The following is a 56979-nucleotide window of genomic DNA, read 5'->3' as shown; positions in this document are numbered from 1 at the left end:
CTCCCGCGCGTTGACTACACGATCTTTCGATTCTCTCGAACCGCTGCACCTCGACGCAGCTACACCCCTCGAAATCAGGCCACTCGTCAATGCATTGAATGATCTGCTGCATCGACTGGACGTAGCGTCACAAACGCAACGGACGTTTGTCGCGGATGCCGCGCATGAACTGCGATCACCGCTGGCCGCTTTGAAACTTCAATTGCAGTCCGCTGAGCGCGATGGATCACTGATTGGAAACAAGACGACGTTCGAACGCATCGAAGGTCGCCTCAATCGACTCATCCATCTTGTGCACCAGTTGCTCACGCTCGCCCGCGAAGAAGCGCAGATAGGCGCCCATTTCCAGTCAGTAAGCCTGCGCCGGCTGTGCGAGCGTGTAGTCGCCGATTTCTCGCTGCTCGCGGAGGAAAAGCAGATCGATCTCGGCCTCGTGTGTGTTTCAACCGCGCAGGCGGATGACACCTACAAGGCTAGTGTGGAACCCGCTGGCATCGAAGTGTTGCTGAGCAACCTGATCGACAATGCGATTCGCTATACACCGCGCGGCGGTAAAGTCGATGTCATTCTCACGCGCGAAGCCGGGACGATCAGTGTTTGCGTATCCGACAGCGGCCCGGGCATACCAGACGGGGAACGGGAACGTGTATTCGATCGTTTTTTTCGCAGCGCAGGTACCAAGGAGCAAGGCAGCGGTCTCGGGCTGGCGATTGCGCTAAAAATTGCGCAGCGTCACCATGCATCGCTCCAAATGCAAAACAATCTCGAACAGCCTGGTCTGCGGGTCACGTTAGTTGGACTGCGCGTAGAAAAGCCATCGCTACCATAGAGTCGACCCACGTTCATGGCTTGACCAGATCGAACTCCAGAATTACGCGAGTTCGAACCGGTCAAAGTCGATCAGATCACATCTATTGCACAGTGATGACTTCCTTCATGTTCGGATGTATGCCGCAAAACACGTTATAGACACCCGGCTTGTCGAACTTGAACTGATAGGTGTCGTTCTGATCCAGCGCGGCGGAGCGAAACAGGCCGGAGTCGCTAACCACGGTATGCGGTTCGCCGTCCAGATTTTTCCAGGTCACCGTCGAACCCGCTTTAATCGTGGTAGACATCGGTGAAAACATAAAATTCTTGATAAGCACAGCATTGACGTCTTGCGCCTGCGCGACAGTCATCCCTGAAGTTAATGCCGCCACGATCATCCCGATTCCAACAGAGACAACCAGCGTACGACGAAAGATGGCAGATAGCATGATCCGGTTCCTTGCTTGATAAGTAGGTGGTGATTGCAATCAGACGAGCGTCGAGTCGGAAAGCGTGGCCTTGAGCGGGTGACGCGAGATCTTGATGCTGGTCACGCCAAGCATGCTGGCAAGCTGATCGCTCGCCACCTTGAGCGGCATAGGCCCAGGGCCATTCCCCGCCGTCGGTTGCGGATAGGCGGTCGAGCGCGCGGTATGAAAAGTGATATTCCCCTCCACCTTGGACACGATCTGATGGATATGTCCATTCAGTACGGTGACCGAGCCGAACCGCTTCAGGTAGTCCATCGCCCGGCCGGCGTCGCCCGTGCCCCATCCCCACGGTTCGTAAATCGTCCACATCGGCATGTGTGCGAAGACAACAATCGGCGTGCTGGACGAGCGCCCCTTCAGATCTTTTTCCAACCATTCAAGCTGGTCGTCGCCAAGACTCCCCAGACCATTCGGCTTGAAATGCATCACATTGACGAGCCCGATGAAGTGCACGCCGTTGTGGTCGAAGCTGTAGTACCCCTTGTTGTCCGAGGCCTTGCCGAAGCGCTGGAAGTATTCGGTTCCAGGCCCGTCTGTCACATCGTGTTCTCCGGGCACGGTGTGCAGTTCGGTGATATTCAGCCCCGACAGCAATTGGGCAGCGAGGTCGAATTCCGCTGCCTTCGAGAGATGGGTGATGTCGCCCGTGTGTATCGTCAGTGCCGGCTTGACGGGCATCGCGTTGACGAAGTCAATCGTCTCCTTGAGCGTACCAGCGACATCCGGATTGGCTTCCTTGTTGAAGCCGATATGCGTGTCACTGATCTGAAGGAACAGGGGCACGCCTGAAGGTGCCGACTTGTCAGCCGTACCGGCGGCGAGCGCTAATTCAATTGGTGTGAGAATACCGCCGGCCAGGACGAACAGGGTGCCGGCGCCACCGTAGGCGAGGCATTTCAATGCGCTGCGGCGCGACGGATCGGAAGGAGTATCTGATGACATGATGTGCTCTCGATTGGGGGTTCAGAAGGTATAGACCGCCGAATCACCCAGTGGACCTCCTCCGGCTGGGTTCAAGCACTAGACTGCTATGTCGTCCGTTCTATTCCCAAAACATGAACTCCTGTTGCTGGCGCCAACTCATCCGCTGACCTTTCGCGGCGCTGCTGCAACCCCGTTTGCGCTTGGTAAACGTGGCCGCAGGGTCGCGTTGTCCTCATCGGTTTCCGTTTAGCGCGGAATATCCGGCGCATGTGTACGGTCTAGCAGGCAGGACACACAAAATGGGGAATCGAAATGGACATCATCGACCTGGCCCGTGAATCGGGATTGACAGTCATCCTCGATGGCAGAATCGGCCGCGAGGAATACCACAGCGTATGCGGCTCAATTTCGGCGTTGTCGCGATTCGCCGAATCGGTAAGTCAGTACGCAGCGAACCCGGATGACTGCGCACCGCGCCGGTCCTCAGCGACCAACGCGTCTGGTCAGTCACGCCGTCGTCATAACGGACGTGCGGAAATATCCGGTGCCATGGGTGCCTGCCCACCGTGTGCCACGCAACGCTCGCCGCAATCCGAAACGGGTAGCGTCGATGGCATGTCCCGCACATCCGCGAATTGAGGTTTCGGGTGCAATCCGTTCTGCGCCGTCTTCAGCTCGGGTCAGGCATCGTGTTGCTGACCTATCTCTTCCTCCATCTGATCAATCACGCGCTTGCCATCTGGTCACTGGAACTTGCCGGGCGCGGTCTGCTGGTGGCGTTGTGGCTCTGGCGTAGCATTCCGGGCACATTCGTGCTGTACGGTGCGGCATCACTACACTTTTCGCTCGCGTTGCATACGATTTACGCGCGCCGCCAATGGACGCTAGGGCCGGCAGAATGGATCCGCCTCTGGGCAGGCCTCAGCCTGCCGCTGCTGCTCATCCGCCACGCGGTGACGACCCGGCTGGCCTCCACGCTCTACGGCTTTGAGCCAAACTATGAGCGCGTCGTCATCACGCTGCTCACGAGTGGCACGCAGGGACTGCAACTTGCGCTGCTCGCCCCCGGCTGGGTACATGGATGCCTCGGATTGTGGTTCCGGTTGCGCCATCATCCATTGGCGCAACGCATGAAACCCGCATTGCTTACGTTCGCCATCCTCTTGCCGCTGCTGTCTGCAGGAGGCTTTATCCAGATGATGCGAACCGTCGAGACAAGGAACTTCATACTCCCGGCCCCCGATCCGAAGCTGGTTGCCCATCAGCTCGCCCTGGATGCCTGGCGTCACGATCTCGTCGTCATCTACCTCGTGGTGACGATCAGCGCATTCGTTGCTGGCCAGATGCGTAACGGACTCGAACGACGAAGACAGGAGAAGAATCGCCGAATTCCTGATACGTCACGGCAGGACACGAAGTCCGGCAACTCGCGCCAGGTTCGAAAGCAAGACGCAGAAAAGTTCTGAGCAGCGGTTCTCAATTGACGTGCCTTCCAGACCGATCTGATCCGTTCGCCGCTAATCGAAGTTCTGAGTTGCCGTGCGATGAGCGGAAGCCTCATGTCAGCTTCCTTCGCGATAGCGCTCGCGAGCGAAGAGCCGCTCGGCCCGCGAGAACTATCCGCTCGCGCTTTTCACATCCCCACCGCTGTGATGTCGAAGCCCGCCGTGGACACCCCCGTTGCGCACGCTCGGCTGTTGGCCATCGCCAGGCTGTCGAGCACACCAGTGACCCGTATCGCCCCCCTTCGAGCGCGAGGACGAAAATTCGCATGGCCGAATTGATACCAAAATTGTCGATTGAGACAGTATTTTCCGGTGCGTTACGTTTGTACAGTGTCGATCACCGCATGAGCGCTCACGCGGGCCTGGAGAACAAAGGCTAACCGCCAATCCCCAAATCAGAAGCAAATCCGGAGTACACAGATGAACGAGCATGCCCACGTAGATGGGATTTATCCCTTCCCGGCTGCGATGCAGACGCGGACGATCGAAACCAACGGTACATCCATCCATGTGCGGGTGGGCGGTCATGGTCCAGCCGTCGTCATGCTGCACGGCTTCGGCACAACGGGCGACATGTGGGGGCACCTGGCGAGCGCACTCATCGAAGACCACATGATTGTCGTGCCCGACCTGCGCGGATTGGGCCTCTCGTCGAAGCCCGACGGCGGCTACGACAAGAAGAACCAGGCGGCAGACGTAGTGGGCGTCCTGGACGCTCTGGGTGTGCATACGGCCGAATTGGTGACGCACGACATCGGCATCATGGTCGGCTTCGCAGTTGCCGCCACTCACCCCGAGCGCGTGAACCGATGGGTAGCGATCGATGCGCCGCTGCCCGGCGTCGGACCTTGGGATCAGATCACACAGGATCCGGCTATGTGGCACTTTGGCTTCGGTGGTCAGGACATGGAGCGCCTCGTCGCCGGCCGCGAGCGCATCTATCTCGACCGCTTCTGGAACGAACTTTCCCGGAACCCGAAGCGGTTTGATGAAGCGAAGCGCCAGCATTACGCGTCACTCTATGCGCAACCCGGTGCAATGCGAGCGAGCTTTGCCCAGTTCCTGGCGTTCAGCCAGGATGCGGCCGACAACAGGAGGTTCCTCGCGCAGAGCAAGCTTCAGATGCCGGTCCTGGCCTTGGGTGGCGAAGCGACATTCGGCCCCATGATCGGCGCGGTAGTGCGGTGTGCCGCCGATGACGTCGAAAACGTGACCATCCCTGATTGCGGGCACTGGATCACGGAAGAACAGCCGGCCGCGACGACAAGACTTGTCGTCGACTTTCTGCATCGCCGTTCGTGAGCTAGCTAGCGTTACGAAAGCGGCGCCGCGTGGCTGGGTCCAGTCGCGCCGCAGCCCATCATCGACACTTAGGGAGTCTGATTTGAACAAGCACCTGATTGCACCTTGCGTTCTCGCGTTGATCGCGGGATCAGCGATGGCGGCCACGACCACGTATAACCTTGACCCGAGGCACACCTATCCAAGTTTCGAAGCTGACCATTTCGGCGGAATCTCGGTGTGGCGAGGCAAGTTCACGAAAAGCAGCGGTGTCGTGACACTTGATCGCTCTGCAAAGACTGGCATGATCGACGTGTCGATTGACACTGCGTCGATTGACACGGGTAATGCGCAACTCGATACGCGTGTGAAATCGGATGAATTTTTCGATGTCAGCAAGTATCCGACCGCGACGTTCAAAGGTAGTGCGCTGCGCTTCGACGGCGACACACCAATCGAAGTATCGGGCGACTTCACATTTCACGGGGTTACTAAACCGCTGACGTTGAAGATTGATTCGTTCAAGTGCTTCATCAACCCGCTGATCAAGCGCGAAGTGTGTGGTGCGGAAGCCAGCGCGCAATTCGACCGCGCCGACTACGGCGTGACTTGGGGCACAAATTACGGATTCAGGACGCTGACTCGCTTGCAGATTCAGGTTGAAGGCGTGAAGGCGGACTAGGCTGTAGACGGCCATTGACGACTTGCCAGATGAACCTCGTCGCCGTTCTTCTACAGACAGCACACGGGGTGAATTGCGTTTGCCCTTCTTTTGCGGCATGAAGGGTCGATCCTCCTACCCTGCCCTTCTTTTGTCGCGGCGCACGTTCTCAGAGGTGCGCTTTTTTATGCATACAGTTCTTTTTCTTGACCGGAAACATCCGGCAAAACGTGGGCCTTTAATTTGATGCCCTGACCCACGCGCTATTAGCTTCGGACAATTCATCTACCAGCCGAAACAGAAGCCGCCCCCACCAACGCCACAGCCCGCTCGCGTGCAGCCTGTCTCGCCGCGTGATCCACTTCGGGTCCAAGCAGCGTTTTCTCGACGACAACCGATTCGACGTTGGTGATGCCGACGGATCGCAGCCACGCTTCGATATAGGGCCGCTGAAAATCGAACGAATGGGCCGGTGTGCTCGAGTCGATCGAATAGTCGAGGCCTCTGGCATAGATCACCACCGCCTTCTTGTCTTTCAGCAGGCCCTGGAGCCCACGTTCATCGAACGAGAACAGGATGTCTCGCTGCGACACGACGTCGATGAAATGCTTCAGCTTGTACGGAATAGAAAAATTCCATAGTGGCACGGAGAGCAACAACGTATCCGCGTCGTGCAGCCGCTGCGCGAGGCGCCGGATGTCCGCCCACGCCTGCTGCTGGGCTTCGCTGAGCGGAGTGCCGCTCAGGTCCGCATATTTCGCATCGAGCGCATCGCCGTCGAATTCCGGCAAGTCAATCGACCACAGGTCGAGCACGTCGATCGGATGATCTGGATGAGCGCTGCGATAAGCCTCCAGATAGGCCCGTGCAACGTCGAGGGAAGCAGATCGCGTCTTGCGTGGCGACGATTCGATATGCAGCAAGGTCGGCATGGCAATACTCCTAGTGAGTTGACTACCGCCATCACAACATATTTCGATTTAAAATATAAACGAAGTATCTCAGCCTTATTCAGTTCAATTCGCACTGTATTGGAAGGACCATGTTCGATACCGTTCTGCTGCGCTCTTTCGTGGCCGTCGTCCAGGAAGGGGGGTTCACGCACGCCGCCGCGCGTCTCAATCTGACGCAATCCGCGGTAAGCGCGCATCTGCGACGTCTGGAAAAACAGACCGGCCGCGACCTGCTCGTGCGCACCACGCGCTCAGTGACGCTCACGCCGGACGGTGAACTTCTGCTGGGCTACGCGCGCGCCATCCTCGCGCTGAACCATGACGCACATGCGCAACTGCTTCGCGGGCCCAGCGAAGGTGCGATCCGGGTTGGCCTGTCCGAAGACCTCGCCAACGTCAGGCTGATGAATGTCATGCAGGCGTTCGCGGTCCGCTATCCGCGCATTGCCTTCAGCGTCAGGGTCGGCATTCCTGCCGAACTGCTGCAGTCGATGGACCGGGGCGAATTCGACGTGGTGATCGGCGGACGCTGCCACGATTCACGCCCCGGACGCGTGCTATGGCGAGAGCCGCTCGTGTGGGCTGGCGCAGCGTGGGCTTCGCTTACGTCCGGCGCGCCGGTGCCGCTCGCGTTGTTTCCGGAACCCTGTCCGTATCGCGAGGCCGCCCTTTCCGCCCTCGCCCGCGCCGGCCTCGAGTACCGGATCGCCCTGGTGTGCTCGAGCGGCGCCGGCCTGTGCGCCGCCGCGCAGGCTGGCTTTGCGGTGACGCCGGTCGTACATACGCAACTCGTGCACGGCTTGCGTGCGGTCGCGCCGGATGCCGGCCTGCCGGCACTGCCCGATGTCGAGTTCACGATGTTCTCGGTACCGGGCGCACCGGCCAGCATCGCGGACGAACTAGGCAACGCGATCGTGCTCGCATTCGCGCATAAGGGATGACATCGGGCGAGCAAGGGTCCAGGAATCATCGAACTGCGATCGACTTGTTCCACTCGCACAAAACAGTCTTTCCCAGGCGCAAACGCGACCATGCATGACCACGGCGACTCACGACGCCCGCAACTCACGTACACCCTTACCTATCCGCCGCCGCAGCAACGTTCGCAAAGTGTGGCCGTCCGCATACCCAACCTGCTCAGCAATGCGCTCGACGGTGAGTTCGCTGGTCCTGAGCAGATGGACGGCGCGCTCGATCCGCAGATCCTGAATGTACTCGACGGGCGTTTTACCGAGCACCGCGTTCAGACGCCGCGTCAACGTCCGCTTGCTGGTCGCCAGTTCATCGGCCACGACGTCGAGTGAGATTGCCGTGCAGAGGTGTTGGCGCACCCAGCGGTCGAACCGCTCGACGAGCACATCCGAGTGTGAGAGCTGATCGGAGATCGCATAGGCAGACTGCGATAGTCGCGAGTCGAATACGAGATACCTTGCAACGAGCGCCGCAAGCTCAGGGCTGTGGTTGCGGATCAACCAGAGCGCAAGGTCGAGGTGGCTCAGAGCCGCCCCTGCCGTTATGGCACCGCCGCTGGGAACGACAATCCGGTGCGCGTCGAGGTGCACGTTCGGGTAGCGCTGCCGGAATAGCGGCGAAAGCCACCACGTGGTCGTGGCATCGTAACCGTCGAGCAAGCCGCTTTCAGCCAGCACGAATGTACCCGTACATGCGGCTGCAACGCGCGCGCCGCCGCTTCGCCACGAGCGCAAAGCACCAAGCGCATCGACCACATCGTCCCGGCCGAGCGCAGGCACAAGAGCCTCGGGCGTCGTGCGGTTGAGCGCGGGCAAGACGACCCAATCCGGCGCAGGCACGTCGGGCACCTCGCGCACGGGCACTTGCATCCCCAGCTCGGTCCGTACCTGGGGCCGCATTCCCACCACGGTGATGTCGAAGCCCGCCGTGGCCACCCCTGTCGTGCGCGCAAGGCTGTTGGCCATCGTCAAGCTGTCGAGCACGGTGGTGAGGCCCGTATCGAACACCCCCTCGAGCGCGAGAACATAAATTCGCATGGCAGAATTGATACCAAAATTGTCGATCGGGACAGTATTCTCCGGCGCGTTCCGTTTGTACAGTGTCGATCACCGCATGAACCTCTCATGCGGAGCACTGGAGAACAAAGATGATCAAGCACGCCTTGTTTGTCCGACTCGAAGCCAAACCGGGAAAGGAGCAGGCTGTAGCAGACTTCCTCATCGATGGGCTTGAGATGGCCAATCGGGAGTCGACCACACCAATCTGGTTCGCCCTCAGGCTGTCGCCGACGACGTTCGGCGTATTCGACGCTTTTGCGAGTAAAGAGGATCGCCAGGCACACCTGAACGGCAGCATTGCCAGCGCCCTGATGGCCTGCGCCGACGAGATGCTGGCAAGCCCCCCTTCGATCGAGCCGACCGACGTCCTTGGCATGAAGAACCTGCTGGCGTGAGCCGTATGCGCCCCGGCAGCACACGAGTCCTGCCGCTGGAGACCGTCTCCAGCAACCGCGGTGTCCGCCAGCGTGTGGCGTCCTGATTCAATCCCGTTCATAGAGATGGAGTAGTTCGTGTCGATTCATTACAAACTAGGCGCTTTGTTCGCTGCCATTGCATTTTCGAGCGCGTCTTTCGCGCAAACACCCGACGTCAAACCGGAACGGATTCGCGGCGATATCGTGTCGTTCAAAGGCGAATTGCTGACCGTACACCGGAAGAGCGGCGACACCGTATCGATCGATGTCAAGTCGGACGTCGGAGTCTCGGCTCTCAAGCCCGCAAGGCTGTCCGATGCCAAAATCGGTTCGTACGTGGGGACGCCAGCGATTACGGGCAGCGATGGAAGATTGACGGCCACTTCGATGATCGTCTTTCCCGAGGCAGCACGCGGTACGGCAGAAGGGCATTTCGCCTATGACTTCGGTCCCGACAGCACGATGACAAATGCAAACGTGGTGTCGGTTGTCACCGGCACCCGCGGCCGTGAGCTGAATCTGTCATACAAGGGCGGTTCCAGCACGGTGACGGTGCCGGAGAACGTGCCCGTCGTGACGCCGGTTCCGGCGAGCAGAACGGATCTGACGACAGGGAAGAAGGTGTTCCTCGTGGTGACACCGGATGCGAGCGGTGTTTATGACGCGCACGTGCTGTTCGTCGAAAAGGACGGTGTGGCGCCTCAGTTCTGACGCATCATGTCGGTCCACTGTGGCCGCTGGTGCCGATGATCTGCCCCATTCCCGGCTAGCGCGGTCGGGCCATGTCGGCCTTTAACTACGACGACTAGAGCGATTTTCGTTTCTATTCATTCAATAATCCTAATTACTTTAGACATGTTCCTTACTCAAGGATTGACCATGCGTTTTCTCACGTTACGATCTGCAGCGGCGCAGGCCGCCGCCGCACTTTGCCTGCTTACCACTGCCGCCGCGCCCGCTTTTGCCGCGCAGGTGAAGGACATCGTGGTGGTTCATGGCGCATTCGCCGACGCCGCAGGTTGGCGTCCTGTCTACGACATTCTGACGAAGGACGGCTACCACGTAACACTGGTGCAGCAACCTCTGACGTCGTTCAACGACGACGTGACTGCCACGAAACGCGTGCTTGATAGCCTCGATGGTCCGTGCGTACTCGTCGGCCACAGCTATGCTGGCGCGATCATTAGTGAAGCCGGGAACGACGAGCACGTGAAGTCGCTGGTCTACATTGCCGCGCATGCGCTCGACGCCGGTGAAACCATAGGGGACAACGGCAAGAAGTATCCGGTCGGCCCCCTATCGATCGTCGGAACGCCGGATCATTTTGTCTACCTGAAACCCACCGACTATCCGTCGCAGTTCGCACCCGACCTGCCTCGCGCGCAGGCCGATTTCGAAGCGCATGCGCAGATACCGCTTGCAGCATCCGAGTTCTCGGCGCAGGTTTCCGATCCGGCATGGAAGACCAAGCCAAGCTGGTATATGGTCGCGAAGGCCGACAAGATCATCAGTCCGGACCTCGAACGCATGTACGCAGAGCGCGCTCACGCAACTACGGTCGAGATCAATGGTGCAAGCCACGCGGTGTTTGAATCCCATCCGCGGGAAGTCGCTGCACTTATCGAACAGGCGGCGCAGCGGTCTGGCCAGTAAGGGAACGTTCTTCGGCGCTTACCGCAAGCTTGACGCCATATGCAAGCGCAGACGGGCGCCTACGCGCGGATGATCGGCAAGACCGGGATCACTTCCGTGTACCCGGCCGATGCGCTCGGGCTGAGCTCAGCCCAATTCAAAGCTTCTTCCAGCGTCTCGACACTGACCACTACAAAGCCGCCAATCAGTGCGTGCCCTTCTTTACCGGATCGGCGTAGATGTCATAGACGTTGGGTGGCTGCCGAAAAGCGAGAACAAATTCCATCATTGTTTCCTGTTAGAAGGGACGATCAGGCGGGCGTGAACGCGGCCGCATGGCGGCGAGCGAATTCGGCGGCGGAAATCGGCGCGCGACCGACTAACTGCTCGAAGGTGTCGGTCATGCGGTCGTAGCGGTTGTCGCGATGCAGCTGGGCCATAACGATCAGGTGCGCGACCAGATGAGCCGGCTGTTTGGCCTCCTGGAGCCTGGCTTCCCAGATCTGCGGCGGCACGTTGATGTATTGGATGGTGCGGCCCAGTGCGCCGCTGAATTCCTGCGCGATCTCGGCCATCGTCAGCGACTGGGGGCCGGTCAGTTCGTAGACCTTGCTGATATGTGGCTCTGGGTCGGCCAGCACAGCAGCAACGGCGGCCCCCACGTCGGCGGCGGCGATTGGAGAGGTCTTGCCGTCAGCGAACGGTAGGCGGATAGCGTTGTCGTCCCGGATCCCCTTGGCCGCCGGCAGGAACAAGCCTTCGAAGAAAGCGGTTGGACGCAGGTAAACCACCGGCAGGCCGGACCAGCGCAGCACCTGCTCTGCGAGCCAGTGCTGCTTCTGTTGCGGGCTGCCGGTGGTCTCTGTCTCGCTCATCTGCGACAGCGTCATCTGCGACAGATTGACGAAGGCCTTCACACCCAGGCTTTTCGCTGTGACCGCGACGTTGGTGGTCGCTTCCAGGAAGTTGGGCGAAACCGACATCGTGAAATACACCACTGAGCAGCCTTGCATGGCCGCACGCACCGCGACGATGTCGAGCATGTCGGCGACCACGACTTCGGTGCCCAGGTCACGCAACGTGTCGGCGCGCACGTCCAGCTTGCGCACCAGGGCGCGTACGCGATGGCCTTGTTCCAGCAGGATGGCGATAGCCGCGCGCGCGGTCGAGCCGACGCTGCCGGCGGCGCCAGTAACGAGGATGGTTTCTTGGGACAAGATTCTCTTCCTTGTGTTAGTGAGAAAGTTGAAGAACATGAGCAACGGACCTCAGGAATCGCTAGCCTGGCGCGCCTGCGCCGCATCAACGTCGGCACGCACCGCACTGGAAGCGAGGACGTAATAGACCGGGTCGGTGCGCATTGGCAGCAGCCCTTTCTGGACAGTCTGGCCGGAATCGTCGAACCGCTCGACGACCTTGCCGGCAGCGCGAAAGCCCAGGTTGCTTTCAGTGCGTGCACGCACGACGTTGATGCAGATGATGTTGTCGGCACCGGCCGGCGCCGCCTCGACCCAGGCAACCTTGCTGCGCGGAGGAAACGACACGGCGGACCGACCGCGTCCGGCCAAAGCTACGACGGCTCGCGCGGTCACGGCCAAGGGGCACAGGGAAAACGGAGGCCGCCTACATGCTAGAATTAGCTATGTTGAAAAATACATAGTGACACGGTTCACACGACTATGTCAAAAAAAACATAGTCATTCCGCGTGCGCATTGACGCAATCAAGGAGCGAATGCGAGTGAGTGATTTGAAGGAAGCCAGGGCAAGCAAGGCGAAACCACTGAAAAATGTTCTCCTTGCCGGGCTATATAACCAGCCGCGTTCGGGTTATGAAATGACCAAATGGCTGCAGATGGCGGGCCAGCATTGCTGGTCGGTTGAGCACAGCTCCGTGTACCCTGCATTGCGCGAGCTGGAGAAGGACGGACTCATCAAATCGGAGCGCATGCCGGGAACGCGCGGACCGGAACGCTCGATCTACAGCGTGACCGATGCTGGACGTGAGGAGCTGACGGCTTGGGTGGCCAATGGTTCGCCGCGCCCGGCCATCAAGGACGAACAGATACTGCGGGTCTTATGTTTCGATTTGCTGCCGCGCGAGACAGCGTTGCAGCAAATTCGTGCGGTGCGCGCGGACCATCAGGCCCAGCTTGAATTCTTTCTCGAAAGGCAGGCCGTGCTGACCGAGCATCAGCTTGGACCGCTGTTGGTGACGCGCCGCGGCGTGTTGGCGGAACAGGCCTATATCGCGTGGTGTGACGAGGTGGCGGAAATGATTGCTCGCAGGCCAGCCTGAGCCCGGCCAAATTCAGGCCGGCGCGCAGCTTGAATTTGCCAAATGGAAGTACCAGGCGAGGGAGGCGCCACCATCCTTGACAATGGCACGCGGTGCACCCAGGTAGACAAACAGACCGTGTGTCTCCGTAGCGATGCTTCGCAACCGGTGCGAGTTCGCTACGGTGTCACGGGCATTTTCGACGGATGCGGGAAGGCCGATGAAGCTACTCTCGTCGCCGCCGGATAGGAAAATCCGTTAGCGTCGCTGAAGCCGACGTTCGATCTACCGAGTGACCGCCGCTTCATGGCTGATTTGCGCCTGATGTGAGCTCGCTAAATCCTAAATTCGAAACTAACTACTATTTGCTGGTCGTTGCGCGACGACTCCATCCGTCTGCAACAAATGAAGTACATGCATCGCCGCCGCTGCCGATTCGAGAGGAACAAAAATATGATCGTGGTGCGCGCCCGCCACCACATTGCAGCTGATGCCGGAATTACCCAATGCGCTAGCGAATGCTGCGGTCAAGCCCACCGCCTCCAGGGCTGAATTCACAGTCAACGTAATCCAGGCGCATTTGAACAAGGCATTCAAACCGCCGACCTGCGCATCCGCCTCACTCGTAACGACAGACAAGCCCTCGGGTTCGCGGATTGACGCAACAATTATGGCCGGGTCAATGGCGTTACCGCCCTTGACCGAAGCAAACACAAACACGCCCGGGTTAAGCACCGGCTCCAATGTTTTCAACAGAACAGAGAGATCTGAAACTGGGCTCACGTTACCTCCTGTGTGGCGCCGCCCACATCATTTACGTGGACATCGGCGGATTGTCGGCCCATTGAAGCGTAATGTCGAACAAACGAATTGTCGGCCGGGTGCGGAAGCTTGACGTCAAACCGTAACGGACCTTCAACCTTCCCCAAAGCAGTCACTCCCAAGTCGGCAATGATGTGGCTGCCAGCTCGCTCACGATCGGCTCATCTTCCGCATCGACGACAAGCACGACATCCTGTCCAACCATGTAGTAGCTGTTCAAGCGCTCATAGTTCACTTTCCCTAGCTCTCCGTACAACTCGATTCGCGAACTGTTCTCCTCAAGCCACAATTCGCATCCGCGCCATGTGGGATCAGAGTTGTCGAATTCCGACGGGACAGCGGAGTAATTTGTCGTGACTTCAACACTTTCGTCGACTACGTAGAGGCCGGCAACGCTTTGTTCGAAGTGGATCCGCATCCCGCCGACGCAAACACGATCGCGCCATACGTAACGGTCAACCGTCAAACTACGCGTCCGCTCTATGTAACTGCGTGTGACCCCCAATTGGCGGCCGCGACGGGAATGCCCGCTTCGACCGTCTGTTCGGGCGCCAAACACCGAACGGAGAATGCACGTTTCGAAAGCAAGCCCATTTTTGCGCCTAGAAACAAACCCTAACCCCCAACAGCCGCACCACGCGTAACCCAACACGCGCCCTACATCCCTTTCAGCAAGGCTACCAATATCCCAAATCGGCACGCACGCCTTGCCGGTTTCGGCGTTGGCCCGATTTTTCGTCGATCTACAGTCGCCCCACACAACGTGAATCTCTACCGGAGGCGACATGAGAATAAGGCGACGAACCGCGTCCATCGCGGCGACGCTGTCATTTGCGGCTGCATGCATCGGCAGCGCGCACGCAATCGAAAAGCCCGAAGAATTGACCGTGCAGAAGCTGCCGCCGTGGCATCCGCATGAGGTGTTCGTCGTCGATATTTCGATGCCGTCGATGACTGACGCACGCATCTATCTGTACGACGCCGATGCGAAAAAGCTGCTCGGCCAGATCGACGCGGGCTTCGCGCCGGGCTTCGCCATCTCGCCCGATCACAAGACGAGCTTCGTCTCTACCACGTACTTCGCGCGCGGCTCACACGGCACGCGCACCGACGTTGTCGAGCTGACCGACAACGCGACGCTCGATCACACGGGCGAAATCGTGATTCCGCCGAAGCACGGCCAGCACGTGCCGTCACCGTACAACACGACGTTCAGCGCGGACGGCAAGCGTCTCTACGTGACCAACATCACGCCCGCCGCATCGGTGACGGTGATCGACGTCGCATCGAAGAAGGTGCTGTCGGAAGTGGACATGGCGGCCTGCGTGCTCGCGTTTCCGTCGGGCAACGACCGCTTCACGGGCCTGTGCGAGAGCGGCAAGGCGCTCACCATCACGCTGGACGCGAACGGCAAGGAAGCGAAGCGCACGATGTCCGACGCGTTCATCGACGTCGACAAGGACCCCGCGTACATCAATGCATCGCCGTATCAGGGCGGCTACCTGTTCACGACTTTCCACGGCATGGTGCGCACCGCCGACTTCCACGGCGACAAGCCCGTATTCGGTAAACCGTGGTCGCTGCTGACGGACGCCGAGCGCGCCGAAGGCTGGCGTCCTGGCGGCTTGCAGCAGACGGCCGTGCACGCGAAGCTGCATCGCTATTACGTAGCGATGCACAAGGGCGAAGAAGGCTCGCACAAGGACCCCGGCACCGAAATCTGGGTGTACGACCTGCAAACGAAAAAGCGCATTGCGCGCTGGGATCTGTCGCAGCAGAAGATCGACCCGGTCGCTTCGATCCAGGTCAGCGACGACGACAAGCCGCTGTTCTACGGCATCACAGGCACGTCGGATCTGGTCGTGATGGATGCGCGCACGGGCAAGCTGCAACACGTCGAAAAGCAGGTCGGCAATACGTCGTCACTGCTCGTCAATCCGTGAGGCCGACATGATGCTCGATCCTGTACTCGCGACGGGCGCGCAAGCCAGCACGGCGATTGTCGTGCTGCTCGGCGCCGTCGCCAAATGGCGGCGTCCTGCCGCGTTCCGTCAGGCGCTCGGCGATTACCGCCTGTTGCCCGACGCGTTGACGGCGCCCGCCGCCATCGCGATCACGGCAGCGGAAACGGTGGGCGCCGCCGCGCTGCTGTTCCCCGATACGCGCGTAATCGGCGCAATCGTGCTGGTCGCGTTGCTGCTCGCATTCGCGGCGGGGCTCGCGTTCAACATCCTGCGCGGCCACACCGATATCGACTGCGGCTGCTCGGGTTTCGCCGCGACGCAAGCGGCAACGCAAGCGAACGCGCCACGCGGCATCGGCTGGTTTCATGTCGTGCGCGCCGTGCTGCTCGCTGCGCTCGCCGCGACCGCGTTCATCGAACCCGCGACGCGTTCGATTGTGTGGTTCGACTACCTGACGCTCTTCTTCGCCGTGCTGCTGATCGTCTGCGCACTGCTCACTTTCGATGTGCTGCTGGCCAACGTGCCGCGCCTCTCTCACTTGAGGAATTCATGATGCAAACCGCTCTCACCGTTTCCACCGCGCTGCTGTGGATCGCCGTTCTCGCGCTCGGCGCGATCTGTCTCGCGCTGGTTCGCCAGGTCGGCATTCTGTACGAACGCATCATGCCCGCAGGCGCGTTGATGATCGACAAGGGCCCCGCTGTCGGCGCGATCGCACCGACGTTCGAACTGTCCGATATCCGCGGCCAGCAAGTGAAGGTGGGCGGCATCGACGCGCAAGGCAAGGCCACGCTGCTGTTCTTCCTGTCGCCGACGTGCCCCGTCTGCAAGAAGCTGCTGCCGCTGTTGCCGTCGCTGCAATCGAGCGAGACCACGCCCGTCAACATCGTGCTCGCCAGCGACGGCGACCTCGCCGAGCACCAGCGTTTCGCGCAAAAGCAGAACCTCGATCGCTTCCCGTACGTGCTCTCGCAGGAACTGGGCATGGCGTATCAGATCGGCAAGCTGCCGTATGCCGTGCTGCTCGACGACAGCGGCAAAGTGCGCGCGAAGGGTCTCGTCAACACGCGCGAGCATCTGGAAAGCCTGTTCGAAGCGAAGGAACGCGGCGTCGCGTCGCTGCAGGAGTTCGTGCACGGCGATCATCGCCACGAACAGCACGCTTAAAGCGCCGAACCGATTACAAACCTGAGCGGAGAACAATCACATGGGCGTTTTTGATTCATGGTTCGAGAAGTCGGCGCGCGGCGTCGCGCAGCACAGTTCGCGGCGCAGCGCAATGGCGAAGCTCGGCCGCGTGCTGGTCGGCTCGGCAATGCTGCCGCTGCTGCCCGTCGATCGCACCGCGTATGCAGCGGATGCGGCCTCGGCAGCGTCGGGCGCATCGGGCGCTGCGGCATCGGGCGCCAGCGACGATCCGATGAGCTGCGATTACTGGAAGTACTGCGCAATCGACGGCTGGCTCTGCAGTTGCTGCGGCGGCACGTCGAGCAGTTGCCCGCCGGGCACCACGCCTTCGCCGATTACGTGGATCGGCACCTGCCGCAATCCGCACGACGGCTCCGACTACATCGTCTCGTACAACGACTGCTGCGGCAAAACCTCGTGCGGCAAGTGCTTCTGCAACCGCAACGAACGCGAGAAGCCGCTCTACAAGCTGTCGCTCGACAACGACATCAACTGGTGCATGGCGAACGGCAATTCGAACTATCACTGTTCGGTTTCGGTCCTGCTTGGAGCAGCAAAGCAATGAAAGTGAATCACGCTGGAAAAATCGCGGCCGCCTGTCTTGCGGCGGCTGCGTCGTTGGCGATGCCGGGCGTCTCGTTCGCGCAGAACGTGCACTACCCCGCCGGCAAGAGCATGTTCGACGCACAGTGCGCGGTGTGCCATCAGGCAGGCGGCAAAGGCCAGGATGGACTCGCGCCGCCGCTCACCGAGTATCCGGGCAAGTACTCGACGACGGCGCCGGGCCGCGCGCAACTGACGTCGACCGTGGTGCACGGCATGTTCGGCGAGATCAAGGTCCAGGACAAGAGCTACAACTTCAAGATGCCGAGCTTCGCAAGCGCAAGCGACGAAGACCTGGCGCAGGTGTTGAATTACGTCGTGTTCGATCTGAACGCGCAGCACGGCGACGCGAAGCCGTTCACGGCCGCCGACATCAAGGCGGCCCGCGCGCAGACGATGGACAGCGCGGCCGTCCACACGCAACGCGCGGTCGTCACGAAGGGACTCGGCCTATGAACGCCGCTCGCGTGTCTCGTGCCGGCGACCGCGTGCCCGCGCAACAGCCCGCGCGCGGCGCGCGCGCGGCTTCAGCGGTGACGTTGTGGGTCGGCGCAGCGCGGCGCATATCGATGCTGCTCATCGCGTGCGCCGCGACTTACGTGCCGCCCTCGCCTGCCAATGCGCAAAGCAGCGCGGACCTGTCGCTCGCGCAGCAGCACTGGGTGCTCAACTGCATGGGCTGTCACACGGCGACGGGCGGCGGCATTCCCGGCAAGGTGCCGCCGCTCGCGCACTCGCTTGGCTACTTCGAACATCTGCCCGCCGGACGCGAGTATGTGATGCGCGTACCGGGCGCATCGAACTCGGCGCTCTCCGATCAGGAACTCGCTGACGTGCTGAACTGGCTGCTCACGACGATGAACCACGAAGCGCTGCCGAAAGACTTCAAGCCCTACACGGCCGCTGAAGTCTCTGCGCAACGCCGCCCCGCTCTCTCCGATGTCGCGACCGTGCGCGCCGGACTGATCCGCGATCTGCACGAGCGCGGCATCAAGGGCGTCGCGGATCGCTACTGAACATCCCCAATCAAAGGAATCGAACATGGAGACGAACAACACCTTCCCGCTGCTCGCCGCAACGCAAGCGTTCATCGCGAAGCCGAAGAAGATGCTGATCGGCGCGGAGTGGACGGATGCATCGTCGGGCCGCACGATCGACGTCATGAATCCCGCCGACGGCAGCGTGCTCACGCGCGTCCCTGAGGCGAACGAGCACGACGTGCAGCAAGCCGTATCCGCCGCACGCCGCGCATTCGATGCCGGCCCGTGGCGCACGATGAAAACCACTGACCGCGAACGTCTGTTGCTGAAGCTTGCCGATCTCGTCGAAGCGAATGCGCGCGAACTCGCCGAGATCGAATCACTCGACAACGGCAAACCGGTGATGGTCGCGCAAGGTCTCGATGTAGCGATGGCCGCGCAGTGCTTCCGCTACATGGCCGGCTGGGCGACGAAGATCGAAGGCAGCGTGATCGATGCAGGCATGCCATACATGCCGGACAGCGAAATATTCGCCTACACGCGCAAGGAACCCGTCGGCGTGGTCGGCGCGATCATCCCGTGGAATTTCCCGCTGCTGATGGCCGCCTGGAAGCTCGCGCCCGCGCTCGCGACGGGCTGCACCGTCGTGCTGAAACCCGCCGAAGACACGCCGCTCACGGCGCTGCGTCTTGGCGAGCTGATCCGCGAGGCGGGCTATCCGGAAGGCGTCGTCAACATCGTCACGGGTTATGGGCATACGGCGGGCGCGGCGCTGTCGCGCGACCCGCGCATCGACAAGATTGCGTTCACGGGCTCGACGCAGACGGGCAAGCTGATCGGCCATGCAGCGCTCGACAACATGACGCGCATGTCGCTCGAACTGGGCGGCAAGTCGCCTGTGATCGTGCTGCCTGACGTCGATATCAACAAGGCTGCGCAAGGCGTTGCGAACGCGATCTTCTTCAACTCGGGCCAGGTGTGCACGGCGGGCTCGCGCGTCTATATCCACAGCAAGGTGTTCGACAAGGTAATCGACGGCGTTGCGCAGATCGCGAAGAGCCTGAAGGTCGGCGCGGGCATGGACCCGTCGACGCTGATTGGCCCGCTAGTCTCCGCGAAACAGCGCGAGCGCGTGTGTGGCTATATCGACTCGGGCTTCGCGGAAGGCGCGCGCGCCGCGGCGGGCGGCAAGATCATCGACAAGCCTGGCTTCTTCGTCGAGCCGACCGTGATGGTCGACACGAATCACACGATGCGCGTGGTGCGCGAAGAGATCTTTGGGCCGGTGCTGGTCGCCATGCCTTTCGACGATATCGACAGCGCCGTGCAACTCGCCAACGACACACCGTATGGTCTCGGCGCGAGCATCTGGTCGAACGAAATGTCGGCCGTTCACAAGCTGATTCCGCGCATTGCGGCGGGCACGGTGTGGGTCAATTGTCACTCGCTGCTCGACAACGCGCTGCCGTTCGGCGGCATGAAGCAATCGGGCTTCGGCCGCGAACTGGGACGCGCGGTTATCGAGCAGTACACGGAAAGCAAGTCCGTGATGATCAATTACGCGTAAGCGTTCGCGCGCTGCCTTGCCGAAGCATATTTTGCTTTGGGCTTGACGCATCGGCAAGGCAGCCGGATCGCGCGCTCACGAAGCAGACACATAAGACAAAGGGGAAGAGACATGAAACATCGGACGACGCCGCGCACCATCGCGGCGGCGGTGGCCGCGCTCGCCGGCGCAATGGCTGTGATCGCCGCGCCCGGCATGGCGCATGCGGAGAGCAGCGTCACGTTTTATGGCGATGTCGATGCGGGTATCACGTACACGAACAACCAGCAGGTTACGCATGCGGATGGCAGTGTCGGCGGCGGACACAATTTTCAGTTCACGGGCGGGAATTCTGCGCCTTCACGTTTCGGGTTGACTGGGAGTGAAGATATTGGCGGCGGCACGTCGGTGACGTTCAAGCTCGAGAACAGCTTCTTTACGGGCAGCGGCAATTTCGTGCAGGGCGGCACGCTCTTCAATCAGAACGCGTGGGTCGGGCTGACCAATGAGCAATACGGGACGCTGACGTTTGGCCGCCAGTTCGACTCGTACACGAATGCGCTCGCGCCGTATGCTTCCAGTAATACGTGGGCCACGTTGTATGGGGCGCATATCGGCGACGTCGATAATCTGAATGCTGCGCTTAATCTGAATAATGCTGTGCAGTATGTCAGTCCGACTATTGCGGGTTTCTCGGCTAGCGGCACGTATTCGCTGGGTGGTGTTGCGGGAGATTTTTCGCAGAAGCGTGGTTGGGCGGTTTCCGCAAGTTATAACAATGCGCCCTTCTCGTTCGGGGTCGGTTATCTCGATCTGAATAATCCGCTCGATGCTGCGTTAGGCGGCGAGCAAGGTTATATCGGGGATTTTGCGTGCTCGAATCCGACTGCGATGTATTGCGAGTTGCAGAATGCGCATTCGTTGAAGGCGTTTGGTGTGGGTGGGTCTTATAGCTTCGGGCCGGCGACTTTTGGACTTGTTTATACGCATACACGGCTTGACGATAGTCAGTATTTTGCGAGCGCCACTCAGCCGCAAGGCGCGGATGTGCGGTTCGATATCGTTGAGGTGAATGCGACGTATGCTTTGTCGCCTGCCTTTACGCTTGGGGCCGCGTATATCTATAACTCGATGAAGACTGATGTCAGCGGGTCGCCGAAATTTCATCAGGTCAATCTTGGGGCGACGTATAGTTTGTCCAAACGGACGACGTTGTATGCGGTTGGAATCTTCCAGAAAGCCGCTGGCAGTGGGATTGGGACTGATCCTGTCACCGGACAGAGCGTGAATTATGCGCAGATTCCTAATTTGCCGAATTCCACTACAGATAGGCAGGTGTCTGTGACTGTTGGGCTGAAGCACAATTTCTGAGTTTTTTTTGTTGTCTGCGACGGAGGGGTGGTTTGTTCTTGCCTCTTCGCTGGCATCCGCGTTTTGCCTTCGTGCTTCAAGCGTCGCCCCTGTGCGGGGCGGCACCTACTTTTCTTTGCCGCCGCAAAGAAAAGTAGGCAAAAGAAAGCGGCTAACACCGCCAATCCTTCTTCCTGCCTGAGGGCCCCCAACCGGTCCCACACTTCACACGGCAACGTCCTTGTTCGTCTGCGTTGCCAGCGCGCTGAATGAGCGCCTCACCTGCTTCAAATTCCTATACACGGGCTAGCGGCAGCGAACGGTTTGTGCCGCCCAGGTGGCAAACTGTGTGTAGGTTGTCGCGGCGTATGGCCTGGCGCTCTTACAGGGTGGGACGCGTGCGCTAACGGTCCGGAGTGAGGCGTGTGAGGTGCTACGGCCTACACACAGTTTGCCACCTGGGCGGCAGTGGAATATCTGGCACGGCATGATGCAGCGCAGGTGGGTGAAGCGCGTGAGGCGTCAATTCAGAGCGTTGGCAACGAACATGAGTCACGTGATTGCCTTGTGAAGCGTGGGACCGGTTGGGGGCCCTCAGGCAAGAACTAGAACTGGCGGTGTTAGCCGCTTTCTTTTGCCTACTTTTCTTTGCGGCGGCAAAGAAAAGTAGGTGCCGCCCCGCACAGGGGCGACGCGTGAAGCACGCTAACAAACCGCGGATGCCAGCAAAACCACAAGCAAACCACCCGCGCCGCAAAGGCAAAAAAAACCAAAAACCGCCTACCGGATCAACTCATCAAAACTCACGAGCAACCGCTCAATATCAGGAGAATGAATATCCCCCATAGTAGAAATCCGGAAAAGCTCTTTAGACAGACCACCCTGCCCGGCATAGATAACGAAGCCGCGCGCTTTAAGCGCATCATGCAACCGCTCATAAGAGACGCCGTCCGGCAACTTATAAGCCCGCAGCACGACAGAAGACTCCACCGCCGGCAGAGCACTCCCAATGCCACGCGCAAAAAGCCCCACCCGAGCCTGCTCAGCCAGAGCCAGATAACGAGCATGCCGCGCCCGCCATCCACCTTCCTCATCAAGCTCGCGCAGCGCCTCCACAAGCGCATAGTAAGCATGCACAGAAGGCGTAAACGGCGTATTCCGCTGATCCTGCAAACTGGCAAGCCGCACAAGCCCGAGGTAATAAGTCCGGCTCGCAGCAGCCGCCAACGCATCCCGCCGCACGATCACAAAAGCGGCACCCGGCACGCCATGCAGACACTTATTCGCCGTCGCCGCAACAGCCGCAATCGTGCCTTCAGCGAAGTCGATCTCTTCAGCGCCAAAGCTGCTCACACCATCAACCAGCATCTTCACATTGCGCTCGCGGCAAACCGCTGCCAGCGCCTTGAGATCATTCAACCGCCCGGTCGTCGTCTCATGGTGAATCACAGCAACATGCGTAATCGCCTTATCGGCATCGAGCACAGCCGCAATCCGCGCCAGATCAGGCGCCTGCATCCACTCATGCTTCACGACGCTATGCGCAATGCGATACTGCGCCGCAATCTGCGAAATACGCTCGCCATACACGCCATTCTCGACGATCAGCAACTTGCCATTCTCCGGCACGAGCGCCGCGATCATGCTCTCGACAGCCGCCGTCCCCGAGCCCGTCATCAGCACGGCGCTCCATTGCGCGGGATCAAGGTCATACAGCTTGACCAGACGCGCGCGAGCTTCGTCCTGCAAGTCGAAAAACTCGCTCTCGCGATGACACAAGTCCGTTTGCAGCAGGCTATTACGCACGCGCTCGGTCAGCGTGACGGGGCCTGGATTCATCAGCAGCATCAACGTGCTCCTTCGTTCGAGCCGGCAGTGGCGATATGGCGCATCAGGCGCGTCTTCACATCGGGCGGCGTAATGGTCGGGCGCGGCAAGCCGTCGGGCGTGCCACGGCGAATCGCGACGCGCACAAAGCGCGGGCCGTCCAGCAGCGGCGACGCGAACAGTTCGTCGATCAGGCCCACGTCGTCGCCTTCGACAGCGGACGCATAGCCGCACGCCGCCGCAACACCCGCGAACGACACCTGCGGCGAAACCGTCGACTGCCCCCCCGTCGAATCGTGCGCACCGTTGTCGAGCAGAATGTGCGTGAGATTCGACGGACCATAGGCGCCCAGCGTCGCAAACACGCCCATGCGCATCAGCGCCGCGCCGTCGCCGTCGAGCGCGACAACATGCAGGTCCGGCCGCGTCAGCGCAAGGCCCAGTGCGAACGGCGTAATACAGCCCATCGAGCCGACCATGTACAACTGGTTCGGCCGGTCGTCGATTGCGTAAAGTTCGCGGCCGCAGAATCCCGTCGATGCAAGCACGACCGTCGAGTTCACCGGCGTATGAGCAATCACGCGCTGCAAGGCTTCATTACGCGTCGGCAATGCATCGGCGGCAACAGCACGCGAAACATCACGCGCGGCACGCACCTCGCGCTTTGTCGCGCGGCCCGAGTCCTTCAGTTCGTACGGCGCGACGCTGCCCTTCTGCATCACGAGCGCATACGGGCGGCCCGTCGCGTCCATGTGCGCAATCGCGCGGTCCAGCGCGGGACCGATCGCCTCCGCTTCCGTCGGGAACGTCTCCCACGGAATCTCCATCGTGTCGAGCATCGCCGGCGTGATGGGGCCCATCAATTGATGCTGCGGCTCGTCCGCGACTCCAGGCTGGCCGCGCCACGTGACGATCAGCAGTTGCGGCAAACGGAACGTCCACGTCAGCGACGTGAGCGGACTCACCGCATTGCCGAGGCCCGAGTTTTGCATCATCGTCACGCCGCGACGACCGTTCTGCGCGCCGAGCGTCACGCCCGCGATGAACGCGACCGCATCGCCTTCGTTCGCCGCCGACACGTAATGCAGCTTCGGGTCCTGCAGCACGTAGTTGATGAACGGCGTCAGATACGAGCACGGCACGCCCGCGTACCAGTCGAAGCCGCGCTCGCGCGCCGCCTCGACGAACTGTGCTGCCTCGATCATTGCGCCGCGCCTCCCGCTGCCTCGCTCTTCGCGAGCGGCGTCGCTTCGTGCGCGAAGTCGCCCGCACGACGGAAGTCTTCGAGGTCGTTCACGCCGCGCCAGTGGCCGTGCACGTATTGCACTTCGATTTCTTCACCAGCTTCGATCAGCGCATTCAACAGCGCAGGCATGTCGAGCGAATCGAAATCGGGGCGCGCGCGCAGCGTGTTCATCACGGCCTGCAGACGCTCGCGGCCCGCGCCGCGCACGTTCAGAAGACCGATCCAGCGGCCATTCGGCACTTCGCCCTTCACGTCGGCTTCGTTGTTCGCCACGCGGCGCAGCAGCACCTTGTTGCCGAACAGGCCGCGATCGTCACCGGCCGAGCACCACGCGAAATCGCGCACGCTCTGGTTCGTCGCGCCCGCTTCGGCAACCGTCGTCGAATCGACGACCACGCTGAACGGCGCTTCGCTGTCCACCAGATCGCGCACGATGTAGCTGCGGAACAGCAGGTCGCCGTACGAAATCACGGTGTCGTTCTGCAAGCCGTCGACGGCGCACGCGAGCGACGCCAGTTCGCCCGTCTGCTCATGACGCTCGTTGACGACCAGCTTGATGCCCGCCGTGTCGATTGCGTCGGCGCGATAGCCGCCCACGACCGTGATGTCGTTCACGCCCTGCTTCTTGAACGCGTCGACGAGCCAGCGCAGCAGCGGCTTGCCCGCGATGGGCAGCATGACCTTCGGACGGTCCGTCGTCACGGCTTCGAGGCCCTTGCCGCGGCTCGCGGCGAGCACCACAGCCGAACCCGCCACGCGCGACGACGACAGATAGCGCTCTTCCGCTACCGAGTACTCGTCGGCATCCTGCAAACGGAAGATTTCGTTGACGGTCGCAATGCGGTCTTCGACATTGACGAGCGTCTGGCTCTCGTAGATTTCCTTGACGACAGCCTGCATCGCGGAAGTCGCCGCACGAATCTGATGGTTCGCCCAGATCACCGTGCTGATGCCCGCCGTGCGGAACACTTCCGTCGGCGTGCTGTAGTACTTGGTCGGCACGATCACGAGCGGACCACGGCCTGCCCATTCGCGCGCGAACTCGAGAATCTCATCGGGGCGCGACAGCTTGCTGTGAATCAGGATCGCGTCTGCGCCCGCCTGGCGATACGCCTCGGCGCGCTTCAGCGCTTCGTCCATGCCCCAGCCCGCGATCAGCGCTTCGACGCGCGCGACGATCGAGAAATGCTCGTCCGTCTGGGAGTCCTTGCCCGCCTTGATCTTGCCGCAGAACTCGTCGATATCGGCGAGCGGCTGCGCTTCGCCCTTGATGAAGCTGTTCGTCTTCGGGAACACCTTGTCTTCGATGCAGACGCCCGCAATACCGCGCTGCTCCAGCTTGCGCACGAGGCGGCGCACATTGTTGAAGTTGCCGTAGCCGGTGTCGCCGTCGAGCAGAATAGGCAGATCGCTCGCGTCAGCCATGAATTCGAGCGTATCGACAACTTGCGTCCAGCTCGCTTCGTTGTTGTCGCGCACGCCGTATTGCGCGGAGATCGCGAGGCCCGAGCCCCAGATGCCCTTGAAGCCGGCTTCGCGCGCAATGCGTGCGGAGATGCCGTTGTGCGCTTCCATCAGGAATTCGAGCTCGTTGCTGGTGAGCATCTGGCGCAGTCGTGCGCTGCGCGACAGAGTAGAAACGAAAGAGGGTTCGCGTGCGTTCATTGTGTGGCTCCTAGGTCGGCCCGAGTTAGCGCTTCAGCGCTTCATGCAAAGCCGGCCGCTGCAGTTGCGGCAGGACTTCTTTAGTTGCTCGCGCAACGTCGTTGGGAAAATCGATTTCAATCCAGGGCAGGCCGGTGACATCGGCTGTATCGAATGCGTGGCTGCGTTCGAGCAGCAGGTCGCGCACGGCTTCTTCGTGCGGCAGGTTCGCGCGGCCGCTATCGACATAGCCCGCCACGATCTCCGCGAAGCGCCGCGCAGCGGCCTCGGTGAAGCGGAAAAAGCCGACCGATTCGCCGATTGTGTCGTAGTCGAGGCCGACGGCCAATTGCTTGCGCAACTCGATGGGCACGCCCTGTTGCAGGCACAGCTTGACGGGCTCGTCGCCCGCTTCGAAGTCGCGGTCGATCAGCAGGCGATTCGCGTGCTTACCCGCCACGAGCGCGGCCAGCATGCGCTCGTCGTACAGCACGTCGGCGTCCATCAGCAGCACGTCGCCGCCGCGCGTGAGGGCATCGGCGACGGTGTGCACGGTCAGCACGCTGCCCAGATCGAAACGCGGATTGAGCTTGATCTCGGGCACCTTGCGGCCGGCGCGCGTCAGCTCGGCTTCGACCTGTTCCGGCTGGAAGCCGAGCGCGAGGACGACCTCATCGACGCCGACGGCTTCGAGCATCTGCAAATGGCGCTCCAGCAGCGTGATCCCGTCAAAGCGCAACAGACATTTTGGAAACTGCTCCCCCGGCGGTTGCTGGAGTCGCAAGCCGAGGCCTGCGGCAAGAATGATCGCTCGCATTCGATTTCCAGGGAAAGGATGGATGGTTTATTGGCTCTTTTAATCTGGCATTCGAAATGGCTTGCGCGCTGCGCGCGAAGGCGTCCCGGCGAGCCAAAAATGGCGACTATATCGGAATTGAGAACGGATTGCAGACCAGCCGCGCCGCTTTTGGCAATTGATGGAATTAGTTTGAAAAATGTGGTGATTTTGTTTGAAATCGACCCTGATTCGCCTGTTTCAGCCGGTGAAACGGTATGCTGCATTTTCAGTAAATGGGAGGCACGGGTTTCATGAGCAAAGCAGCGGGCCGGTCAGTGACCATTGCGCCGGAAAAGCAACAGGCGCATCGATCGAAAGGCCAGAGGTACTTCAATTCACTCGTCAAGCAGATCGAAAACCGGCGTGGACGGCTCGCGCAATGGGAAACCTTCACGCCCGTCTTCCAGAAGAAATATGTCGACGTGCTGATACCGCTGCGGCGGACTTCGTGGGACGCGCAGGTGAAGCTCATTCACCGGCTCGACGCGGTGCATGGCGATAAAGGCCTGAACGCCATCGACCGTCGAATGGTCTCGGAGCTGATCGTCGACCTCTTGCAGCCGTTGCTTAGCCTTCATGACGACGATACGTTGCAGTCGATCTACGACCGGCATGCCCAAACCCGCGACGACGGGCAAGCCGAAATCGACCTCGAAGGCATGAAAGCGGCGATCGAAGACATGCTTGGCGTCGAATTCGAAGACGACGTGATTTCTCCACAGGAGTTCTTGAAGCGCGCGTCCGAAAAGTTCGCGAACCTGCGCGCGGAAGCCGCCGAAAAAGCACAGGCGCGCGAGGAGCGACGCGCGAAGCGCAAGAAGACGCCGAAGCAGCTCGAGGCCGAAGCGCGCAAGGAAGCGGCGAAGGCGGAAATCAGCCAGTCGCTGCGCGATGTCTATCGCAAGCTGGCGAGCGCGCTGCATCCCGATCGCGAGCACGATCCCGACGAGCGTGCACGCAAGACCGCGCTGATGCAGCGGGTCAACGAGGCGTACGCGAAACGCAAACTTCTGCAGCTACTGGAGTTGCAACTGGAACTCGAACATATCGACCAGAAAACAATTGACGGTATCAGCGAAGAAAAACTCGCGCACTACAACCAGGTGTTGCGCGAGCAGCTCGGCGAACTGGATCGCGAACTCTCGGACATTGCGCAAAAATTCAAAGGCGCTTTCGGCTTCCCGCGTGGCCATTGCATAGCGCCTGAATTCGCCATGGAAGATCTCGACGACGAGATCGCGCAGCGCGTGCACATGGTGCACGAGATCGAACACGATCTGCCCGTGTTCGACGACATCAAGAAAACGAAAGCCTGGCTGAAAGCGCTCAAACGCGACCGGCCCATCTGATCCCGCCAACGTCTCCATCAAGTCGGGCGCGCTCGCGCCCATCTTCTCGTCATACCAATACACGCCGTGCTCATTAGGGGTTTCCCCGCCTGCTGCAACCGTTTGCGGCGGTCGTAAACCCTGTCAGGCATCGCCTGTATCTGCCGCCATCGATCCCGCAGAAAACCCGAAGACCGCCACACGCAACCCCAGCCGCCGCAAGCCAAACACACCATGACCCTGAACAAGAAACTCGCCTCGATGATCGCCATCCTGTGGATCGGCCTCGTTCTCATCGGCGCGTTCGGCGCGTGGCAAAGCCGCTCGTCGATGATTGCCGACCGCCGCGACCAACTGACAACCCTCGTCGAGCAGGCCAATTCGATCGTCAACCGCTACTACACGCTGTCGCAGCAGCACGCGATGAGCGAAGCCGACGCGAAGAAGCAGGCGCTCGACACGCTGTCCGCGCTGCGCTACGGCACCGACGGCTATCTGTCGGTCAACGATTCGCAGCCCGTCATGCTGATGCATCCGTTCAAGCCGGCGCTGGTCGGCAAGAACCTGTCGGGCTTCACGGACCCGGCGGGCAATCATCTGTTCGTCGATATCGTCAACGCATCGAACCAGGGCAAAGGCGGCTTCGTCGATTACCTGTGGTCGAAGCCGGGCAGCGACACGCCCGTCCCGAAGACCAGCTACGCGACGCGCTTCACGCCGTGGGACTGGGTGATCGTCACGGGCATGTACATGGACGACGTGCAGAAAGCCTTCTACGTCGATCTCGGGCGCTGGCTCGTCATCACCTTCGTGCTGGGCGGCATCGCGACGCTCGTGATGGTGCTCGTGCTGCGCAGCGTGAAGCGCACGCTCGGCGGCGACCTCGAAGTGGCTGTCGAAGCAACCCAGCGGATCGCGCGCGGCGATCTCGCGACACCCGTGCCGCTCGCGCACAACGACCGCGCGAGCCTGCTGCACGCGCTGCATACGATGCAGAGCGGCCTCGTCGATACCGTCTCGCGCGTGCGCGCCGGCACCGAGAACATCAACGTCGGCGCAAGCGAAATTGCCGCGGGCAACACCGATCTGTCGCAACGCACGGAAGAACAGGCGGCCGCGCTGGTGCAGACGGCATCGAGCATGGACCAGATGACGTCGAACGTGAAGCAGAACGCAGAAAGCGCCGCGACGGCCGCCGGGCTCGCAAGCGAGGCCGCCGACATCGCCAAGCGCGGCAGCCGTGTGGTCGACGACGTGGTCCGCACGATGGGCGACATCACGAGCAGCTCGAAGCAGATCGGCGACATCATCGGCGTGATCGACGGCATCGCCTTTCAGACCAACATCCTCGCGCTGAATGCCGCCGTCGAAGCGGCGCGCGCGGGCGAACAGGGCCGCGGCTTCGCGGTCGTCGCAGCGGAAGTGCGCAGCCTCGCGCAGCGCTCGGCAACGGCGGCGAAGGAAATCAAGGCGCTGATCGAAACGTCGACGGGCAGCGTCGAGGAAGGCGCGGCGCTCGTCGCGAACGCCGGTTCGACGATGGGCGAGATCGTCGCCTCCGTGCGCCGCGTCAACGAGATTCTCGAGGAAATCAGCCATGCGTCGCGCGAGCAAAGCGCGGGCATCGAGCAGGTGAACTGCGCCGTCGGCGAAATGGATCAGGTCACGCAGCAGAACGCGGCGCTCGTCGAACAGGCAGCGGCCGCTGCGCATTCGCTGAAAGACCAGGTCGGCGGACTGCGCGAGGCGATTTCGAGCTTCTCGCTGCCCGCCTGATCGCGCTGCGCCGCGCGGCAAACAATAAAAAGAAGGCGCTCATCGAGCGCCTCGTTAACACGCCGCGTCGGAGACGACGCATTAGTTGAACGGGCGACGGCCGCGGCTTTTTCAACGCGACCCTGCCGCCTGCGTGCGCAAAGCAACATTCGACACGCCCGCCACGCAAAAACCTTTCGCGAAGCTCGCACAGATATTACGTTATTATTACAATCTGATCCACGTTCACTGTGGACCGGTTGTCAGAGCGGCCGGCTTCGCCCTCATGATCCGCAAGAAAAATCACGATCCGTACGCGCCCGTCGCGAAGAATCCCGTCCTCGTCGCGCGTCTGCCGATGTGGCGCTCGAAGCTGATCGTGATCCTCGTGTTCGCGGCGTTCGCGGCGCTGATCGGCCGCGCGTTCTGGGTGCAGATCGTCAATCAGGACTTCTACGTCGAACAGGGGCAGAAGCGCTATCAGCGCACCATCGAACTCGATGCGACGCGCGGGCGCATCGTCGACCGCAACGGCGCGATGCTGGCCGTCAGTCTCGCCACATACGAAATCTGGGCTTCGCCGAAGCTGCTCCACGAAACGGCTCATCCGCCGCTGGCGAAGCTCCTCGATATGCCGCTTGCCGAGTTCACGCACCGCGTATCCGGCGACAAGAGCTTCGTGCTGCTCAAGCGCCAGGTCGATGCGGAAACGGCCACGCATATCGACAAGCTCAACCTCGCGGGCATCACGCGCATTGCGGATTCGAAGCGCTTTTATCCCGAGGGCGAATCGGCGGCGCACGTGGTCGGCTTCACCGACATCGAGGACAACGGCCAGGAAGGCATCGAGCTCGCCGCCAACGAACTGCTCACGGGCGAACCTGGCGAGCGCGAGGTGATCCGCGATCGTCTGGGCCGCGTGGTGTCGGACACGCGCCCGCTCACACCGGCGCAACACGGCGCGACCGTGCATCTGACCGTCGACCGCCGCATCCAGCAGCTTGCGTATGCGCAGCTCAAGGCGGCCGTCGCGAAGCACAGCGCGCAGGCGGGCAGCGTCGTCGTGCTCGATGCGCGCAACGGCGAGATTCTCGCGCTCGCGAACTATCCGAGCTTCGACCCGAACGACCGCTCGCGGCTCACGGGCCGCCAGTTGCGCAACCGTGCCGTGGTCGATACGTTCGAGCCGGGCTCGACGATCAAGCCGCTGGTGGTCGCGCTGTCGCTCGATCGCGGGCTGGTGCGGCCCGGCACGATGATCGACACGGCGCCAGGCTGGTACAAGATCGGCCCCAGCGTGATCCACGACACGTCGAACCACGGACGCATGACGATTGCGGAAGCGCTGCAGAAGTCGAGCAATATCGCGCTCGCCAAACTCGCGCTGAACCTGCCCGCCGAAACCATCTGGAACAAGTATCAGGAGTACGGACTGGGCCGCGCGCCGGAGCTGACGTTTCCGGGCGTCGCGGCGGGCCGCGTGCGTCCGTTCGCGCGCTGGCGGCCCATCGAGCAGGCGACGATGGCCTACGGCTACGGCCTGTCGACATCGCTGCTGCAGATCGCGCAGGTGTACACGGTGTATGCGGGCGACGGCACGCTGCACCCTGCCACGCTACTGATTGACCCTGCGCGCGCCGCGTCGGACGGCCAGCGCGTGACGACGCCCGCCACGGCCGCCGCGATCCGCTCGATGCTCGAAATGGCGACCAGCGAAGGCGGCACGGGGCGCGCGGCGAATGTCGACGGCTATCGGATTGGCGGCAAGACGGGCACGGCGCGCAAGCAGGTCGGCGCGGGGTACGCGAAGGGGCGCTACCGGTCGCTGTTCGTCGGCATGGCGCCGATGAGCGATCCGCGCCTGGTCGTTGCCGTGATGATCGACGATCCTGCGGGACGCGCGTTCTATGGCGGCACGGTGGCAGGTCCCGTATTCAGCGCGGTGACGGGCGGCTCGTTGCAACTGCTCGGCGTGCCGCCCGATGCGCCTGTGAAGACACCTGCTTCGGAAGTCGCGCACGCGCCCGGCGTATAGCGCAGTCGCTCATGCGTTCAGCTTTGCCAGCGCGTGCAGATCGCGCGCGACTTCGTCCAGCACCGGCTGCCATTGCGCGAACTGGCGCTGTCGATACAGCGTGGCCGTCGGATACCACGGGCTGTCGCGCCTGTCGATCATCCACGTCCAGTACGGATTCACGTCGAGCAGAACCCACGTACGCTGACCGAGCGCGCCCGCCAGATGCGCGGCCGAGGTGCACACGCTGATCACCAGATCGAGTTCGCTGACGAACGCGGCCGTATCGTCGAAGCTGCGCCATTCGTGCGTGAAGTCGGTCATTGGCAGGCCGACTGCACGAGCCGCTTCGACATCGGCCGTCGCGCCGGGCTGCAGCGAATAAAACGCCACGCCGTCGATCTCGCGAAACGCCTGCGCATAGCGCTCCGCGCCCACGCGCCGGAAGCGGTTGCGTCCATGATTCAAACTGCCCGTCCACGCAAGCCCGACCTTCAGGCGCTTTTCGTCGGCGAGCCGCGCGCGCCATGCGTCGCGCAAGTCCGGGTCCGCGCGCAGGTAGGGCACCACGGGCGGAATCGATTCGATGCGCGTGCCCAGCATCAGCGGCGCGCTGACCAGCGGCAATTCGAAGTCGAACGGCGGCAGTGCTTCGACTTCACGCGCGGCGGAATACGCATCGACATGTTCGCCGAAGCTGCGCGGCAACAGCGCGCCCATCTGCCCAAACGAATTCCACACGATGCGCCCGCCCTCGCGATGCACGCGCTGCGCGAGCAGCGGCATGAACCGGCAAAACTGCAGCACGTCGCCCATGCCCTGCTCGCCCCACACGAGCAAGGTCTTGCCCCTGAGCGATTCGCCGCGCCACTGCGGCCTGCCGAATGGCGGACGGCCGTTCGTCAGCATGCTGGCGGGATCGTTCCAGCGCGCTTCGTGCGCGGGCCAACCTTCGGCATAGTTGCCGCGCAGCAGTTGCAGCACGCCAAGCCCTGTGCACAGCGATGCGTTGTCGGGTGCGAGTTCGCATGCCGTCGCCGCATGCGTCAGCGCGTCGTCCCAACGTTGCGCTTCCTTTAGCGCCTGCGCGAGATTGCTATGCGCCACGGCGCTGTTCGGATCGATCTCGACGGCGTGCCTCGCCGCCGCAAGCGCACCGTCGAGATCGAAGCATGCGCGCCGCGCGCTCATCAGGTTGATCCACAGTGCGAAGTCCGATGGGTCCGCCGCGACGGCTGCTTCGAGCAATTGCCGTTCTTCGGCGGGATCGCCGCCCGTGCGGTTCAGCGCGATCGCGAGGTTCTTGCGCAATTGCGGAAACGCGGGCTCGATCGCAAGCGCGTGGCGATACGGCGCGAGTGCATCGCGATGCCGGTTCGCCATCTGCAGCGCGTAGCCGAGACGCACGCTCGCCGCCGCGCTGTGCGGCTCGAGTTGCGCGACCGTTTCGACGAGCGCGATGGCTTGCGCGATGTCTTGCTGTTCGAGCAGTTCAAGCATCAACCGGTCGATCGACACGCTATCCGTCGGGTACAGATAACACGCCGCTTCGAGCCACAATGCACGCGCGCGCATATCGTCCTCGGACTGCGCAGCGAGCGCCCGGCGAAGGAAGGTCAGGAATGGATCGAAGGTGGCGACATAAAGGCGAGGTGAAGAGTTGAACGATGCGTTGCGTCGACACGCGCCAGGCGCGCCGAGTCAGACATTCTCTGGCTAACGGCGCGGCTTGTCGTAAAGAATCGTCAAGTGATGAAGCAATGGCGACTGATGGATGCGTCGTGCGCGGTCGCCAGCAGGTGAATGTGCACGGCACGATCACGCGCGCCGATTCGCAGGGCGTTTGCTTGCCTGCTGTGCATGTCGAATCGCTACAAACGGTGCAGCCCGCGAACGCGTCTTCAGTTCCCGCCGCGCAGTGATCTTTTTTCGGCGGATGCGGTGCAACGCCGCGCGCCCTGCTGACGACTTCACTGACGCTGCGTTTTTGATAACCGCCGCCGAAGCTACGTGACTCCGACGGCAAGCCAGAGAAGTACAACGACATACCGCGTGGCCCCAGCGAGCCGTTTTGCCGGACCGCAAAGAATGGCGCCACGCGTCTTAAGTCTCGTTTAATTCTTTCCTGTGAACATGCCGCTCAACATCCCTGCCCCATGCAGGGCTGTTGTGCCGCTTGCGTACCGGCGGTGCTTTTTTATCCACCAGTGGGGCCTCCCCAGCAGGAGACACACGATGGTTGAAGACACGGTGTTCGAACATTTACGCGCGCTGCACGGCAACGCTCAGACGCTGACCATCCGCAGCTGCACCGTCTCGCCGCCGATGCAGCACCCGTGGGGCCGCTCGTTCCGGCTCGTCGAATGGACCTTCAGGCACGACGTTGAATCCTTCCGGCGCGTCGTGCCTGCCGAGAGCACGCCTCGTCAGATTGCCGAAGCCGTAATGTCGCACGTGCCGGGGCGGCGCTTCTGCCAGCCTGGCGGATAGCTTGCGCGCCGCACAGCGCAAGCCGTTCGATACGCTTGCCGCGGGCGCTGGACGCCCGGTTGCCGTTTTTCATCACGCAGTCCTCCACGCAGACATCGCCGGCCGTGTTTCGGCGGGCGGAAATACATTCCATGATCCGTCGTCGTGACGGAAAAAGAAGATCGACAACAGCCCGCTGGGGTGCACCGCCTCGACGCACACGCAGCGGCGATGCATCTGCGTGCGGCAGAAGCGCACCACGCGGGCGGGCATCGCGGGCGTCGGTGCGAGCCATTTGTCGACGGCCCAGTGCAGTGTTTTTCCGGTCGTGCTCATGGTGGTCTCCTTCGCTTTCCTGACTGCTTTACGGCATTTGACGTTTCGAACTTCAATCGCCGGTGTTCAAATTGCGACGCTCATACTGCGTTAACAACGGAGCGGCCGATTTTCATCCGGTTGCCGATAAAAGCGCTGGCGAGGCACAGCAGCGCATGCATGCCAGTGCGCGGATGCGTGAGGCATGCATGAACCTGTTCGCTGCGGCTTTCGCCGAGCAGGCACCATGCGCAGAAGTGCTCGCAGTTGTTCGTCAGCAGGCGATAGTGGTTTTCGCCGAGGCGTGAGCGGGCGCGCAGCACGGTTTGTTCGGCGGTGTACTTCGGGAACGGATGCGGGCGCACGGCAACTGCGTGACCGTCGGCGAAGGCTTCGAGCGCCACTTCTTCGACGGGGCCGCGATGCGCGGACTTCGCGAAACCTGCGTAGTGAATGACCTTGCCGCCACCGACGTAAATGCCGTGATGTTCGTAGCCGCGGCGTTGGGTGATCAGATGGGCGCCGAGGTTGGGTTCGTCGCTGGAACCGTCGAGCACCACATCAGCCGATGCGTAAGCAGCCGCGCGGTTTGCACCTTGTTCATTGCGAGATTGTTGGAGGTTGCGGTTCATGGCTTTGCTCTGGTATCCGATTCAAAGGGCCAACACTGTTGCCAGCTCTTTCGCATCATTCGGACCAGGCTATCTAAGCCATTGATTTATCGCAATATTTCAAGCAGACGTGTACTTTGCAGATGGCCTGTGTAGGGACACACCCAACAGAATTTCGGGCGGTTGTGTTGCGTACACACCATCACTTTCAGGTCCACGCGCCTGTGCATCACACCGCGAAAATGTGTTGGATGTCCCGTCTTTCGCAAAGACGCGCTGTTGGACGACCACCAACGTCCCGACGCGCTCGCGCGCGACGCACGCACGCGCGTGTCCGCTCTATTCCGCGCCCAGCAAGGACGCACGAGAAAGCGCACATGCCCGCCGCACATTGGCACAGCCCTTGCAAGTTATGTCGCAACTTCCTTTGACTTCCGGCCACGCGACGCGGCGGCCATTCTGGAGACACGCCATGGCTTCCATCACCATCAGCGACCTATCGCACAACCTCGCTCTCGATCGCAAAGCGATGTCCGCGATCAGCGGCGGCGGCGGTGCGCCGTGGGTATTCGGCTGGATCACGCCGTTCGTGCACGACACGCCGAGCGTCGGACCCGTCGTAAACCTATACGACATCACGAACAACTTCTATGCTAACCAGATGATCAATCAGTTCCAGTCGGTTGAAGTGAACAACACGGGCAACAACTCGAACATCAACGTTTCTCCTGACGCACGCAGCACGAACCGGGCTTAGATGCCGTGACCTGTACCAGTCAATTCCGGTGGGCGTCAGCGGCGCGTACGGACACGGGCCGGGTACGCGAGATCAATGAGGACGCCTGTCTCGATCAACCGCAGCGCGGCCGCTGGGCCGTGGCTGACGGCATGGGCGGACACGACGTCGGCGATCTCGCCAGCCAGCTCGTGGTCGAAACACTAGGCCAGTTGCCGGAGCAGGCGGGTATCAAGCATTGCATCGCCGAGGCGCGCACGCGTCTGCAGGACGCGAACCGCCAGTTGCGGGATGAAGCGAGCCGCCGGCAGGTGCAGCGCATCGGCACGACCGTCGTCGTGCTGCTCGCGTGTGACCGCTTTTGCGGTTATCTATGGGCGGGCGACAGCCGCATCTATCTGCTGCGGCAGGGGCAATTGCGGCAGTTGACGCGCGATCACAGCCAGGTGGAAGCGCTTCGGCAGTCCGGCTATCTGACCGAGGAAGAAGCGCGTCATCATCCCGCGCACAACATCATCACGCGCGCGGTCGGCGCAACCGATCAACTCGAACTCGACGAAGACGCAATCGAAGTCGTGGACGGCGACGTGTTCCTGCTGTGCAGCGACGGCCTCAGCAATGAAGTGACCAACGAAGAAATCCAGCAGACGCTCACAAGCGTCGATTGTCTGCATGCGCCCGATGAACTCGTCGGTATCGCACTTTCGCGCGGCGGCCGCGACAACATCACGGCGGTGGTCGTGCAGGCAGAAGACCCGCAAGCAACCGACAAGACCTTGCTGAACCCGTCGCCCTGACAAGTTCCACTAGCCGTTGCTTCAATGCATCTCGGCTTCGTCATCCTCTTCCGTGTCGTCCTTGCGCGCATTCGCCTGCGCATGCGCGCGGCGAAAGTCCTTCGAATGCAGTCCGTGCTTCTTCAGCAGCATCTGAAGATGTGAACGGTTCATGTCGACGCGGCGCGCCAGTTCGGCGACCGTGCCACCCACTTCCTGCAAGCCGCGTTGCAAGAAAGCCTTTTCGGCTTCGTCGCTGGCAGCGCGCTTCGCATCGCTCAACGACAACAGATTGGTCACGCTCGCCGTGCCGTTCGCGGCCTCGTTCGCCACGCCGAATATCGACGCCGAAACGGGCGCTGTGGGCCGCATATCCACCGGCAAATGATCGACATCCGCGATGTCGCCCGCCAGGCACGAGATGCGGTACATCACGTTGCGCAGTTCGCGGATATTGCCCGGATACGCATAGGTCAGCAGAAAGTCCCGCAATTTAGGGGTGATTCTCACGGGGCGCCGCTTGAGCGCACCCGCCGCCTCGTCGCCGAAGTACTGAATCAGAAGCGGAATCTCATCGCGCCTTTCGCGCAGCGGCGGCAAAGTCACGTGAATGACGCTCAGCCGGTAAAAGAGATCTTCGCGGAACGTGCCCTGTTCGCTCAGCTTGCGCAGGTTGCGATTGGTCGCGGCGACGATCCGCGTATCGACGCCGATCGGCTCGTCCGAGCCCACGCGCTGTATTTCGTGCGCCTCCAGCACGCGCAGCAGTTTTACCTGCCCCGTCAAAGGCAATTCGCCGATTTCGTCGAGAAAGATCGTCCCCGTATGCGCGCTTTCGAATTTGCCTTTACGGTCGTTCGTCGCGCCCGTGAATGCGCCTTTTCTGTGGCCGAACAGTTCCGACTCCAGCAGGTTCTCCGGGATCGCACCGCAGTTCACGGAGATGAACGGCTTGTCAGAGCGGCTGCCGTTCGCATGGATGACCTTCGCCATCAGCTCCTTGCCCGTGCCGCTTTCGCCGTCGATCAGAACGGGCAGATCGGTCGGCGCCGCTTTCTCCGCGATTTCGAGCGATTCCAGCAGTTTTGGATTATCGCCGAACGTGCCTTCGAAAATGAAGCTGCGCGCGAGCAACGCCTGGCGCCGCGCGCCGCGCGACAGGTCGCCGCGCATCGGCTCGACCACGGCCGCCTGCACAAAGCGCTCCTTGTGTGACATCTGCATCACTTCGTCGCGCAACGAACTCGCCTGTTTCAGGAGCTTTTCGATATCCGCGCGTTCGAGCCGCGACGACCAGCGCAGCGTCGAGCGCAGGATCTCGATCTTCTCGATCAACCCTGCGTAAGAGATGGCGGAGCCGGCTTCGTCAGGCTGCTGGTCAAGTATTTTCATCAGGCGCTCAATTGTTTCTGGACGAGCTGGTAGTACATGCCCTTCCGGTTGACCAGTTCCTCGTGACGCCCCTGCTCGACGATCGCCCCTTCGTAGAGCACGAGAATCTTGTCGGCGCGCATGATCGTACTAAGCCGGTGCGCGATGATGACGGCCGTGCGTCCCTTGAGGATTTCCTGCATATTGCCGAGGATATTGCTCTCCGATTGCGTATCGAGTGCGGAAGTCGCCTCGTCGAACACCAGAAGACGCGGATCGTGATACAGCGCGCGTGCAATGCACAGCCGCTGAATCTGGCCGCCCGACAAACCAATGCCGCGCTCGCCGACCACCTGTTCGTAGCCAAGCGGCAGCTTGGCGATGAACGCGTGCGCGTCGGCCATCTTGGCCACTTCCTCGATGCGTCGGCGATCCGGCGTGTCGTCGCCGCTCGCAATGTTCTCGGCAATCGTGCCGGAAAACAGCAGATTCGATTGCATGACATAGCCGATCTGCGCGCGGAAGAATGCCTTGTCGATCACGCCTATGTCGTATCCGTCGACCGTCATCTTGCCATCGCTCGGTGCATAAAAACCGACCAGCAGCTTCGCGAGCGTGGTCTTGCCCGACCCGCTGCGGCCGACGATCGCCACCAGTTCGCCCGGCTTGATATCGAAGCTGATGTTCTCCAGCACATAGGCGCTGTCGTCGTCGCTATAGCGGAAGTACACGCCGTTCAGGCTGATCTCGCCTTGCAGGTCGGGCAGCATCACGCGCGACGGCAGGTCTTGGGGCTTCTGCTCGGGTTCGATATCGAGCACATCGCCCAGACGCTCCATCGCGACGCCCGCGTCGTTGAGCATGCTCCACAAGCCGACGAGTCCCATCAACGGCGTCAGCACACTGCCCATGAAAGCGTTGAACGCAATCAGCTGCCCGATCGTCATTTCGCGGGCGAGCACGAGATTCGCGCCGACCCACAGAATCGCAATCGTGGTCGCGGCATTCAGCAACTGGCTGATAAAGCCAATCAAGATGTTGAAAGCGTGTGCGCGGTATTGCACTTCGAGTGCCTTCGCGTATTTCTTTTCCCAGCGCAAGCGCACGGGCCGCTCGATGCCCATCCCCTTCACTGTTTCGACACCGGACAACGCTTCCATCAGGAACGATTTCGAATCCGTCCCGGCCGCGAACGTGTCGCGCGCGTAGGTCTTGATCTTCGGCGTGGCGATCAGCGTGAGCGCCATGATGGGAATGACGAAGGCGATCAGCACGAGTGTCATCTTCGCGTTATAGAAGAACATGATCGCGAAGTAGATGAACACCATCAGCAGATTAAGTGCCGTCGTCACTGTCGATTCGGTGAGGAAGGCGCGTATCGTCTGGTTCTCCTGGAAGCGCGCAAAAATGTCACCCGTCTTGCGCTTGGCAAAGAACGAAAACGGCAGCGACATCGTGTGCCTGAAGAACTGCGACATCATCGCGAAGTCCATGTTGCGTACCATGAAGTTCGACAGGTACGCGCGAACCATCGACATCAACTGCGAGAACACGTTCGAAATGATCAGACCGAGTATCAGCAGATGCAGCAGGCTGACGTTCTGATGCACGATCACGCCGTCGAGGATGTTCTGAATGATCAATGGCGGTATCACGCCCAGCACCTGGATCACGAAGGTCGCGAGGAACAGGTTCATCAGAATCTTTTTATACGGCGTCAGATAGCCGACGAAGCGCAGCCACGGCGAGCGCGACGCGGACAGCTGCACGAGATTCGGCCCCGGCGAAAACAGCAGACAGGTGCCGCTCCAGCCGCGCTCGAAGTCTTCGAGACTCAGCTTGCGGAACCCCAGCGCGGGATCGGCGAGCCATACGCGATCTTTCGACACGCCGTACACGATGATGTAGTGATAGCCTTCCCAGTGCACGATGAACGGCAAATCGAAGCCGCGCAGCGAATCGAACGTGCACTGCACGCCGCGCGCCGCGAAGCCGAGTGACTCACCCGCGCGCGCCAGACTGTCCAGCGTCGCGCCCTGCGTCGTGACGTTCGCGAGTTCGCGCAGCTTGCCGAGTGTCATCGGAATGCCGTAGTGCTTGCAGATCATCGCGAGGCATGCGGCGCCGCAATCCATTTCCTCGGCCTGCTCGACGAGCCCGAAGCGCCGTATCACGCGCTCGCCGAGTTCGGGCTTCGAATGCAGGTCGAGCCTCAGAGGTCGCTTGCGGCGCTGCTCGATGCGTTTTTGCCGGTCCAGTTCGCGGTCGGCGTATTTGATGCGCTCGTCGAGCACTTCGCGCAGCTTGGGATTGCGCTCGAGAATGAAATGCACCGTGCGCTCGGGAATCACGAGCAGCCGCGTGTCCGTCGTCGCAATCGCCGATGCCGTCTGCTCCTGCCGCATCAGGCAGGCCTTCTCGCCGAAAATTTCGCCTTCGCGCAGCGTCGCGAGCGTGTAGTCGGTGCCGTCCTCGTTGCGCACGATGCGCACTTCGCCTTGCCGCACGACATACAGCCGGCGGTCGTCGCGCGCGTCCTGCTTGAGAATCTCCTTGCCCGCGCTGACTTTCTTGACACCGACGCTGCGCACGTATTCTTCGAGTTCCTGCTTGTTCAGCTTGCCGCGCAAATCGAATAACTGCGCAACGAAACCGCCCGCCGAGTTGATCGCCACATAACTCGCGACGAACGCCAGCGCCGCCTGATTGCCGGCGATAATCGGCTCCATGGCGGCGCGCGGAATGAACAGCAGCTCGGTCTTCCCCGAAGAGCGTACCGACGATTCATGCGAGTACGCGCGCAGCATCGCAATATCGGCGAATACTTCTCCCGCTTTGCGCACGCCCATGCTGATCTCTTTGCCGTGCTCTTCGGTGAAGATGCGCACCGAGCCCGACTTGATCACACAGAGGCCATCGGCGGGATCGCCCGCGTTGCACACCGTTTCGCCAAACGAATAGAAGCGCGATTGCACGTGCTCCGCGAGACGTTCGAGTTCTTCGCGTGTAAACGGCGACAGAATCTCGACCGTCGACAGGAAGTCGGCGATGGAAGGCGTGGTTTGCGGTGCATCCATGATGCTTGGGGTCCCCGTCAGCAGTGCGCGTCAATCAGAGCGCTTCGATAATGTGTTCCTGCGCGCGCGTCATCAGCCACTGTTCGCGCAGCAGCCGCTTGATTTCCGACGCGACGTCCTCGTCGAGTTGTGCCGGATATTTCGCCGTCACCGCAAAGATCTCGAAGCACGAGCGGTCCAGCGAAGCGAACGGCCCGAGCAGATCGCCAACTGCCGCGTTGAAGATCTTCGCCTCGATATCGGGCTTCAGCGACCCGCGCAGTACTTTTCCGATTACGCCGCCCGAGTCTTTCGTATCGGCAATCGAATGCTCGCGCGCCATTTCCGCGAACGCATCGGGATCGTCGTGCAGATACGAGATCATTTCCTTCGCCTTGCCTTCGTCGTCGAGCAGAATGTGGCTGACCTCGATGGCATCGAACTTCGGCGAATTCATCGAAAAGTACTCTTCGATCTCGGCTTCGCTCCCCACCTTGTCGAGCATCTTTTCCTGATACAGGCTGTCGGTGACGAACGTCTCGAACTCGTCGAGACCGACCTTCAGCGTGTCGAGATACTGGTTCATGTCCGCCGCGCGATGCAGCCCGCGCACGCGCCGGAACTGGTCGGCGCGCTCCTGTATCTCGTCGGCGCTCACGGTCAGGCCGTGCTTCTTCGCGGCGTGCACGGTCAGCTTGTCGCGCACCATCTGCTCGATCAGGCTTTCGAACTGGCCCGTGAGTTTCAGTAGACGTATGAATTCGCCGACATCCACGACTTCATCATCGATTCGTACGATCGCGGTCATCTCGTCCGCTCCTCTAGTGACGCCCGAACGAACGGGCGGGCTGGCGGTTGTACTTTCGGCTACGCTTGCGTTGCAATGAGTTCTTTTGAAGCTATCCGGCCAGTTGCCTGAACGGGTCCAGCCCAAGATCGATCAGCCGCCGCTCGCGCACGACGATTTCGGCGCTCGCCGTCATGCCGTACCGCAGCGGATAACGGTTTTCCGCGATCTGGTAATAATTCCTGTCGAGCTGGACGCGGCCTTCGTAGACAGGCTGCTTGTCCTGCGCCGATGGCTTGGTTGCCGGCGAGATGTACGCGAGCGTGCCGTTGATCAGCCCGTAACGCTGATATGGGAACGCATTGAATTTCATCTTGACGGTCATGCCTTCGTGCAGGAACGCGCGGTCGCGCTCGGCAATCTCGATCTTCAGCACGGGGCGCGCGTCCTTCGGCGCGATGCCGCCGAGCGGCGCATTCGCCTGGATCTTGTCGCCAGTTTGCGTCGACGTCACGTCGGTAATCACACCCGAAGTCGGCGCGAGTATCAGCAGAAAGTTGTCCTTGTCGATGTTCTCGAAGCGGATGCGCGCAGCCGCGTCGGCGACGAGGCGTGCCGTCTGCAATTGCAGGCGCAGCTTCTCTTCGGTGCTGGTGATGTCGCGGATCAGATCGTCGTATTCAAGCTGCAGCTTCGTCGACTGCTGGCCACTCGTTTCGAGTTGCGCGCTGGCCTCCGCGTATTCGTGACTCAGCTTGAAGTCGAGTTCGGCAAGCCGCGATTGAGCTACACGGTACGCATTTTCTGCCTCCAGAGCGGTGTTGCGCTTCGCTTCGACCTGCAACTCGGCGACGCCGCCGCCGCCTGGCTGCGCGAACAGGCGTGCGTACTTGTCCGCTTCCTGGCGCGCCGCGTCGCGCGCGCGGCGTGCATTGTCGAGCGTGCTGCGCGCTTCTTCGAGTTGCGCCTTCTGGCCTTCCGCAAGCTTGCTCGTGCCTTCCGAAATGCGGTTCTCGTGCAGACGCTCTTCCACTTCGAGCTGATCCTTGAGCGCGGTCGCCTTGCGCTCCATCAATTCCTTCTTCTGCGGAAACTCTTTCCATTCGCGCTCGGCGTCGTCGAGCTTCAACTGCGCCTGCAGCGCGTTGGTCGCCGCTTCGATTGCGCCGCGCGCATTGAGCCGCGCAAGCACGTCACCCTTCGATACGGGTTGCCCTTCGGCGATATAAAGATCAGTGAGTTCGCCGTCGATCGGCGCATAAATGCGCCGCACGTCCGATTCCGGCGCGAGCGTGCCTTGCGCCGTGACGATCACGTCAGCGCGTCCGAAGAACGACCACATCAGGCCGGCGACAACGAGCGCGACCAAGGTCAGCACGAGCGCCTGCGCGATCCGCACGGGTTCCGCCATGAGAATCGCAACGCCTTCGGCGCTGTGATCTTCGAGCGCTTTGTAAAGCGGCTTAGGGTGATTGTCGCGCTTCACTTTCGTCACTGCCTCCAATCAACGCAAGCTTCGATTTCAGCAAGCCGGGTTCGAGCACCATCCGCAATTCCTGCAATGAGCGGCGCTGCAATTGCGTTTCCGCTTCGATGTCTTCGAGCAACTGATCCGAGCCTGCCGGATGCGGCGCCTTCAGTTGCGTATAAACACGCATGCCCTGTTGCGCCGCTGTATTCGCGCCCGACAGCAGAAGCGCCTGACTGCGGAAGCCGCCCGAGATGCCGGATTCCAGACGCTGCGTGCCGCCGATCGAACCATTCGCACGATACTGCTGCCACAATCCCTGTGCGCGATTGATCTGATCTTGCGCGCGCGCCAGCGCCTTGTCGCGCAGTGCATTGACGTCGCCCTGAACGACCCGCACGAAGTACGCGTCTTCGACGGGATCGAGACTGGCGTAAAACGACAGCAGTTTGTCGTCGCGATCTCCCGCACCACGGCTTTTCTGCAGATCGGCGAACTGGTCGAGCAACGCCTTCTTGTGCGCGAACTCCGCTGCGATGACATCGGACCACGGGCCAGCGGGTATCGCCTGCAAACCGGCCAGCGCCTGCTGGCTGTCGCCGCTTTGCCATGCGGCGCTCGCCGCGTCGTGCTTCGCCACGACTTCCGCCGAAGGCAGACGGCTCGCGCTCAATTGCGCGTACTGCGACTTGAACGGCGGCGTCCTGAAGCTCGCCTTTTTCATCAATGCGAGCAGCGGAACGAGGCGCCGCGCCGTCATTTCGTTGTAGATGTCCGTGTACTGGCGCAAGTCGCTGCGCAAGCTATCCAGCCCGGCGAGCCGCGGATAGCGTTGTGCGTAATCGTCGAGCACAACGGGCAGCGCATCCGGCTTGTCGCGTCCCAGCTCCGTCGCGATGGTCGCGTTGAGCCGGTCGATCGCCGCGAGGTACACGGAGTCGTCGCTTTGCAGCTTGCGCAGATGGCTCATCGCGAGCGCATACGGCTCGGTGAATTCAGGCACGTACGACGCAATGCGGTCGAGAATCCGCTGATGCCTTTTTGCATCGTCTTCCCAACGCTTGAGCAGATTGTCGATACGGCCTTCGTCACTATAGATGCGAATCGGCGCATCCGGGCCGCCCCGGCCGACGACAAAACGTTCCAGGTCGCCAACCCATTTCAACTGATTGATCAGCGCGAGCGCATCGGGATTGTTCTGGCTCGTCGCGCGCATGCCTTCGATCAATGCCGCGGCACGATCGAACTGTTTCACCTGCAACGCCGACAGCCAGCCGGGCACACGCGCTTTCATCAGCGCCTCACTCGCAAGCGCGCGGATCGGATCGCTCGCAGGGTGACGCTGCAAAGACGACGTGCCAACTTCCGCCGCCGCTTCGTATTCTCCCGCTGCGAGCAGGCTCTTGATATCGCGCTCCGCCGCGCCGCGCATGTACAGCGTGACGGCCAGTCCCGCAACGACAACCAGCACCACCAGTCCGCCCCAGCCGACGCGCCGCATCGTCGTGCGATCGCCGGCCGCGAAGGTGCGCGTCAGTTCGCGCAGCAACAGTTGCCAGCGGCGGCGCGGACGGCGTGTTTGGACTTCCGTCCCTTCGTCCGGCGTCAAGGGCGGAGCGTTTTCGTTCACCTCGTCTTCGCGCTGCAATGCGCGATCGACGCAGAAGATGTCGAGAAACGAATGCGCCGCGCCGACAAAGGTGGTCTTGTCGGGATCTTCCGCGGGCATCGCCGCCACGGGCGCAGCCGCCACGGGCGCAGCCGCCGCGGGCGCGGCAGTTGCAGGTGCAGCCGCTGCGGGTGCTGCTGCCGCTGCGGGAACGCCCAGCGTGGCGGCGGGCGGCACCATCTGGGTCACGGTAGGCTCGATTTCGAACGACTTTTGCAGCGCTACCTGATAGACGAAATGATCGCCGCCGAATCCAACGATATCGCCGTTTTGCAATGCGACAGCCGATTCGCCGAGACGCTTGAGATTGAGGAACGTGCCGTTCGTGCTGCCGAGATCTTCGATCCACGGTTCGCCGCCCTTCATGAAGATATGAGCGTGGCGCCGCGAGATGTAATTGACCTGATGCGGATAGCGGTCCTTGTAGCGCGAGAACAGTTCGTCCGTCTTGCTGACGAGAAACGGAAACCCAATGAGGTCGATGGGTTCGAGACCCAGATCCGCGCGTTCCGGCTTCAGCGTGACAGTCAGATGCTGCACGCCGCGCGCGGATGCCGAACTGAATGGACGCGGCTCGATCGCAACGCGATACGTCAGATCACCGCCGAAGCACAGCTCATCGCCGGCCCGCACACGCGACGGCGTCATCCGCACGGCAACGCCGTTGACGGTCGTGCCGTTCTTGCTGTCGAGATCCGCCACATACACCGCACCATGCTCGCTAAAGATGCGCGCATGACGCCGCGAAAGTCTGATGACCCGATCGCGCGGATAGTCGGCAAACGGCGCCTCGCTGCGGCCGATCGCAAACAGATCGTCGACGATGCGAATGGGGCCGAGAGAAGGATGCGAGACAGGCAGCAACAGGACGTCGAACTCCTTGTCCAGAGCCGCCCGCATCTCAGCAATCGGAGCTTCGCCGGGATTCATCTATTTGCATCACTAAGCGTGGACACGAACGGAGCGTTCGACAGACGCGGCGATCAAGGCATATTCGACGCAGCCGTCATGCTGACCATATGAGCGGCTAATCAGGAATTTTAAGTCACGCATGGTGTTAGTCAATTATGGGTACGGCTAATGCGGTCTATATTCAGGCAACGGTTTTCACAGACGTCGTTTTAAGAACCGTGCCAGCTTTTCCTCTATTCGCCCGCGTCGCACACGCAGCACTACCGCTTCATTGCTTGACCTCATTGCTTCACTTGTGTCTGCACGTCGACAGCCTGCCAGCCGCCGCCGAGCGCCTTGTAAAGCAGTACCGTGTCGGACAGTATTTGCTGGTGATTCGACAGCAGCTCGAGTTGCGCCTGCAGCAGCGTACGGTCCGTTTCGAACACGTCCAGTTGCGACACCACGCCTTCGCGCAATTGCGACTGCATCTGCACGTTGACGACGCTTAGACGCTCCACTTCCTGTTGCAATTCGACGCGCTGCTGCCTGTGCGAGTCCAGATTGACGAGTGCGTTTTCCACTTCCTCGAATGCGCCCATCACGGTTTGCCGGTACTGCTGCTCGGCGACGGTGGTTTGCGCCTCGGTGGTCTTGACGTGGGCACGCACGCCAGGATCGAGTAGCGGAATATTGATGCTCGGCATGAAGCCGAACGTGAACGACTTCAAAAGATCGGACAGTGCAAAGCTCGCGGTGCCGCCATGGCCCGTCAGACTGATGGTCGGCAATTGCGCCAGCTTGGCTTCGCCCACCAGGTTATACGCTTCGAGCACGCGAAATTCCGATGCGACGACATCGGGCCGGCGCGACAGCAGTTGCGCCGGCAGCCCGCCCGGCACGGGCGGCAACTGAACGCGCTGCTGCAGATGGCCGACGGGCACGGTGAACTCACCGGCCGGCACGCCGATCAGCGTGCACAGCGCGTTGTTCGCAATCTTCCGTGAACGGCGCAGATCAAGCAGATCCTTCGTTAGACGATTGACCTCCGCCTGTTGACGCATCACCTGCGTCTTTGGCACCAGGCCATTGCGGCTCATGCCTTCGTAGATCGCGAGAATCTTCTTGTTCTCGTCGACCATTTTCTGTTGCGCGTCGATCTGGTCGTCGAACTGGAGAATCTGGAAATACGTACTCGCCACATTCGACACGAGTTCCAGATAACCCGCGCGCCAATCGGCTTCCGTCGCGTGGAACTCGGCCTTTTGCGCCTGCACGCCCTTTTCGACCTTGCCCCAGATGTCGATGTCCCAGTTCACCTGGGCGCCTACGTTGTACTGCTTCGTGAACGGCTGCCCCGTGGTTTTCTGGAAATTCGCGCCTGCGCCGAGATCGGCCGTCGGCAATGCAGGCGCCTTCGCTTCGCCGATCTGCGCGCCCGCTACGTCGATGCGTGCGGCGAGCACTTTGATGTCGAAGTTGCCTTCGATCGCTTTCGCGATCAACGTGTTCAGATACGGGTCCTGGAAGCCTTTCCACCAGTCGGGCACGATGGTGTCGGCGGGTGAAACGAGCGTGCCCGTCTTGTCGGACCACGACGCCTTGGCAGGCGTATCGGGGCGCTTGTAGTCGGCCATGTGAACATCGACGCAACCGGCCAGCATGGCTGTGCAAACAGCAGCGGCAGAGATGACGCGAGCGACGGCGACGAATGAATCAGGCAACGCAGACACGATATTCTCCGATCATTTCCGGGTGTACTGCACGTGCAGAGCGCGCCTTTCAAGTAAAGCACGTCCAGCGCGGCATCTCTATCGATGTCGGCGGATTTCGTTCGGCGTGGAGTGCGTGCGGTGACGCGGCGGTCGTGTGGACAGGACGATTGGCTTCTGAATCTTTTTGACGATGCGTGGTGAAGCAAACTTCGCGGCCAGTTTCGGGATTTTCCCGGAACCCGCGGAGGCCGGTCCAGACCTCCGCGGGCATCGCCGTGTGCTTAGCGCACGGTGACGCTGTTGTTGGCCAGCATCGTCGGCGTGATCGTCGTGGTCAGGCCCGACGCGAACGCGTTGCCGCCGCTCACGTTGCTGACGTTCATTTGCTGCTGGATCATTTGCTGCACATCGCCGATGTGCTTGCTGAAGTCGAAATTGATGTCCGGGAACTGCGGATAGGCAGCGAAGCCGCCGCGGAGGGCCTTCATGGCCTTGCCGTCAAGTTCTTCGGCAACGGGCAGGTCTTTGATCATCAGTGCGCTCATGACAGTTCTCCTAAGAGGGAAGCGAGGCTTCGCCAGGGTGTTTCGGTTCAGGTTCAAGCATCTTGTCTGCTCGGGCCTAACAACGCATAGGCTGTGCCAATTGCACTGCCCGCGCCGCGAAAAACCTGCAAAACCTTGCTGCCATTGGGTGGCGTGTCAGAGACTATTTGCGCATACGAATTCGATGCGCGTCGATCCCGCTCTCTGGTGCCGCTACGCGGCCAACATCCGACTCAAAACTGTTGGTTCAAAAAAGACAGCACTGAAGAAGAACGTTGAGCACACACGTTCGTTCACTTCGCGATCACCGTGATCTTCTTCGAATAGACGGGGGGATTGTGCGGAATATGGTTCTCGTCGCCCATCAGCAGTTGAAGCGTGTGCTTGCCGGGCGGCAAGGTGACCATGGTTTCCGTTTCGCCCGCGCCGAAATGCAGATGCTGGCGGTCGGAAGGAATCTCCTGATCCGCCGGCGGCAAGTCGGTGTCGATCAGCAGATGATGATGGCCCGTGTTCGGATACTTCACGCCCTTGGGCGCGACGCCCATGTAGCGCAAGCCGAACCACACGCGAAACGGCTTGTTGGCGGGCACGACCTGTCCGTCGTTCGGATAACCGATGTACGCATAGGCATCCTTGGGCGCAGGCGTCGGCCCGGCGAATGCCACGTTCATCGAAGTGAGGGCGGTGAGGGCGGCAAGTGCCGCAGCGGCAACAACGATCCTGATCATGGCTGATGCTCTCCGTCTTGCGTCGTGCGTCTGGTGCGCCCTTGCGCCGGCGCAACGCTCGCGCGTGCTCACTTCACGATGATGGTGATCTTCTTCGAATAGACGGGCGGATTGTGCGGCACATGGTTGTAGTCGCCGAGCAGCAGTTGCAGCGTGTGCTTGCCGGGCGGCAGCTCGATGCGCGCATCCGTTTCCCCTGCGCCAAAATGCAGGTGATTCCGGTCAGAGGGAATTTCCTGATCCATCGACGGCAGGTCCGTGTCGATCAGCAGATGGTGATGCCCTGTGTTCGGAACATTGACGCCTTTAGGGCAGACGCCCATGTTGCGCAAGCCCATTCGCACCCAGAGCTTGCCGCCTGTGATCACGGTGCCGTCCGCCGGCCAGATGATGTAGACCTCGGCGCCAGGCGGCGCAGGCGTCGGTCCAGCGAACGCCTGCGCGGAAGCCAGAAAGAGCGCGCCGATAGCCGCGAGCCTTATTCTTCTTTGCATTGCGCATTCTCCCAGGGAGGGTCAGTGCTGCTTGCTTCCGTTTTAGCTTAGGACGTAACTTGTTAAAAAGAAACGCCACGCTCGTTAACGTTCTGACGTTCTAACTGCGTGCTATCGTTTGTAAGGGTGGTCCAGGTAAATACGTTACGTGGGTATCGGACGGCATGGCGGGCGGCGACTGTCCTGCTCGAGCCGGTTCGTCCGATGACGAGGTTCTATCAGAACCTCCAGAACAACCAGGATCTGAAAATGTGGCGAAAACTCCTGCTGGTATGCATGATCGGGGCACTCCAGATGCGAGAAGCCGACGCTCAACCGATGCCGCGCGGCGCGAGCAATGCCACTTCTCAAGCCGCCGCGAATAGTCTCTTTGCGCTTCCCGTCGATGCGGCCAACCGTAAGGTCGCGCTCGTGATCGGCAACGCCAGCTATCCGGCCGGCTCGCTGCCGAATGCCGCGCGCGACGCGCAAAGCGTCGCCGGGTTGTTGCGCGCGCAAGGCTTCGATGTCGTCCTGCGCACCGATGCGACGGCGCCGCAGATGCGCGATGCGCTTGCCGAATTCGGCCGACGCCTGCAGCCTGGCGGCATGGCGCTGTTCTATTTCGCAGGGCACGGCTTGCAGGCGGGACGCACCACGCTGCTCGCTTCCGCTGGTGCCGATCCGCGTGCGCCTGCTTCCTTGATGACAGCGAGCATCGATCTGTCGAACGTGCTCGACACGCTCGCGGCGCCGCGCAAGAACGCGCTCAATCTCGTCGTGCTGGACGCATGCCTGACGCAACCGTTCGAGGCGGCCCGTCTCGCGATGCCGTTGCCCCCGCAAACATTGATTGCCTACGCGACGACGCAAGGCGCGCAAGCCGCCGACGGCACCCGTCATGGCATTTTCACGGGCGCGTGGCTGCGCGAGATGCACCGCGCGCCCGATGCGTTCGTCGATTCGATGTTCGCTCATGTGGCGCGACAAGTCGCAGAAGAAACGCATGGCGCGCAAAGGCCGTGGCGCTTGTCGTCGTTGACGGAGCCGGTGCGGCTTTTCGCTTCACGTCATGCAGCGGAACAAATGGATGATGAGCCGAACGCAGTCGTCGCATTGAATAGCCGCGGCATTCTGCCGAAGGATAGCAACGAGCAATACGAGCTGACGTTCTGGGAATCGATCAAGGACAGCAATTACCCGAGCGATTACGAGGCATACCTGAAGGCGTATCCGAATGGCCGCTTTGCGACGCTCGCGAAGGCTCGGATCGACAGGCTCAAGGCTTCCGGGCAGACGGCTCCGCCCGCCGCCACGCACGCAGCGCCGCCAGCAGCGCCGTCGCGTCCCGCCGCCGCTGCTGCGCCTGCGCCACAACCTGCGCCCACACCCGCACCCGCGCCGAAAGCGGCCGCCACACCTGCACCCGCACCTGCCCCCACGCCCGCACCGGCACGTGCCGCGACAGGCGGCGAGAGCAAGGACTGCGCGGCCTGCCCTGTGATGGTTTCACTGCCTGCAGGCTCGTTCACGATGGGCAGCAATGCCGACCCGTCCGAAAAGCCGCCGCATCACGTGACCATTTCGGCGCCGTTTGCGATCGGTAGATACGAGGTGACGGTCGAGCAATGGAACGCATGCGCGGACGTCAACGGATGCCCGAAACTGTCGCCCGAAAACAATTCCGTGAAGAACGCACCCGCACGCGACCTCAGTTGGGACGATGCGCAGGCGTACGTGAAGTGGCTGAGCAAGGTCACGGGCAAAGCGTATCGACTGCCTACGGAAGCCGAATGGGAATACGCGGACCGCGCGGGCACCACGACGAAATACTGGTGGGGCGACCAGATGCGCAAAGGCATGGCGAACTGCAAGGACTGCGGCGATCCGTATCACAAGGAAGCGCCCGAGCCCGTCGGCACGTTCGCGGCGAACCCGAACGGCTTGTACGACATGAACGGCGGCGTCTGGGAATGGGTCAGCGACTGCTGGCATAACTCGTACCAGGGCGCGCCGAACGACGGCCGCGCGTGGGATGCGCCCGCCTGCAACATGCGCGTGATTCGCGGCGGCTCATGGCGGGAAGGCAACGACTACATGCTGAGCTCGACGCGCTTCAAGTACAGCCAAAGCGTGCGCCAGTCGCAAGACGGCTTTCGCGTGGTGAAAGAACTCAAGTGACCTGACATGCAGCAGAGCGCACGCCCCTCAATGCGCGCGCGCCTTGCTCGTGATCTGCGCGAAGTCCGCGACGATACGGTCTTGCCCATATTTGGAGGCAAGCTGTTTGAGCCGCGTATCGAGCGCGCGCAGATAGTCCGCGCGCGACTCGCTTTCGGGCCGTGGCGTATCGAAGAGCGGCGCGGGCGTAATCAGCAGAACGACCAGTTCCTGACCGAACGGCTTCGAGACGACCCAGTCGCCGCCGCTGCCGATGGTCGCCGAGTAATGCGCGGGCGCCTGGTTATCTTTCGCGCGGGGCCCCGGCACCATGTGCACGACGCTGCCGTCGAGCACGTAGTAGTCGATGTTCACATACGAGTCGTAGCCGGGCGTCCGCACGTCGACGACGAGAGGATCGCCTTCCGTCAGCACGCCATTCGGCATGCGCGCGGTCAGCGACGCGATATGCCCCGCCTGCCAGTTGCGCGTCCAGTACGAGCCAAGTTCCTTCAGCACCTCGCATTTGTCGCTGCTCACGTGCTGCACGTCGACCTTCGTCGACGCCACGCCGGGCAATGTTGCAAGACGCTCGTTGACCTGCGCCTCGCCGTGTTGCGGCACGAATCCGCGCACCTGTACCGCGCGATCCTGAATCGAAGCGGCAAGCGCCGAGCACGGCAATGTGGCGAGCGCCGAGGTGACGGCGGCGAGCGTCGGCGGGGCCGGCGTGACGGGCGCTGGCGGCGCGGATGTAACGGCAGGCGGCGACGGGGTAACAGGTGTGATGGGCTGAACGGGCGAGGCGGCGCTGGCCGCATCGGATGCCGGGCTCACCTGTAGCGCCGCATTCTCCTGCTCCAGAGTCCGCGAAGCACGGTAGAAGTACAGCGCGCCGCCTGCAGCGCAAGCGAGCGCGAGTCCCGCAACCCCCGACTTCATCAGCATGCCGGTGCGATCGACATTGCGCCCTGACGACTTCGACGCCGACGCGCGTTCCAGTGCGCCGAATTCTTCGACGAAGCGCGATACCGTCGGCGTGCGCGACTTGCGGTCGAAGGCGAGCGTCGCACGCAACGCGCGCCATTGACGGTTGCTCAGGTTCTCGGGCCGCTGCGGTTCCCGGTTCGACGCGCGCGCCTGCGTCGCCGACTGACGGTCGAACGGATGACGGCCCGTCAAAAGCTCGTAGGTGATGCAGCCTAGTGCGTAAATGTCGTCGCGCGGATCGGGTTCGAGATGCTCGAGCATTTCCGGGCTTGCATAGGCAGGCGTCAATGCGCCGAGGCTGCCGGGATCGAACACGGTCGCGTCGCTATCTTCTTCGGGGCGCTGAAAGACGCGCGCGATGCCGAAGTCGATCACTTTGACTTCACCCGTATCGGTCAGAAACACGTTGGCGGGCTTGAAGTCGCAATGCACGAAGCCGCGCTCATGCGCGTACGCCAACGCACTCGACATGCCGCGCACGATCGGCAACGCCGACTGCACCGGCATGCCCTTGAAATCCTGGGTACGCAGAATCTGGCTGAGCGGCTTGCCGGACAGGTATTCCATCGTCAGATAGACGATGGCGCCATCGCGGTCGAAATCGTAGACGGTGACGATATTACGGTGCGCGAGTACCTGCGCCTTGCGCGCTTCCCGCTGCAACGCGATCAGCGACTTCGGGTTGCCGCGGAACTGCGTGTTCAGCACCTTGATCGCGAGATACGGCTTGCGGTCCGACGCTTCGAGCTTGCGCATATCGAGCGCCTTGTAGACGGTGCCCATACCGCCTACTCCAAGACACTCTTCGAGCACGAAGCGGTTGTTCAACGTGTCGCCCGTACCCTTCACCTGATCGAGTCCGGATGCACCTGCGTCGCTGCTACGCGCGGGCGGCGGCGGGGGTGGCGGCTCGGCCACCGTTTGCATGCGCGTTTCCTCGCCGCCCGCCGCGGCAAGGTTCGAAACGGGCATCTGTTCGATGCGGCGGCGCACTTCCGCGTAGAGGGCAGGAGGCAGCGGCTTCCTGATGTGCGCTTCGCCGAGTATTTCGAGCAGACGTGCCGAACCGACGCCTTCCGTTGTGAGCGTGCTGTCGAGTTGAGCGACGAACGCGTCCTGCGTAAGCGCGCCGCTCTGAAAGTCCCGAATCACGTGCGCAAGGCTAGCCATGTGTTCAAAGCGATGCAGCTCCCGATGGTCTGAGGATTTCCCTGTCGTAACCAATTACATGTGCTCGTTCGATAGTAGCCCGCACGTATCCCTTTCGCAAACCAGGATTGGCCCGCGACACGACGGGCGTCGTGTGGCTTCTGGCCGCTTTGTCCGGCCCAACAGCGTCTCGCCGTTCAGCCCCGCCGTTCACCCCATTTGGCGCGAAGCCCTGTACATTAAGGCCTCGGCGTTTTTTACCGCTGCACCTAGATGATCAAGCTCGACTTCGACAACAGCAAGACGGTCGATGCCCAGCAGCTTGTAAATCAAGCCTGAACATCAGCACCGCGAGCAACGACAACGCGTTCGTTTCGAATCTGCCGACCACGCTGTTGTTCAGCGTCTCGACGCATCGTCGGGCCTGGCGTCAAGCTGCCGAACATCAACGTCAGCCCGAAGCTCTGGGCCGGGACGACGGCTGTGGTGTAGGGGCAGGCTGTCGTGGGGGATCGGGGGCCTCCTCCGCAAAGCGTCCGCAATGCTCGCCAGCGCACACCGCATCGAGCCTGAATTACCTATACTGGTTGTTCGAGACATACGCGTTGCCGTCATCGACCGAAGCACACACCCATCGCGACGGCGCCACGCGACATTTCTTCTGGAACAACCATGCCCAAGCTACTCATCAAAGATCTTCCCGAAAGCGTCGAACTCGATCGCGCAGCGATGACCGCCATCGTCGGCGGCACGCGAACGGGCGGACGCTTCTTCGGCGTCACCGCGCAGGCCTTGCCGGCGGCGACGCGCGTCGTCGACTATCCCGTGGGATTCCCGACGGCTGCGCGCCAACCTGTCGACGAACGCATACCCCCGCAGAGCCTTTTGCGCAAATAGCGCTTGCCTTTAAGGCATTCGCCAGTCGCTTCTTTCTCTTGACGTGCCGCTTGCCCGATGGCTTGCGGTACGCGTTTGCGCGCGCTCGTCTGTTTGCCTGTTGCCCTCTGGCCGTCTGTTTTATTCCGCCAACTTTCCGTGCTTGACGGTATGGCTGATGGTCAACCGGTCGTATACGCGCCAACGTCACTGGTTATTCCCTTGCGGGACGGTGCTTTCCAGCAATGTACGGTGCGACGTCGCAGCCTCGAGGGAACCATATCCATCCAGATCGGTATGAGGCGAATCCAGGAACACGTCTGCGTTGGTCCCTGATTCCCAAACATGCCTGGCGAGCGCGACAAGCCGCACAGGCCCCCAGAGGTGCCGCAGGGCGCGGGGCAACGCTACCTGCTGATCGGCCCTCTGTGCGAGGCGGCTGCCTTGCATACCAGGCAGTTGTTCAATCGGTCAATCTGCTACCTGCCAGCGGCTTTCAGCTCAAACAGTCGCTGCGCAACGAGCCGCTGCAAGCGCCATAGGTTGGCGTCCCGGATGCCAAGACATTCAAGGTGGTCAACCGTCTGCATGAGGTATTCCGCCCCCGCCCCCCAGTGGCCGACCGCCTTGTACAGCACAGATGCGATCTCCTCGTCGGTCAACCCGGCCACAAAGTTGCGCCCCTTACGATCGGCGGTAAAAGCAATGGCGCGCACGGCGGCTTGCCCCGCTTTCGCGGTAATCCATCGTGGCGGACTGGTCGGCGGCTTGACGGTCATTTCCCGTCGCCACAGCTTGCGCAGATCCGCGAGGACCCGGTGCCCAGCAACCCGATATAGAGCGCCACGGCAACTGCCACCTGGAACGAGCGACATCATCAATCCCGGTTGGTCGGGAGTGCCGCGAAAGCGCGTTAGCCGAATGCAGAACGCACGGTGCCAGCCGTGTAATACCGCTGCAACTTGCTCTTCAACTTCGAAGGGCCGATTCCACAGCAACGAACCATAAGCGAACAGCCAGATGTCCTCTCCTTGCCAGGCACCCGCATGGAGTACCGCCTGCAGTGACGCCTCGTAATCTTCATCGGTGTGGACGACGACGCCGGGGGCCGGTCCGCTGTCTTCCATCTTGCGCGCAACCAGTGCCACCAGCTCGGTGGTCAGACGCAGAGGGACTGAACGCTGGCGACGTGTAGTGGAAGTCTGGTCCATCTGTTACTCCCTCGGGAAACATCCGAGACCGGGTATCGTTAAACCCACCAGCGGGCGATCAGGTACAGGCTTGCAACGGACTGACCGGATTCTCTCGATAGTCCCGGCAGCCCGGCTTTGTACCGCTCCGGAATTTCGCGCTTCGGATTTTCGTCGTCCCAAGCCATGGCACTCATCCTCCATCCTCGGCAGCGACTGGTCAATTCCGGAGAATTGACGCATTTCAAGGAAGTCGAACTCGCTGAGATCACTGAGAGATTCGAAAGCGTCGTGCATCGCTTACGGCCGAGCTGATCTGCTCAAGTGCGCCTCGGTGCGCCGGTCGCGGAACTCATTGAGATGGGCGCATTGCGTGCTGTTCGGTTAAGGCGGACAGCCGCGCGATTATCTGTTTGCCGGGAGCAGACGTTCATTTGTCGCCTGATCGCTTGAAAAGCCGTTTTCAAAAACTCTCCGATATACATTCTCCTTTATTTTCATATGGTTATCGTGTTATTTCGGAGTTCTGCGCACGACTGGCACACCCTGTGCATATGTAGCAGCGAGCGCAAACAAATCGTGCTCTTCCAACCCGAAGCAACTGATCCAGGAGATTGACCATGGCTACGCTGACCATCAAAGACCTCTCGCATAACGAAGAACTTTCCGTCGAAGCACTCGCCTCCGTGCGCGGCGGCAGCAACTACAACGCCTACAACACGAACGCCGCGTTCGGTGGTGGCTTCGCCAGCCCGGCTATCGTGGTGGCGCCCGTCACCCAGACCGACACGAAGGTCGTCATCCCGACGATCCAGAACTTCGGCGGCCTGCAGGGCGTGCTGCTGTAAATCGCAAACACATCACCTTCTTACCATACCCCATCCAGGAGATTGACCATGAGCTCGCTGACCATCAAA

57 protein-coding genes (1 of these 57 only partly in view) are annotated in these 56979 nt (G+C 61.4%); 29 read left to right on the top strand and 28 right to left on the bottom strand.

Going from position 1 to position 56979, the window contains the following annotated elements; translation table 11 throughout:
- A protein-coding gene (locus SB822_RS40655) for a sensor histidine kinase (RefSeq protein WP_410857343.1) crosses the window boundary here: on the top strand, positions 1-829 show its 3' portion. 524 nt of this gene lie to the left of the window's left edge; 829 of the gene's 1353 nt are visible here — the last part of the coding sequence; its start codon lies off the left edge, out of view; it ends in the stop codon at positions 827-829.
- Between the two features lie 82 nt (positions 830-911).
- Here SB822_RS40655 and SB822_RS40650 read toward each other — a convergent pair whose 3' ends face one another.
- Positions 912-1259: a cupredoxin domain-containing protein gene (locus SB822_RS40650; RefSeq protein WP_007743124.1), complete on the bottom strand. Its 348-nt coding sequence runs from the start codon at positions 1257-1259 to the stop codon at positions 912-914.
- Between the two features lie 39 nt (positions 1260-1298).
- Positions 1299-2243, bottom strand: coding sequence for a metallophosphoesterase family protein (locus tag SB822_RS40645; protein WP_007581270.1), 945 nt, complete (start codon positions 2241-2243; stop codon positions 1299-1301).
- 294 nt (positions 2244-2537) lie between these two features.
- On the opposite strand from SB822_RS40645, the gene SB822_RS40640 reads away from it, so the two are divergent.
- The 4 genes from SB822_RS40640 to SB822_RS40625 all read left to right on the top strand — a co-directional run bounded on the left by SB822_RS40640 (position 2538) and on the right by SB822_RS40625 (position 5693).
- Positions 2538-2864 (top strand): hypothetical protein, encoded by a 327-nt coding sequence (locus SB822_RS40640; protein ID WP_079500348.1) that lies wholly within the window; start codon positions 2538-2540, stop codon positions 2862-2864.
- Between the two features lie 8 nt (positions 2865-2872).
- Positions 2873-3691, top strand: coding sequence for a hypothetical protein (locus SB822_RS40635; protein WP_114221906.1), 819 nt, complete (start codon positions 2873-2875; stop codon positions 3689-3691).
- A gap of 459 nt (positions 3692-4150) precedes the next feature.
- Positions 4151-5032 carry an alpha/beta fold hydrolase gene (locus tag SB822_RS40630; protein ID WP_086917704.1) on the top strand — a complete coding sequence of 294 codons (882 nt, stop codon included), beginning with the start codon at positions 4151-4153 and terminating at the stop codon, positions 5030-5032.
- A gap of 136 nt (positions 5033-5168) precedes the next feature.
- Complete coding sequence (locus SB822_RS40625; RefSeq protein ID WP_079501858.1) at positions 5169-5693, top strand: YceI family protein; 525 nt, start codon at positions 5169-5171, stop codon at positions 5691-5693.
- A gap of 260 nt (positions 5694-5953) precedes the next feature.
- On the opposite strand, the gene SB822_RS40620 is transcribed toward SB822_RS40625, so the two are convergent.
- Positions 5954-6604 carry an FMN-dependent NADH-azoreductase gene (locus SB822_RS40620; protein WP_114221907.1) on the bottom strand — a complete coding sequence of 217 codons (651 nt, stop codon included), beginning with the start codon at positions 6602-6604 and terminating at the stop codon, positions 5954-5956.
- A gap of 110 nt (positions 6605-6714) precedes the next feature.
- Between SB822_RS40620 and SB822_RS40615 the strand changes: the two genes are divergently transcribed.
- Positions 6715-7566, top strand: coding sequence for a LysR substrate-binding domain-containing protein (locus tag SB822_RS40615; RefSeq protein ID WP_086917702.1), 852 nt, complete (start codon positions 6715-6717; stop codon positions 7564-7566).
- A gap of 108 nt (positions 7567-7674) precedes the next feature.
- Here SB822_RS40615 and SB822_RS40610 read toward each other — a convergent pair whose 3' ends face one another.
- Positions 7675-8634 (bottom strand): GlxA family transcriptional regulator, encoded by a 960-nt coding sequence (locus SB822_RS40610; protein ID WP_410857342.1) that lies wholly within the window; start codon positions 8632-8634, stop codon positions 7675-7677.
- Between the two features lie 110 nt (positions 8635-8744).
- Between SB822_RS40610 and SB822_RS40605 the strand changes: the two genes are divergently transcribed.
- The 3 genes from SB822_RS40605 (at position 8745) to SB822_RS40595 (ending at position 10724) form a co-directional block, all read left to right on the top strand.
- Entirely contained in the window at positions 8745-9050 is a 306-nt protein-coding gene (locus tag SB822_RS40605) for a putative quinol monooxygenase (protein ID WP_410857341.1), read from the top strand.
- A gap of 117 nt (positions 9051-9167) precedes the next feature.
- Positions 9168-9782, top strand: a complete 615-nt coding sequence (locus SB822_RS40600) for a hypothetical protein (protein ID WP_410857340.1) — start codon at positions 9168-9170, stop codon at positions 9780-9782.
- Between the two features lie 168 nt (positions 9783-9950).
- Positions 9951-10724 carry an alpha/beta fold hydrolase gene (locus SB822_RS40595; protein WP_410857339.1) on the top strand — a complete coding sequence of 258 codons (774 nt, stop codon included), beginning with the start codon at positions 9951-9953 and terminating at the stop codon, positions 10722-10724.
- Positions 10725-10783: 59 nt separating this feature from the next.
- On the opposite strand, the gene SB822_RS40590 is transcribed toward SB822_RS40595, so the two are convergent.
- The 3 genes from SB822_RS40590 to SB822_RS40580 all read right to left on the bottom strand — a co-directional run bounded on the left by SB822_RS40590 (position 10784) and on the right by SB822_RS40580 (position 12247).
- Entirely contained in the window at positions 10784-10909 is a 126-nt protein-coding gene (locus SB822_RS40590; RefSeq protein WP_410857348.1) for a YciI family protein, read from the bottom strand.
- A gap of 105 nt (positions 10910-11014) precedes the next feature.
- Positions 11015-11920 (bottom strand): NmrA family NAD(P)-binding protein, encoded by a 906-nt coding sequence (locus SB822_RS40585; protein ID WP_410857338.1) that lies wholly within the window; start codon positions 11918-11920, stop codon positions 11015-11017.
- Positions 11921-11971: 51 nt separating this feature from the next.
- Positions 11972-12247, bottom strand: coding sequence for a hypothetical protein (locus SB822_RS40580; protein ID WP_114221911.1), 276 nt, complete (start codon positions 12245-12247; stop codon positions 11972-11974).
- A gap of 189 nt (positions 12248-12436) precedes the next feature.
- Here SB822_RS40580 and SB822_RS40575 point away from each other — a divergent pair, with 189 nt between their 5' ends.
- Entirely contained in the window at positions 12437-13000 is a 564-nt protein-coding gene (locus SB822_RS40575; RefSeq protein WP_410857337.1) for a PadR family transcriptional regulator, read from the top strand.
- A gap of 333 nt (positions 13001-13333) precedes the next feature.
- Here the strand turns inward: SB822_RS40575 and SB822_RS40570 are convergent, their stop codons facing one another.
- Complete coding sequence (locus tag SB822_RS40570; RefSeq protein ID WP_410857336.1) at positions 13334-13762, bottom strand: ACT domain-containing protein; 429 nt, start codon at positions 13760-13762, stop codon at positions 13334-13336.
- Between the two features lie 151 nt (positions 13763-13913).
- A complete protein-coding gene (locus SB822_RS40565) occupies positions 13914-14267 on the bottom strand; it encodes a hypothetical protein (RefSeq protein WP_410857335.1) in 354 nt (117 codons plus the stop codon).
- Between the two features lie 319 nt (positions 14268-14586).
- Between SB822_RS40565 and SB822_RS40560 the strand changes: the two genes are divergently transcribed.
- The 8 genes from SB822_RS40560 (at position 14587) to SB822_RS40525 (ending at position 21453) form a co-directional block, all read left to right on the top strand.
- Complete coding sequence (locus tag SB822_RS40560) at positions 14587-15744, top strand: amine dehydrogenase large subunit (RefSeq protein WP_410857334.1); 1158 nt, start codon at positions 14587-14589, stop codon at positions 15742-15744.
- A gap of 7 nt (positions 15745-15751) precedes the next feature.
- A complete protein-coding gene (locus SB822_RS40555; RefSeq protein WP_086917692.1) occupies positions 15752-16318 on the top strand; it encodes a MauE/DoxX family redox-associated membrane protein in 567 nt (188 codons plus the stop codon).
- A complete protein-coding gene (gene mauD / locus SB822_RS40550; protein WP_007581305.1) occupies positions 16315-16932 on the top strand; it encodes a methylamine dehydrogenase accessory protein MauD in 618 nt (205 codons plus the stop codon). The genes SB822_RS40555 and mauD overlap by 4 nt, the downstream gene beginning before the upstream one ends.
- A 40-nt stretch (positions 16933-16972) precedes the next feature.
- Positions 16973-17518, top strand: a complete 546-nt coding sequence (locus tag SB822_RS40545) for a methylamine dehydrogenase light chain (protein WP_007581308.1) — start codon at positions 16973-16975, stop codon at positions 17516-17518.
- Positions 17515-18012: a c-type cytochrome gene (locus tag SB822_RS40540; protein ID WP_410857333.1), complete on the top strand. Its 498-nt coding sequence runs from the start codon at positions 17515-17517 to the stop codon at positions 18010-18012. The genes SB822_RS40545 and SB822_RS40540 overlap by 4 nt, the downstream gene beginning before the upstream one ends.
- Positions 18009-18572 (top strand): c-type cytochrome, encoded by a 564-nt coding sequence (locus SB822_RS40535; protein ID WP_410857332.1) that lies wholly within the window; start codon positions 18009-18011, stop codon positions 18570-18572. Before SB822_RS40540 ends, SB822_RS40535 begins: the two co-directional genes overlap by 4 nt.
- A 25-nt stretch (positions 18573-18597) precedes the next feature.
- Positions 18598-20103 carry an aldehyde dehydrogenase family protein gene (locus SB822_RS40530; protein WP_410857331.1) on the top strand — a complete coding sequence of 502 codons (1506 nt, stop codon included), beginning with the start codon at positions 18598-18600 and terminating at the stop codon, positions 20101-20103.
- A gap of 111 nt (positions 20104-20214) precedes the next feature.
- Positions 20215-21453 (top strand): porin, encoded by a 1239-nt coding sequence (locus SB822_RS40525; protein WP_410857330.1) that lies wholly within the window; start codon positions 20215-20217, stop codon positions 21451-21453.
- A 759-nt stretch (positions 21454-22212) separates the two neighbouring features.
- Here the strand turns inward: SB822_RS40525 and SB822_RS40520 are convergent.
- Genes SB822_RS40520 through SB822_RS40505 form a run of 4 tightly spaced genes read right to left on the bottom strand, consistent with a single transcriptional unit; the run spans position 22213 to position 26966 of the window.
- Complete coding sequence (locus SB822_RS40520; protein ID WP_410857329.1) at positions 22213-23280, bottom strand: 2-aminoethylphosphonate aminotransferase; 1068 nt, start codon at positions 23278-23280, stop codon at positions 22213-22215.
- Positions 23280-24464, bottom strand: coding sequence for a phosphonopyruvate decarboxylase (aepY, locus tag SB822_RS40515; protein ID WP_410857328.1), 1185 nt, complete (start codon positions 24462-24464; stop codon positions 23280-23282). Before aepY ends, SB822_RS40520 begins: the two co-directional genes overlap by 1 nt.
- On the bottom strand, positions 24461-26170 hold the full coding sequence (gene aepX, locus SB822_RS40510) for a phosphoenolpyruvate mutase (RefSeq protein ID WP_007743461.1): 1710 nt from the start codon (positions 26168-26170) through the stop codon (positions 24461-24463). The genes aepY and aepX overlap by 4 nt, the downstream gene beginning before the upstream one ends.
- Before the next feature lie 25 nt (positions 26171-26195).
- Positions 26196-26966 (bottom strand): NTP transferase domain-containing protein, encoded by a 771-nt coding sequence (locus tag SB822_RS40505; protein ID WP_007743460.1) that lies wholly within the window; start codon positions 26964-26966, stop codon positions 26196-26198.
- On the opposite strand from SB822_RS40505, the gene SB822_RS40500 reads away from it, so the two are divergent.
- The 4 genes from SB822_RS40500 (at position 26853) to SB822_RS40485 (ending at position 32105) form a co-directional block, all read left to right on the top strand.
- Entirely contained in the window at positions 26853-27242 is a 390-nt protein-coding gene (locus SB822_RS40500; protein ID WP_179142699.1) for a hypothetical protein, read from the top strand. The genes SB822_RS40505 and SB822_RS40500 overlap by 114 nt on opposite strands.
- Positions 27239-28336: a J domain-containing protein gene (locus SB822_RS40495; protein WP_410857327.1), complete on the top strand. Its 1098-nt coding sequence runs from the start codon at positions 27239-27241 to the stop codon at positions 28334-28336. The genes SB822_RS40500 and SB822_RS40495 overlap by 4 nt, the downstream gene beginning before the upstream one ends.
- A gap of 213 nt (positions 28337-28549) precedes the next feature.
- Positions 28550-30091 carry a methyl-accepting chemotaxis protein gene (locus tag SB822_RS40490; protein WP_410857326.1) on the top strand — a complete coding sequence of 514 codons (1542 nt, stop codon included), beginning with the start codon at positions 28550-28552 and terminating at the stop codon, positions 30089-30091.
- Positions 30092-30356: 265 nt separating this feature from the next.
- Positions 30357-32105, top strand: a complete 1749-nt coding sequence (locus tag SB822_RS40485; protein ID WP_410857325.1) for a peptidoglycan D,D-transpeptidase FtsI family protein — start codon at positions 30357-30359, stop codon at positions 32103-32105.
- A 9-nt stretch (positions 32106-32114) separates the two neighbouring features.
- Here the strand turns inward: SB822_RS40485 and SB822_RS40480 are convergent, their stop codons facing one another.
- Complete coding sequence (locus tag SB822_RS40480; protein WP_410857324.1) at positions 32115-33659, bottom strand: tetratricopeptide repeat protein; 1545 nt, start codon at positions 33657-33659, stop codon at positions 32115-32117.
- Between the two features lie 185 nt (positions 33660-33844).
- On the opposite strand from SB822_RS40480, the gene SB822_RS40475 reads away from it, so the two are divergent.
- Together SB822_RS40475 and SB822_RS40470 are read left to right on the top strand one after the other, a co-directional pair.
- Complete coding sequence (locus SB822_RS40475; RefSeq protein WP_410857323.1) at positions 33845-34006, top strand: hypothetical protein; 162 nt, start codon at positions 33845-33847, stop codon at positions 34004-34006.
- Between the two features lie 313 nt (positions 34007-34319).
- A complete protein-coding gene (locus SB822_RS40470; RefSeq protein WP_007581331.1) occupies positions 34320-34574 on the top strand; it encodes a DUF2866 domain-containing protein in 255 nt (84 codons plus the stop codon).
- 72 nt (positions 34575-34646) lie between these two features.
- Here SB822_RS40470 and SB822_RS40465 read toward each other — a convergent pair whose 3' ends face one another.
- Entirely contained in the window at positions 34647-34889 is a 243-nt protein-coding gene (locus tag SB822_RS40465) for a hypothetical protein (RefSeq protein ID WP_007581332.1), read from the bottom strand.
- 80 nt (positions 34890-34969) lie between these two features.
- Entirely contained in the window at positions 34970-35500 is a 531-nt protein-coding gene (locus SB822_RS40460) for a lecithin retinol acyltransferase family protein (RefSeq protein WP_007581334.1), read from the bottom strand.
- A gap of 451 nt (positions 35501-35951) precedes the next feature.
- Here SB822_RS40460 and SB822_RS40455 point away from each other — a divergent pair, with 451 nt between their 5' ends.
- On the top strand, positions 35952-36236 hold the full coding sequence (locus SB822_RS40455; protein WP_007581336.1) for a hypothetical protein: 285 nt from the start codon (positions 35952-35954) through the stop codon (positions 36234-36236).
- Positions 36237-36241: 5 nt separating this feature from the next.
- On the top strand, positions 36242-37012 hold the full coding sequence (locus tag SB822_RS40450) for a PP2C family protein-serine/threonine phosphatase (protein WP_007581338.1): 771 nt from the start codon (positions 36242-36244) through the stop codon (positions 37010-37012).
- A 21-nt stretch (positions 37013-37033) separates the two neighbouring features.
- Here the strand turns inward: SB822_RS40450 and SB822_RS40445 are convergent, their stop codons facing one another.
- The 9 genes from SB822_RS40445 to SB822_RS40405 all read right to left on the bottom strand — a co-directional run bounded on the left by SB822_RS40445 (position 37034) and on the right by SB822_RS40405 (position 49718).
- Positions 37034-38386 carry a sigma-54 interaction domain-containing protein gene (locus SB822_RS40445; RefSeq protein ID WP_035539644.1) on the bottom strand — a complete coding sequence of 451 codons (1353 nt, stop codon included), beginning with the start codon at positions 38384-38386 and terminating at the stop codon, positions 37034-37036.
- Positions 38383-41439 carry a peptidase domain-containing ABC transporter gene (locus tag SB822_RS40440; protein ID WP_007733388.1) on the bottom strand — a complete coding sequence of 1019 codons (3057 nt, stop codon included), beginning with the start codon at positions 41437-41439 and terminating at the stop codon, positions 38383-38385. Before SB822_RS40440 ends, SB822_RS40445 begins: the two co-directional genes overlap by 4 nt.
- Positions 41440-41473: 34 nt before the next feature.
- Entirely contained in the window at positions 41474-42226 is a 753-nt protein-coding gene (locus SB822_RS40435) for a peptidylprolyl isomerase (protein WP_007581345.1), read from the bottom strand.
- Between the two features lie 91 nt (positions 42227-42317).
- A complete protein-coding gene (locus SB822_RS40430) occupies positions 42318-43691 on the bottom strand; it encodes an HlyD family efflux transporter periplasmic adaptor subunit (protein WP_007581347.1) in 1374 nt (457 codons plus the stop codon).
- A complete protein-coding gene (locus SB822_RS40425; RefSeq protein ID WP_410857322.1) occupies positions 43669-46272 on the bottom strand; it encodes an FHA domain-containing protein in 2604 nt (867 codons plus the stop codon). The genes SB822_RS40430 and SB822_RS40425 overlap by 23 nt, the downstream gene beginning before the upstream one ends.
- Positions 46273-46535: 263 nt before the next feature.
- Entirely contained in the window at positions 46536-47966 is a 1431-nt protein-coding gene (locus SB822_RS40420) for an efflux transporter outer membrane subunit (protein WP_007581350.1), read from the bottom strand.
- A 263-nt stretch (positions 47967-48229) separates the two neighbouring features.
- The gene (locus SB822_RS40415) at positions 48230-48493 is read right to left on the bottom strand and encodes a hypothetical protein (RefSeq protein WP_007581352.1); all 264 of its coding nucleotides are present in this window, start codon (positions 48491-48493) and stop codon (positions 48230-48232) included.
- Positions 48494-48786: 293 nt separating this feature from the next.
- A complete protein-coding gene (locus SB822_RS40410; RefSeq protein ID WP_007581354.1) occupies positions 48787-49224 on the bottom strand; it encodes a DUF4399 domain-containing protein in 438 nt (145 codons plus the stop codon).
- 68 nt (positions 49225-49292) lie between these two features.
- Positions 49293-49718 (bottom strand): DUF4399 domain-containing protein, encoded by a 426-nt coding sequence (locus SB822_RS40405; protein WP_410857321.1) that lies wholly within the window; start codon positions 49716-49718, stop codon positions 49293-49295.
- A 249-nt stretch (positions 49719-49967) separates the two neighbouring features.
- Between SB822_RS40405 and SB822_RS40400 the strand changes: the two genes are divergently transcribed.
- Complete coding sequence (locus SB822_RS40400; RefSeq protein ID WP_410857320.1) at positions 49968-51878, top strand: SUMF1/EgtB/PvdO family nonheme iron enzyme; 1911 nt, start codon at positions 49968-49970, stop codon at positions 51876-51878.
- A 27-nt stretch (positions 51879-51905) separates the two neighbouring features.
- Here SB822_RS40400 and SB822_RS40395 read toward each other — a convergent pair whose 3' ends face one another.
- Complete coding sequence (locus SB822_RS40395; RefSeq protein ID WP_410857319.1) at positions 51906-54017, bottom strand: protein kinase domain-containing protein; 2112 nt, start codon at positions 54015-54017, stop codon at positions 51906-51908.
- 651 nt (positions 54018-54668) lie between these two features.
- Between SB822_RS40395 and SB822_RS40390 the strand changes: the two genes are divergently transcribed.
- A complete protein-coding gene (locus tag SB822_RS40390; protein WP_007581360.1) occupies positions 54669-54893 on the top strand; it encodes a hypothetical protein in 225 nt (74 codons plus the stop codon).
- Between the two features lie 458 nt (positions 54894-55351).
- Here SB822_RS40390 and SB822_RS40385 read toward each other — a convergent pair whose 3' ends face one another.
- Together SB822_RS40385 and SB822_RS40380 are read right to left on the bottom strand one after the other, a co-directional pair.
- Complete coding sequence (locus tag SB822_RS40385; RefSeq protein ID WP_079487849.1) at positions 55352-56083, bottom strand: gamma-glutamylcyclotransferase; 732 nt, start codon at positions 56081-56083, stop codon at positions 55352-55354.
- Between the two features lie 38 nt (positions 56084-56121).
- Positions 56122-56250, bottom strand: a complete 129-nt coding sequence (locus tag SB822_RS40380) for a hypothetical protein (protein ID WP_007733400.1) — start codon at positions 56248-56250, stop codon at positions 56122-56124.
- Positions 56251-56682: 432 nt separating this feature from the next.
- Between SB822_RS40380 and SB822_RS40375 the strand changes: the two genes are divergently transcribed.
- Positions 56683-56910 (top strand): hypothetical protein, encoded by a 228-nt coding sequence (locus tag SB822_RS40375; protein WP_079482056.1) that lies wholly within the window; start codon positions 56683-56685, stop codon positions 56908-56910.
- The last annotated feature ends 69 nt before the right edge of the window (positions 56911-56979 follow it).

The organism is Paraburkholderia sp. SIMBA_054 (genome assembly GCF_046534875.1).
GTDB lineage: Bacteria > Pseudomonadota > Gammaproteobacteria > Burkholderiales > Burkholderiaceae > Paraburkholderia > Paraburkholderia hospita.
This window is presented reverse-complemented; position numbering and strand designations above follow the sequence as displayed.

Bases quoted from the DNA above. Each gene is read 5' to 3' on its own strand.
- SB822_RS40650 (WP_007743124.1), bottom strand. From the start codon at position 1,259: ATGCTATCTGCCATCTTTCGTCGTACGCTGGTTGTCTCTGTTGGAATC.
- SB822_RS40645 (WP_007581270.1), bottom strand. From the start codon at position 2,243: ATGTCATCAGATACTCCTTCCGATCCGTCGCGCCGCAGCGCATTGAAA.
- SB822_RS40640 (WP_079500348.1), top strand. From the start codon at position 2,538: ATGGACATCATCGACCTGGCCCGTGAATCGGGATTGACAGTCATCCTC.
- SB822_RS40630 (WP_086917704.1), top strand. From the start codon at position 4,151: ATGAACGAGCATGCCCACGTAGATGGGATTTATCCCTTCCCGGCTGCG.
- SB822_RS40625 (WP_079501858.1), top strand. From the start codon at position 5,169: ATGGCGGCCACGACCACGTATAACCTTGACCCGAGGCACACCTATCCA.
- SB822_RS40620 (WP_114221907.1), bottom strand. From the start codon at position 6,604: ATGCCGACCTTGCTGCATATCGAATCGTCGCCACGCAAGACGCGATCT.
- SB822_RS40615 (WP_086917702.1), top strand. From the start codon at position 6,715: ATGTTCGATACCGTTCTGCTGCGCTCTTTCGTGGCCGTCGTCCAGGAA.
- SB822_RS40610 (WP_410857342.1), bottom strand. From the start codon at position 8,634: ATGCGAATTTATGTTCTCGCGCTCGAGGGGGTGTTCGATACGGGCCTC.
- SB822_RS40605 (WP_410857341.1), top strand. From the start codon at position 8,745: ATGATCAAGCACGCCTTGTTTGTCCGACTCGAAGCCAAACCGGGAAAG.
- SB822_RS40595 (WP_410857339.1), top strand. From the start codon at position 9,951: ATGCGTTTTCTCACGTTACGATCTGCAGCGGCGCAGGCCGCCGCCGCA.
- SB822_RS40575 (WP_410857337.1), top strand. From the start codon at position 12,437: ATGCGAGTGAGTGATTTGAAGGAAGCCAGGGCAAGCAAGGCGAAACCA.
- SB822_RS40560 (WP_410857334.1), top strand. From the start codon at position 14,587: ATGAGAATAAGGCGACGAACCGCGTCCATCGCGGCGACGCTGTCATTT.
- SB822_RS40555 (WP_086917692.1), top strand. From the start codon at position 15,752: ATGATGCTCGATCCTGTACTCGCGACGGGCGCGCAAGCCAGCACGGCG.
- mauD (WP_007581305.1), top strand. From the start codon at position 16,315: ATGATGCAAACCGCTCTCACCGTTTCCACCGCGCTGCTGTGGATCGCC.
- SB822_RS40545 (WP_007581308.1), top strand. From the start codon at position 16,973: ATGGGCGTTTTTGATTCATGGTTCGAGAAGTCGGCGCGCGGCGTCGCG.
- SB822_RS40540 (WP_410857333.1), top strand. From the start codon at position 17,515: ATGAAAGTGAATCACGCTGGAAAAATCGCGGCCGCCTGTCTTGCGGCG.
- SB822_RS40535 (WP_410857332.1), top strand. From the start codon at position 18,009: ATGAACGCCGCTCGCGTGTCTCGTGCCGGCGACCGCGTGCCCGCGCAA.
- SB822_RS40530 (WP_410857331.1), top strand. From the start codon at position 18,598: ATGGAGACGAACAACACCTTCCCGCTGCTCGCCGCAACGCAAGCGTTC.
- SB822_RS40525 (WP_410857330.1), top strand. From the start codon at position 20,215: ATGAAACATCGGACGACGCCGCGCACCATCGCGGCGGCGGTGGCCGCG.
- SB822_RS40520 (WP_410857329.1), bottom strand. From the start codon at position 23,280: ATGCTGCTGATGAATCCAGGCCCCGTCACGCTGACCGAGCGCGTGCGT.
- aepY (WP_410857328.1), bottom strand. From the start codon at position 24,464: ATGATCGAGGCAGCACAGTTCGTCGAGGCGGCGCGCGAGCGCGGCTTC.
- aepX (WP_007743461.1), bottom strand. From the start codon at position 26,170: ATGAACGCACGCGAACCCTCTTTCGTTTCTACTCTGTCGCGCAGCGCA.
- SB822_RS40500 (WP_179142699.1), top strand. From the start codon at position 26,853: ATGGCGCTCCAGCAGCGTGATCCCGTCAAAGCGCAACAGACATTTTGG.
- SB822_RS40505 (WP_007743460.1), bottom strand. From the start codon at position 26,966: ATGCGAGCGATCATTCTTGCCGCAGGCCTCGGCTTGCGACTCCAGCAA.
- SB822_RS40495 (WP_410857327.1), top strand. From the start codon at position 27,239: ATGAGCAAAGCAGCGGGCCGGTCAGTGACCATTGCGCCGGAAAAGCAA.
- SB822_RS40490 (WP_410857326.1), top strand. From the start codon at position 28,550: ATGACCCTGAACAAGAAACTCGCCTCGATGATCGCCATCCTGTGGATC.
- SB822_RS40485 (WP_410857325.1), top strand. From the start codon at position 30,357: ATGATCCGCAAGAAAAATCACGATCCGTACGCGCCCGTCGCGAAGAAT.
- SB822_RS40480 (WP_410857324.1), bottom strand. From the start codon at position 33,659: ATGCGCGCGCGTGCATTGTGGCTCGAAGCGGCGTGTTATCTGTACCCG.
- SB822_RS40475 (WP_410857323.1), top strand. From the start codon at position 33,845: ATGGCGACTGATGGATGCGTCGTGCGCGGTCGCCAGCAGGTGAATGTG.
- SB822_RS40470 (WP_007581331.1), top strand. From the start codon at position 34,320: ATGGTTGAAGACACGGTGTTCGAACATTTACGCGCGCTGCACGGCAAC.
- SB822_RS40465 (WP_007581332.1), bottom strand. From the start codon at position 34,889: ATGAGCACGACCGGAAAAACACTGCACTGGGCCGTCGACAAATGGCTC.
- SB822_RS40460 (WP_007581334.1), bottom strand. From the start codon at position 35,500: ATGAACCGCAACCTCCAACAATCTCGCAATGAACAAGGTGCAAACCGC.
- SB822_RS40455 (WP_007581336.1), top strand. From the start codon at position 35,952: ATGGCTTCCATCACCATCAGCGACCTATCGCACAACCTCGCTCTCGAT.
- SB822_RS40440 (WP_007733388.1), bottom strand. From the start codon at position 41,439: ATGGATGCACCGCAAACCACGCCTTCCATCGCCGACTTCCTGTCGACG.
- SB822_RS40435 (WP_007581345.1), bottom strand. From the start codon at position 42,226: ATGACCGCGATCGTACGAATCGATGATGAAGTCGTGGATGTCGGCGAA.
- SB822_RS40425 (WP_410857322.1), bottom strand. From the start codon at position 46,272: ATGAATCCCGGCGAAGCTCCGATTGCTGAGATGCGGGCGGCTCTGGAC.
- SB822_RS40415 (WP_007581352.1), bottom strand. From the start codon at position 48,493: ATGAGCGCACTGATGATCAAAGACCTGCCCGTTGCCGAAGAACTTGAC.
- SB822_RS40410 (WP_007581354.1), bottom strand. From the start codon at position 49,224: ATGATCAGGATCGTTGTTGCCGCTGCGGCACTTGCCGCCCTCACCGCC.
- SB822_RS40405 (WP_410857321.1), bottom strand. From the start codon at position 49,718: ATGCAAAGAAGAATAAGGCTCGCGGCTATCGGCGCGCTCTTTCTGGCT.
- SB822_RS40400 (WP_410857320.1), top strand. From the start codon at position 49,968: ATGTGGCGAAAACTCCTGCTGGTATGCATGATCGGGGCACTCCAGATG.
- SB822_RS40395 (WP_410857319.1), bottom strand. From the start codon at position 54,017: ATGGCTAGCCTTGCGCACGTGATTCGGGACTTTCAGAGCGGCGCGCTT.
- SB822_RS40390 (WP_007581360.1), top strand. From the start codon at position 54,669: ATGCCCAAGCTACTCATCAAAGATCTTCCCGAAAGCGTCGAACTCGAT.
- SB822_RS40385 (WP_079487849.1), bottom strand. From the start codon at position 56,083: ATGGACCAGACTTCCACTACACGTCGCCAGCGTTCAGTCCCTCTGCGT.
- SB822_RS40380 (WP_007733400.1), bottom strand. From the start codon at position 56,250: ATGGCTTGGGACGACGAAAATCCGAAGCGCGAAATTCCGGAGCGGTAC.
- SB822_RS40375 (WP_079482056.1), top strand. From the start codon at position 56,683: ATGGCTACGCTGACCATCAAAGACCTCTCGCATAACGAAGAACTTTCC.